The following is a 57671-nucleotide window of genomic DNA, read 5'->3' as shown; positions in this document are numbered from 1 at the left end:
ACAGAACGAGTATTTATATATAGGTTAGGCTTACCTGTTGGTTTAGATAATTGAATTAAACTTTAGTTCAAGTAAACGTGACTTGTAAAAAAAGGTAAGAAAGGGGTAGCTCAGGATATAGCACCAAAAATTATTGAATGAAACTTATCCCTAAAACATGTAGTAATAATGGCTTAGAATATTGTGGTAAGGTTAACTGAATTAACGCCTTTAAAAAGTAATTGCCTATCTTTGCCCCAGTTATATGTAAGTCTGCTATATTTATATAGTTAAGTTTTTTGCTGACTTGTTTTTATAACTGGTTTTAAATAATTCTAATAAATAATTATTACACGAAAATGAGTGAAGTAACAACAAAGTTTCGGCCCGGTGTCTTATTCGGGGATGAAGTAACAGAGCTGTTTAACTATGCCAACCAAAATAATTTTGCCTTACCGGCCGTAAACGTAATTGGTACGAACTCGGTAAACGCAGTATTGGAAACGGCAAAAGCTGTTAATTCTCCTGTAATTATTCAGTTTTCACATGGTGGAGCACAGTTCTTTGCTGGTAAAGGTCTTTCTAACGACAGCCAGAAAGCTGCTATTGCTGGTGCTATTTCCGGCGCCCACCACGTACATTTAATGGCAGAGGCATATGGTGTGCCTGTAATCTTACATACCGATCATGCTGCTAAAAAACTTTTGCCTTGGATTGATGGTTTACTGGATGCTGGCGAGAAATTCTTTGCCCAGCACAGAAAGCCGCTTTTCAGCTCACACATGCTTGACTTATCAGAAGAAGAACTGAAAGAAAATGTGGAAACCTGTGTTACTTACCTGAAGCGGATGGATAAGTTAGGGATGACAGTTGAGATTGAACTTGGCGTAACGGGTGGTGAAGAAGATGGCGTTGATAATTCAGGAATAGATAGCTCCCGATTATACACTCAGCCAGAAGAGGTTGCTTATGCTTACGAAGAACTTAGTAAAGTAAGTAAACGATTTACTATTGCTGCTGCTTTTGGTAACGTGCATGGTGTTTACAAGCCAGGTAATGTAGAGTTGCGCCCTGATATCCTTAAAAATTCCCAGGAATATTTATCTGAGAAACTAGGATTAGCTAAAAACTCCATAAATTTTGTTTTCCATGGTGGTTCAGGTTCTGAGAAAGAGAAAATTACAGAAGCTATTGAGTATGGTGCTGTTAAAATGAACATTGATACTGATATGCAATGGGCTTTCTGGGAAGGGATCAAGAACTACTACGAAAAAAAGAAAGAGTTCTTACAAGCACAGATAGGTAACCCGGAAGGAGAGGACTCGCCAAATAAGAAATTTTATGACCCGCGTGTTTGGTTACGTGAAGGCGAAAATAACTTTATTGCCCGGTTGAAAGAAGCTTTCACTGACCTGAATGCTAACAACAGAAATATTTAATTATATAAACTATTTTTATATAAAAAAGGTGAAGCACATGCTTCACCTTTTTTATTTGCCTACGAGTTAAAAAACTTTAAGCAATTACACTGGTAAAAGATAAATACTGAAAGTCAGGATCAACTAAAACTGCTCTTTCATTATTTTGATCATTAATTTCCACCTCGTCTTGTGAAACTAAATGACCATTGGCCTCCCAGCTGGCAATTGTAAATGGCAAACCATGTAATATGATTTTATATTTATAATAAGATGGTGTATAAGAACCTGCCGTATTCTGAGATATAGAAATAGTATTTTTGGAGCCAGTTACTCTAAACGTTTTTAGAATGGATTTGCCTTCTTTGTAATCATAATTAAGACCATTGTCCTCATAAAGTATGCTCTGCAAGCTCCCTTCTATATAGTAAATGTGTAAAGTGACCTCTTGTATTTCTTTTTCGCCTATAAATTGCTGCACCGGATAAAAAGGTATTACAGCGCCAGCTCTTATATATATAGGTATGCGGTTTAGCTGAGCTTCGGCCCATACTTCTTTGCCACCAGTTTCTGCTTTATCGTCCCAGAAATAATACCAGTTGCCTTTTGGTAAATAAAGCCAGCGTCCATCAACTTCGGCCTGCGTAATAGGGCAAATTAATAAATTGTCGCCAAGTCCGAATTCAGCCATTCGGCTATAGGTTTCAGAATCCCATTGGTCCAGGAAAACCAGGGGGCGGAGCATGGGTGTCCCAAAAGTGGCATATTGCCAGAATGTAGTATATATATAAGGTATAAGCTGGTAGCGTAACTCTATAAATTTTTTAGCCAGAAGCGTATACTCCTCGCCAAATGACCAAGGTTCCTGGTCGCCATGATCGCCGGAGGAGTGTGTGCGAAACAAGGCATGAAAAATACCTAACTGAAGCCAGCGTATGTATAATTCACCGGTGGGGCTTTCAATAAAGCCGCCAATATCGGAGCCGGTAAAGGAGATACCGGAAATACTTAGCCGCTGGCATTGGATATTGGCCAGCCATACATGATCCCAGGAAGCTACGTTATCGCCAGTCCAGGTAGAGGAAAAACGTTGTAAACCCGAATAACCTGACCTGGAAATTACAAAGGGTCTCTCGGGGTAAATATATTTTTTAACTCCCTGGTAGGTGGCCCGGGCCATTTGCATACCGTAAATATTATGGCTTTTACGGTGGCTGGTCGGATTACCATCATAATCAAAACGAACATCATCCGGAAAGGTACCTTCTTCAAAAACAGCTGGTTCGTTCATGTCGTTCCAGATACCTTTTACGCCGTTGTCAGCAATTAAACCTTTAAATAAATCAGCCCACCATTCCCTAACTTCTGGTCGGGTATAATCTGGGAAGTGGCAAAGCCCTGGCCAAACCGATCCTTTCAAATAGGGGCCATCGGCCCGGCGGCAGAAATAATCTTTCTCTAACCCTTCTTTATAAACCCAGTAGTTCTTATCTATCTTTATACCAGGATCAATAATAACTATTGTTTTAAAGCCATCTGCAGCTAACTCTTGCACCATGCGGGTAGGGTCCGGAAAATAATCTTTGTTCCACGTAAAGCAGCGAAAACCTTCCATGTAGTCTATGTCCAGGTACAATGCATCACAGGGAATTTGCCGGTCCCGGAATTCTTTCCCTATAGCTTTAAATTTATCTTCGGGATAATAGCTCCATTTGCATTGGTGATACCCTAAAGCCCATAAGGGCGGAAGTTCTGGTAGTCCGGTAAGGCAAGTGTATTGTTCTACTACCTCTGTCAGTTCCGGGCCATAAATAAAATAATAATTCATTTCGCCACCCTGAGCCCAAAAGCTGGTAATATTGGATCGTTCGCTGGCAAAATCAAAAAAGGAGCGAAAGGAATTGTCGAAAAATATGCCGTAGGCGGTTTTCTGGTGCAGACCAATATAAAAAGGAATGTTTTTATAAAGCGGATCAGAGTTTTTGCCATAGCCGTAGGTATCGCTTCCCCAATTCTGAAGTTGTTTTCCGCGCAGGTTTAAATTACAGGTTTTATCGCCTAAGCCATAGTAAAATTCTCCACTCTGTACTTTTTTGCTAATTTTTACAATATCATTGCCGGTATGCAGGTCATACTCCCAATGGTACCCTTTCTCGTCCTCATTTAAAATATTTCCCGATTTATCGGCTATGCGCACACGTAACCCTTCTTTTGAAATGGTGCATATAAGTCGGTCAGTAGTAATCCGGTAATGGTCCAGTTTCTCTTTGAAAGCAATTTGAGGAGCGGCAGGCTGGTAGTTAGCATCTATGGCATAAGAAAAATCAGGTGAAAAATTTCCATCGTTAGCAAAACGAAACCGTATAATTTTATCAGAGACCAATTGAAGCATTAAAACCACATCATTGTCACTGTAAAAGGAAAATTGGTTTCCGGATTGGTTGTAATCTATGGCATTACCCGGAAATAAGTCTGCTTTCTTATTTGCCAGGTCATTAATCATGTAATTATTTTCCTTGATTTTTTCTTGCATAGAGGTTCAAAACCTGTTGTAAAATGATGGAAATTTTAAAGGTTTAAATATTGAGCAGGATTTGTGTAAAAATTTCAAAAAAATAAAATAAAAATTAGAAAAAATTTATGTTTTAAATAAAATTATTTTTATTTTTGAAATAAGAAAACGTGTTATACGTGCCGGTAGAAAAAAAAGGTGTCTGAAAATAAGTTTTTTCTATATATTTAGTTCCAAGAGGTTTAGAGATAAAATAGAAAGCATAGGAGAGTAAGTATAAATCCTGATCCAATATACGTATTTAGTCATAAATAAATTTAAGTAATTAGACATAGCAAATCTGGGATACTTTAGAGTAGATTTACCGTATAAGTGCTAGTTTAAATTTTAACGCCTGAGATCAATAATATCGATAATCAATATATGACAAAAATGAACGTTTTGCTGCTAGGGTGGGATTTCCCACCCGTTGTTAAGGATGGATTGGGGGCAGCGTGTTATGGTATTTCGAAAGCATTAGCTAACCGAGTTAATCTTTCTTTAATTTTACCAAAATCCGATCCCGAATTTATATTAAAAAATGTAGATCTAACAGGGCTTAATAATTTAGACTTAAAAAATATTAAACCAGTAATTGAAAAACCTGGGTTTAGTACTTTCTCAGAGGCTGAATATGTGCAGCAAGAAATTCAGCCCTACGGCGCATCTGTAAAAACCGGACCAGAGCTTGTAGAAGAACCTAAAATAGAACTGCCGGGTGAGGCAGCATCGGTAGGAGTGTTGGGCAGCGAAGAAAATCTGGATGAAATAGCCCAGAATGTAGAGGAGTTACAAATTTTTGGTCATACTGATTTAAGTTTAATCGATAGTAACTCGCAGGTAATTCATTTTGCCCGTTATGCTAGCCGTTTTGCTTCTTACAAACCTTATGATGCCATTTATGCTTATGACTGGCGTACCTACCTGGCTGGAATAGAATTGAAATTAGTAAGTGGTAAGCCTTTGGTTATACATGTAAGTTCTTTAAGCGAAGACCGGGGCGGTCCGGATTCCAGAGGATGGGTGTATGAATTAGAAAAACAAGCTTTAGAAAAGTGCGATTATGTAATTGCTGTCGGAGCAGAAATAGCTGCCGGAATAGAGGAAGTATATAAAATTGCGCCATCAAAAATTAAAGTTTTAGAGCTAGACATACCTGAGGAAGCTGAAACTTCTGCTGATGATGATATTGCCAATGAAATTTTTAATATGGAAGTTTCTGAAAGCAATAACGAAGAAGTAAAAACTGCCTTAGCCATGAGTGAGGCGCAACAGCAGGATTGGGAAGAAGCCGGAGATGAAATTTTAGAGATACTGCGGAAGGTTACTTACGAGTCTCAGGAAGTTTAAGGTTATAAATATTATCTAAATAAGCAAGAAGAGCCGGTTTTTAGCCGGCTCTCTTTATTTCATAATTAACACAAATCTCTCTTTATTTGAATTATCTATTTTCTTTAAGAAGCTATAAAATGTATTGTCTAGATCAGGAGAATATTCTCCCTGCTTAAATAAAACTTTTCTAGTAAATGTTATACTATTACCCTCTGCTTTTACTGTTGATGAAAAGGTGCCAAAAGGGGTGGTTATGTTGATGGATTGTGGAAGATACTCAACTTTAAAACTCTCAGGAATATTAAAAGTAATAATATCTTCATCATAAAAACCTCTTTCAATTCGTATCTTTTGCCTACATTTTAAAATATCTTTTGGATTAGATGAATTTTCGACCAATTGATAAATAGGTATAAAAAGTAAAGATGAATTAATGGTTCCATAACTTTCTGCTTTAACTTCTATCTTTTCTTCAGTAAAAGGAGTATCAGTTTTTTGTTGATAAACTTTATAGGTTACAACATTTAGGTTATTTATATTATAAAATTTCTCTATAAGCTCTTTATGTTCTTTTTCATGCCTGTTAACAATGAATTTCCTACGTTCATATTGGATTCCTTCGAAACGAGTATGAATGTTTCCATTTAAGTTACCTTTCTCATCAATAACCAGATTAATCGATTTTAATTGTTTGTTCTCCTCCGGTTGGTAAGTTTTTGTACGTACAATTATACCTCCATTTTCTGTATAAAGTAGAGCTTTGCGATCGTCAGTAAATGTCCCTAAATAACCCATTGGAGCATCACGGCTAGTGCATTCTAACCAGATGGTATCCTTAGCAATAGGAACACAAAGAATTGCATGGTTTCCTTGGAAAGCACTGGCAAAATCTGATTGGTAATTAGTTTTGTAAAAACCTGCATGTACTTCTGTGTAATAGGAAGGAATGTTAGCAGCCTTAAGTAAAGCTTTTGTATAATTAGTTAGAGCTTTACAATCACCGTACCCAAGTTTATTAACCTCTTCCGCTTTCATGGGCTGTAATCCTCCTATTCCAATTTGAACACTGATGTAACGGTTTTTTTGCTGGGCATACTCATAAATTTTCCTTACTCTTTCAACAGGAGATAATATACCTTTGACTAAATTTTTAATCTCTTCATTTGTGGTTGGAGGTAATTGATCTCGGTCTTTTAATAAATTTTCGAAAGCCCACTTTCCGTACTCCTGCCAATTAGAAAAAGAGCCGGATAAACCTTCATAAGTGAATTTTACAGGCGCTACTTCTACCCAAGGTACAACTTGTGATAAGGGGGGAGTAAAAGGTTCTGCTTTGAAGGCTGGTAACTTGTGAAGTTCCCATTCTGTAATTTTATTACCATCCTGTTGGTATTCCTTACGAAGAGTATTTACAGAGTGCTCCTTTAGTCGGATAGAATAATCAGGTTTAGAAATAAAAGTAAATTTACTTTTCTCAACAGCTATATCTAATCCTTTTTGGGGAATCCAACGTGGAAAGTAGAAAGTATGGTTTCTTCTTTCTTCATATTCATACTCTATGATATAAGGAAACTCTGTTATAGAGGGTTTATAGTATTTAACCCTACTGTCTTCGAAGAGTGAAATATCACTTATAGCACTTACATCCTTAAATTCATTGGCGTTTACCTTTTTTATAATCTTACCATGCGCATCATAAACAGAAACTTTAATATTTTTAATAGGCGAGGCATGTGTGTAATAAAGGTATATATTAGCGTATTCTATTCCGCTACTATTTAAAATTGTGATAGCTTCTTTTCGTTTAAATATAACATTATTTAAGGTCTTAACTTCCACTATATTTTCCTGAAATCTTACAATTGCATTTGCATTCTTGTATAATTCATCTGTAATCAAAGCTACATTATAAGGATGATTTTGTGCATTAAGATTAAGTATGAAACAATAAAATAATAGCGTATATAGAAACCTGGGCGCTTTCACTAAATATTTTTATTAAAAATCAAAGTAGTATTATATGACTGAATAATTTTAGCAAAAAGTTCTTTTAAATAGTGATATTCATCAGGAGAATAGATAGGTTTATTTAAAAAGACATTATTAGTTACTATTACTTTATTGCCCATAATTTGAAAATTAAGCATAAACTTTCCCCCTTCATTTGGTAAAGCCACCGCAATTGACGTAGGAGTATCTTTTAATTCAAATTGGGAAGGGTAGGTTAAGGTTAAAATATATTGAGTCTCAATAGGCATTCCTAAATTAACAGGATAAAAACGATCCTTTGAGGAAAATGGGTTTTTACTCCAATCTTTAATAAAGAAGGGGTCAAGGAGAAGTTTTGTGTTGTTTAGATTGTCATAGCCTTCTATTTCTACCTCATAGGATTTTATAATATTTTTTTCAAGGTCATCCAAATTAGTTATTACATACTTGTTAATTTTTATTCTATCCAATTTGTTGTTTTCCTCTTCAATGTAAGCATCCTGTGTATTGAAAGATTTTATTTTCTTTCGTTCACTCAATGCATCATATCCATAAGATGTTAGAGTCATTTTCCCTTTTAATGTGCCATCATTTTGAAGAGCAATATCTAAGTAAGTAACTCTTTTATCTTTTTGAGTAGGTTTAACATCTGTCCAATATGAAGGTCCTTTAAACGGAATTACACGACCTTTTCCGTTTAAACAACGAATCGGGAGTGTGCCAAATGGTAGGAAATTATCAGAAGCATCAAGAAAATACATTTTATTGTTTATCTTAACTTGTGCAATAACATAATTGAAATCTGAAATAACGGGATAGAGGTCTATAGGAGTGCCATTTTCGCGCGTTGATAGCAGGATAGGATCTGTTTTGAAACCTGCATAATTTAAGGCAGCTATCAAGGAGAGGTTTATGTCGCCTATGTTTCCGGACCTTTCTTCAAATGCTTTTTTAATACCTAAATCACTAAAAATCCCAAACCTTTCATTCCATTTATAATGACTCTTTATAATATTAAAAATTTTTTGAGCTGCTTGCAGAGAATCTAACTTCCCAGATACAAGGGTTATAATATCATCTTTAAATAATTCCTTTCCTCTCCGTAACTGCCCTCCAAATTTTGGTTCAATTCTTAATTCCTGATCGGCATCATTCCAGGATTTTGTTAATTTATCTACCTTCCCATTAAAATCTCTTACTTCTGCTAATTCATAATTGATGGAAGCTAAAAAGTCAGTTTTAGCTGTCATGTATGCTTCTTCTTTGAAAGCAGGTATATCCATCATAACATACTTACTGAAAGTACAATCAGCTTTTCCTCCTGCGCTACTGGTAAAACAGTCTCTTAAAACAGAAACTTCGTTTTTAGCAAGTTTAAAAGGTCCTTTTAATGCTATATTGTATACATAATTTCCTGGAATAGATGTCCAGTATTCACTTTGGAGCTTTGGAATTTCTGATTGAAAATCCCACTTTCTGAAATTATATAAAAAAGGAGATTCCAGAGTATAGGCAACTTCTATTATTGAACCTTCCTTTATACTAGGTAAAGTAAATTTTAGGATGTCCCAATTTTTATTGACATTTTCAGTATAAAATTTCCCGTTAAATTTAGTCTCTACAATTTTTCCATTTTCTAAGTTGAATGTGGAAGCTTTTAAACCTTTCAAAAGTTCAGCCCTTCCTGATGTTTTATGAATGGGTATTGAAAAGTTTGCTTGTTCAAATCCCTTACTATTAAAAATTTTAATTAGAGAATGAAATTGATGAATAAGGTGGAAATTTTCATTTGTGATACTTGAATTTCCAAATTCATTTAGTATTAGAGCGTTGGCAGTGGAGTCTTTTGGGTAAAACTTCATCTGTAATTCATTAACATTTACTTTCCCATAATTAAAACCGAAATCTTGGGAATGAACAGATTCAATAAACAATAAGAAAAAAAGAGTTAGTAGAAATTTATTCATCAGAACCTATGGAGTATTAAATGGAAAAGAATAAATATATAGGATTTGAATTATTATAGGGCTTTTTAATAGAAATATGAAATTACTATTTTTTATAGCGAGATCGTAACTATAAACAAATATTTTATAAGTTCACTTTTCAATTTTATTCTAAACAAAGAGAGCCAGTTTCTAGCCAGCTCTCTTTATTTTATACCCTATTGTCCTCCTGTAGCGGCATCGCCACCGCTCTTGGCATCATCGTTATTTATTCTCTTCTTACGGCGGGGCTGGTTTTTAAAATCCATTTTTCCGAATTGGTAATTAAAAGATACCCGCAGTTGTCGGTTATAAACATATAAGGTATTTTGGAAATCTACCGCCTGGGTACTGGAGTAAGTGCGTTGCCGTATAGTTTTATTAAAAGGGTTATCTACGCCGGCGCTTATGCTGCCTTTTTTATTAAACAATTCTTTTTTAAGCGCTAAACTGTTATAATTAAAGGCCGCCGATTTGCCTTGCAAGGTTAAGCGTGGCGAGTTATAATAGCCAAATACTTGCATACTCAGTCCTTTGGGGAATTGCCAACTAGCATTAATGTTGCCATTGTACATAAAGCTTCCTCTGTTAATGTTCAAAGCTTGACTGCTCATGTTCATGTAAAATAAATTAAGATTACTGCTAATATTCCCTTTTTTTAGAAACCGGGAGTTGCCAAACAAAGTAAGGCCATAACTGCCGTTCCTGCCCAAATTACCGAAGGTGGTATAAACAATTTTATTAACTGGTTCCGGTACATAAGCTTCTATAGCATTATTCGTTTGTCGCCAGAATAAGGCAGCATTAAGGGTGGTGCCTTTAAAAAAGGTGCTATAATTCAATTCATACGAGTGGCTTAATTCTGCTCTTAAGAAAGGGTTTCCTACCTGCCTATATAAAGAGTCGGTTCGGTTTTCGTAAGGGTTCAGGAAATACAACTGGGGCCGCTGAATACGTTGCGTATAGTTAAGTCGTAGTTTCTGATTCTTAGGCAAATCCCGGGCAATGGAAATACTCGGGATTAAATTGCCATAGTCGGGTATAGAGGCTTTGCCCAGTAAGAAGTTAGCTTTTATATTCGTGTATTCGTAACGGCTTCCTATTTTAAAACTGTATTTTTTATTCAGGTTAAAACTGTAAGTAGCATAAGACGCTACTACACGCTGGTTGTAATCAAATTTATCATTCGGTGCATCCTTATTAGGTAAAAAAGGTCCTTCGTTAGCAGATCGGTTATATTGAATGTCGCTATGCGCATTTCGGATAATAGTTTTAGCTCCGATTTCTAACGCTGCATTCTTGGGGAAAGGCTGTGTGTAATCTGTCTGAAACGTTATTTCTTCATTATTGGCAAAGTTTACATTTCTTTCTCTAAAGAGTAAGGAGCTATGCATATCCCATTGGTCGATATGCATAAGGTTGTCCCGGTTGTTTTTGCTATATAATCCTAAAAAGGAAAGTTCCTGTTGCGGCTTAGCAAAGGTTTTGGTATATTCAAAATTAAGGTCATAAATACTGCCTTTCATCTGGCTGTTATTCCTTCTTTGGAAAGCACTTATTTGGTCATTATTAATGGTGGAAGCTATTTGGGTACTTTTGATAGTAAAGTTAGGATCGTTGAGCCGGATACCCGCTGATAAGGTATTACGTTTATTTATTTCGTAGTCTGTTCCAAATTGCATGTACTTAAAGGTACCTTCCTGGCGACCGGTGGTTAATTGGGTTACCTTATCAATCTGGTCATTATTTTTATAAATTGTTTGAAGTTCCATTCGGCCAGGATTATTGCCCCTGCTTAACCCCATTGAGCTGTTAAAACCCCATTTGCTTTTTCGGTAATTAATATTTCCGTTAGCATTGCTGTTGCGGGTACCGTAAGATAAATTCACATTACCCGTAAGACCCTGAAGGTTATTTTTTTTAGTAATTATATTTATGATGCCGGCGGTTCCTTCGGCATCGTACTTAGCCGATGGACTGGTGATGATTTCTACGCTTTTTATTTGCTCCGAAGGTATTTGGCGTAAAGCTTCCGCAATACTGCCTGCCATTATGCTGGAAGGCTTGTTATTGATAAGTACCCGGATGTTGGAAGAGCCCCGCAATTGCACATTGCCCTCTAGGTCTACGGTTAAGCCAGGTACCTTTTTAAGAACATCGGCGGCATTTCCGCTTATATTAGATATATCTTTTTCGGCATTATACACCATCCGATCAACTTTTTCTTCTACCAGCGGACGTTCTCCGGTAACTGAAACTTCTTTTAATAACTTAGCATCTGATTTTACTGTTATTGCCCCCAGATTTACCTCATTTTTGTCTTTGCTTACCTGTATATTTTCTAAGAATTTTGTTTCGTAACCAATAAAACTTATCGAAACCCGGTACTCTCCGGGAGGCACCCTAATAATAGAGAATTTTCCTTTTTCATCGGAGATAGCTCCATCTACGGCTTTGCCCGTAGCTTTTAGAAGTAAGGTAATAGTCGCAAATTCTATGGGGCTTTTAGTTGTTTCATCTTGTATAATGCCTGCTATTTTGCCATTACCTTTTATGGTTTGTAAAGCCGGAATGGCGTTCAAATCAGGAGGAGCTGCTGGTTGTGGGGTATTAGATGATTTCTGGGTTGGTGTTTGCGCCTGGAGAGTCTCAATTGAAAGGAAGCCAGCCAGTAGCAGGAATAAAATTTTTTTCATGGTTTAAGGGTGTTAAAACAGTTGCATAAATCATCTTCTCAGGGTGTTTTCTATTAATAACCAAAACTAAATAACTGAAGCTCCTAAATATTAGCTTCCGGTTCGTTTATTAGGTTAATCAGATAACTGAAAAAAAATATATTGCAGCCCCCCACCATAAGTGGCAGTATGCGCAATACTGAATTAAGATGTTAAATAAACCAATTTTGCCGTTTCACGGGAAAATTGATTTAAGAAGAATATGCGTCTAAAGCCCTTAAAATATCCTGCTTCTAAACCTCTGTCACTCTTTAAGAGAAAGAGACAAAAAAAATACTATCGTACTAGTAATTAAGATGAATAGGAAAAGAGTTTTCCATAATGTATGGTCATAAAAATTATTTAATCCTATAATTAAGGATTACCCATTAAACTATATAGTCAGTAATAGATACAACTAGTTGACAATGAAATATAATTGTTAGATGAATAACGCCAATCGCTTTAATTATTATATTTAAATTAATAATTATTTAAGAAAAAATAGGATTTAGTTTGGGATGAAATAACTAAGGTTTGTTCGGCAATAAGCTAATCCAAATACATTAGCAGGTAAGTATTTTCCAGGTATCATCCTGAAGTTTAATAATAAGTGGAAAGGAGTTTGATTGATAGGGGAATTAGCCACTGTTAAAAGCCAGGCTGAAAAACTATATAAGGAAAAAGGCATACAAATAAGCCGCCTTGGGTAATATAAATTACCCAAGGCGGCTTTTAAGTTTAATCTACTTTTTTCAAAACAAGTGCTGTTCGATTGGTAACGTAAATTTTTAAACGGGTGTGGCCATCTCTTTCAAATGTAGGGTAATCTAAATCGTCAGCAATCCGGTTGAACCCTCCAAACTGCGGAGCATCGGAATTTAAAATAATCCGATAACGGCCAGTTGCAGGTACCCAGAATTCATAATCGGAAATAGAGCGGGTAGCACTAAAGTTAAATATAAATATCAAGTTGGCTCGCTCAAAAATAACCACCTTGTTTGAGGTATCCATATTAATCTGCCGGCCAGGTAAAGCGCTAAGAACCTTGTTCTGACGAATTGTTTCTGTCATAGCCTTGTCGAATTCACTCATGTATTTGTATTTTAAATCCGGGTTATCAATTAAAGACCACTGGCGCCGGGCATGTTTGTAGCTCCAATTATTTCCTATTCTTGGAAAATCAATCCATTCAGGGTGGCCAAATTCATTGCCCATAAAGTTTAAATAAGCTTCGCCACCTAAAGAAATGGTAAATAACCGGATAAGTTTATGTAGCGCAATACCTCTGTCAATAACTAAGTTGGGGTCATTAACATGCATGTGGAAGTACATTTCCTTGTCCATTAGCCAAAAGGCAAGGGTTTTATCCCCAACCATGGCCTGGTCATGCGATTCGGCATAGGCAACCGTTTTTTCTTTGTAGCGCCGGTTACTCATTACTCCCCATAACTCATAAATATTCCATTCCTCGTCGCGTTTATGTTTTAAGAGCTTAATCCAATAATCCGGAATGCCCATCCCTAACCGATAGTCAAAACCGATTCCGCCTTCCTCAACAGTACGGCACAATCCAGGCATGCCGCTCATATCTTCTGCTATGCTTAAAGCATTAGGTTTTATTTGTTTTATTAAGTTATTAGCTAGCTGCAGGTAAGTAATGGCCTCGTTATCTACGCCTGCTTTAAAGTACCGGTCATAATGGTCGAAAGCTACACCTTCGCCATGGTGCTTGTAAAGCATAGAAGTTACGCCATCAAAACGGAATCCATCAAAGTGGAATTCTTCTAACCAATAACGTAAGTTAGAAAGCAGGAACTGGCGGACGCCTTGTTTTCCATAATCAAAGACCCTTGAATCCCAGGCGGGATGGAAACCCTGAGGTCCCGGATGAAAATACTGATCTCCTGATCCATCAAAATTAACCAAACCTTCTGCCACGTTTTTTACAGCATGGGAGTGCACCACATCCATAACCACGGCAATCCCTAACTTATGCGCCTCATTTACCAGGTGCTTCAAATCTTCTGGCGTACCGAATTTAGAAGAAACGGCAAAAAAATTGGAAACATGGTAGCCAAAAGAACCATAATACGGATGTTCCATAACGGCCATTAGTTGTATGCAATTATAGCCGCCCTTGTGTATTCGGGGTAAAACATTTTCCGTAAATTCCTGAAAAGTGCCCAAGCCTTCTTTTTCCTGAGCCATACCAATGTGCGTCTCATAAATAATGGGCTCAGTAATTAATTCAGTAGAAAAATTACCATCTTCCCAGCCAAAAGGGATGTCTTCCCAAACCTGCCCAGCAAAATCATAAGTTTCCGGGTTTTGTACGGCCCGGCGGATATAAGGGGGAATTCGATCTAAGTGGCCATTTTCGGCATGTATGTGCACTTTTACTTTTGAGCCATGCGTGAATGTATGGGCGTATTCCGCATCTGGTAGAAATATTTCCCAAATGCCTTGCTCATTCCGGGTAAGCGGGTGCGATTCCCGGTTCCATTCATTAAAATCACCTATTAAATATAATCTGTAAGCAGCCGGTGCCCATTCCCGGTACCACCAGCCTTTATTTTCACTATCATAATTAATACCTAAATATTTATGAGCATTGGCAAAATTAAGTAAAGAGCCATGTTCAGTTTCTATTTTGTACTTGGCCTCATAAAATGTTTTCTGGCGTTTTTCTAAAATAATTTCATAAGGTTTCAGCCAGGGGTCATCTTGTATTAATTGCAACTGCGAAACGGTTTCTTTTTTCATAGTATCGGTTTCTTCTTATAGAAGCTGGTATGCCAAAGGTTTATACGGAAAGATAATTCTTTTATTTAAGTATGGGAAAATTAAAATTTATAGATATATAATTAAGTTATACAGGTTTAATACTGAATAAAAGCCTGATTAGGTTTTTATTTTTTATAAAATCAATTCTTACCTGAATCTACTATTCAACCCTTACATAGCTAAATTCCCAGTGCTTTTGCTCCTGCTAATATTAAAGGTGCTTTTTAGAGGTACAGTATTAATAAATAATAATATTTAATTTTTTATTTGGAATAATTCTAAATAGACACTTCCTTTGTCTTATTAAGAATTAATCTAAATAATATTTATAGATATCACGCATGAAACAAATTTTCCCTTCTCACTATTTTTTACTGCCTTGCCTCATCTTGCTGCTGTTATTGGCAACGTTTGGTTTCGTTGCTGCTCAACAACATACACAGGCACCCAGTCACGAATATGTTTCAACCGGAGCAATTAAAGGAATTATTTTAACCTCTGATGGGAAACCAGTTGAATTTGCCAGCATCATGCTTAAAGGAACAAGTAAAGGGGATATGTCTTCAGAAGATGGTAAATTTCACCTCCGTAATGTGAAAGAAGGAACGCATACCATCATAACAAAATACATTGGTATACCAGATCAGGAAAAAGAAGTAACAGTAATTGCCGGTCAAACCAGTTTCTTAAAAGTTTTATTACCCACCAGCGCCCAGCAACTCAACGAGGTGGTTATAATTGATAAAAAGTCAGCTAATCAAAAGCCGGTAAGTGTAGGGAAAATTGCTATAGACCCTATGGATTTGCCTCAGAGTACTATTATAATAGAGAGAGAAGTACTGGAACAACAACAAGCATTACATTTAAGCGAAGTATTACAAAATGTTAGTGGTGTTTACCAGATGGGGAATACCGGAGGAACACAAGAGGAAATTGCCAGTCGGGGATTTGCAATGGGAAGTAGTAATACATTTAAAAATGGATCCCGATTTAATAATGGGGTAATGCCGGAGTTGACTTCAGTAGAAAAAGTAGAAATTTTAAAAGGGAGCAACGCTCTTTTATATGGAAATGTAGCAGCCGGTGGTGTTCTAAACTTAATAACCAAAAAACCTAAATTTGAAAGTGGGGGAGAAGTAAGTTTACGGGCTGGAAGCTACGATTTGTATAAACCTTCCTTAGATGTTTATGGGGCGGTTAACAATAGTGACAAAGTAGCCTACCGGTTAAATACAACTTACGAAAAGGCAAATAGTTTCCGGAATATAGTAAACTCAGAGCGTTTCTATATTAATCCTTCTTTACTAATTCAGGCTACCTCTAAAACGCAGTTATTGCTAGAAGCTGATTACTTAAAAGATAACCGCGTACCTGATTACGGGCTAGGAGCCATTAATTATTCGATTCCGGATGTGCCAAGAAACCGGTTCCTGGGAGCTACCTGGGCCAATTATGAAGCTATTCAAAAAACCGCTACAGCTACTGTTACCCACAAATTAAACAATGCCTGGACAATAAAAGGAGTCACTTCTTTTCAGGAATTTTCTAAAGAAGAATATGGTACCGGACGCCCTTCCAGTACTAATATTAAGGGAGATGGTACTTTTACACGATCTTTACAGCAAACCGGTATTTTCGAAAAATATTATTTAGGTCAGCTGGATGTAACCGGAAATTTCTCAACCGGTTTCTTAAAGCATAATTTATTAATAGGAGCTGATGTAGACCGGTATCGGACAGAAGTGCCCACTTATGCAATTTTTGCCGATAGAAGTAACCCGCAAAAAGCTTCTACTGCTTATGATGTTATTAATATATTTAATCCGGAAACGTTTGCCAGCCAACGGACTGATATACCCGGCACAAAAATATTGACTACGGCTTATACCCCCATCAACCGGATGGGAACATATGTGCAGGATTTGCTACATGTAACCGATAAAATTAAAGTACTGGCTGGTATCCGGTATAGTTACCAGCGCACGAACTCCGGTACTGCTAAAAAATACGATGCGGCTTTCTCGCCAAGAGCAGGAGTAGTGTACCAACCTCGTAAAGCCACTTCGGTTTTTGCCAGTTATGCTAATTCCTTTGCCGTTAATACTGCAATCAGTGTTACCGGAAGAGCTGATCTGCCCCCTTCTATCATTGATCAGTATGAAGTTGGTGTAAAAAACGAGTTGTTTAAGGGATTGCTTTCTGCTAATGTAACTGCTTATAGAATTATTAATAGTAACGTTGCCCAATTAATATTACCGGCTACTGCTAATAACGCTTTCGAGTTGGCTGGTACTACGGCTAGTAAAGGTTTGGAAGTAGACCTGATGAGTAAATCAATACGTGGGTTTTCATTTATAGGGGGATACAGCTACAATGATACCCGTTTTATTAAGAGTTCGGTAAACGTAGAAGGCAGCCGTCTGCGTTACAACCCGGCGCATACAGCCAATGCCAGCTTATATTATACTGTAACCGGCAACAATAAATTAAACGGGTTAAATTTAGGCTTTACTTCCTTCTATATAGGTGATCGGTTAGCTGGCCGCTCCACCAGAACTAATGTAGCCAACGATACTTGGCAACTAATGCCTTTACCAGATTATTTCCTGTTTGATACCCATATAGGTTATACTTTAAATAAAGTATCTTTGCGAGTTAAAGTAACAAATTTATTTAATCAGCTTAGCTATAATGCCCATGATGATAATAGCATAAACCCGATTGCTCCAAGACAGTTTACTACAACCGTTTCATATAAATTTTAAACAAAAATTTAGTGCTGGTACTGCTTTAAAGGCTAGCTCTAAATTTCAGACAACAGGAAACAAAATAACAAAACAAATAAAGACAAATTAACATGAAGAATTTTTTCCGATCCATTCACTTATATCTGAGCCTGGCGGCAGGTCTTGTGATTGCGCTTGTGTGTTTAACAGGGGCGGCATTAGTTTTTGAAAAAGAATGGATGCAAACCATCTACCCGGAAAGGTATAAGGTGGAAGCAGGATCGGGGAGAGTACCGCTAGACCAATTATTATCGACCTTGCAACAATCCAAGCCTGATGCAAAAGTTGCTGGCTTGCGCGTATATGGAGATCTAACCCGTACGGTTGAAATTAATTTTACAGAGGAAAAAGCGGAGAATAGCCCAAAGGAAGAAGTTGGCCAGGCTAAAGGACAAGGTGGAGAAAATAAAAAAGGGGACAAAGGCGGAAATGGTGGCAAGGGACCGGAAAAGAAACCACAAATGAACCAGGCTTATTTTAACCCTTATACTGGCGCTTTAATAACAACTTCTAAACAACGAAATGCATTTTTCACCAATGTTTTTGGTTTGCACCGGTGGTTATTAAATCAGGATGGGCCGGGTAAACTAATTGTAGGGGTAAGTACTGTTTTTTTCTTATTTATTATACTAACCGGTATTGTTCTTTGGTGGCCAAAAACTAAAAAGGTACTTCAGCAGCGGCTTACCTTAAGATGGGATGCTGGTTGGAAACGCATTAATCACGATCTGCACATTGTTATAGGCTTTTACACTGCCATTTTTTTATTTGTTTTTGCTTTTACTGGTTTAGCCTGGTCGTTTGAATGGTTTAATGACAGTATCTACAAATTAACCAATTCAGATAAGCAACAGCCAGAGCCCCCATTGTCGCTGGTACAGGAAGGCGCTTCTACCATTGGTTTTGAGAAAGCTTTTCAGGTAGTACAAAACAGAATGCCAAATGCTGAGTTTTATACCTTAAATAAACCCAAAGAAGCAGCAGATGCATTTAGTATTACCGTTATGCCCGGAAATGCCCGGCACGAGCGGGATACCAATCAACTATTTGTAGATCAGTACTCCGGGGAGGTTTTAAAAGAAATATTATTTAAAGATAAAAATTTAGGCCAGCGGGTCAGAGCTACTTTTTACCCGGTACACGTAGGGTCAATAGGGGGGCTGCCGGGCCGTGTCATTGCTTTTATTTGTTGTATTGCAGGCTTTACTTTCCCTATTACCGGGGTTATTCTTTGGCTTAATCGGCTAAATAAGAACCGTAAGAAAAAAGAGAAGAAAGTTCTGAAACAAAGAGTATAATAATTTATATTAGTTGCATAAAAAAAGCCTTCTGTAAATAACGGAAGGCTTTTTTATTTATGTTTTACTTAATTAGATGGTCATAATTTCTGCTTCTTTTTTGCTAAGCAGTTCGTCTACTTTTACAATATAACTATCAGTTAGTTTCTGAACTTTGCCTTCAGCATCTTTAACGGAATCCTCAGCAGCACCCTCTTTTAATAGCTTACGCAGCGAGTCATTCACATCTTTCCGGATATTCCGTACCCGAACCTTTCCGCTTTCGCCTTCGGCTTTTGCCTGCTTCACTAAGTCTTTCCGGCGTTGTTCAGTTAAAGCCGGTATATTCAGCCGTACGCCGTCGGCTTCCTGTAAGGGTTGAATGCCTAAATCACTATTTTTAAGTGCCTTATTTATCTCGCCAATCAGGTTTTTCTCCCAGGGTTTAATAAATATAGTGCGGTGATCAGGAGTACTAACATTGGCAACCTGTGAAATAGGAGTTGGCGTGCCATAATAATCTACCCGAATATCTTGTACCATAGCCGGAGAGGCTTTGCCCGCTCTGATCTTAGTTAGTTCGCTGCTGGTGTGCTGCAATGCCTTTTGCATTGACTCTTCGGCTTCGCTCAGATAAAACTGAATTTCTTCTTCCATGATTATTGGTTATCGGTTTTTAGGATCAGTTGTCGGTTTTGGGATTAACGCAAACCGATTAATTATCACGTCAAAAAAACGATATTTTATTGATAATTAAAAGTTATAGTTTTAAGTGCTTGTTCTATAGGTAAAAGCAAAGTGATTAAACAAAGAAAACTTATTTTAATCACTTACTCCTGCATTACATTGTTACCAAAGTACCTACGCTTTCACCTTCTACTACCTTACGTAAATTGCCTGGCTTATTCATGTCAAAGACAATAATTGGTAGTTCATTTTCTTTGCAAAGCGTGAAGGCGGTCATATCCATAACGTTTAAGTTCTTCTCAAAAACATCCTGAAAACTAATAGTGGTATAGCGAGTAGCCGAAGGGTCTTTTTCCGGATCGGCGGTATAAATACCATCAACACGTGTACCTTTAAGAACTACATCGGCTTCTATTTCAATGGCACGTAAACTAGCTGCTGAGTCCGTGGTAAAATAAGGGCTACCAATTCCAGCACCAAAAATAACTACTCTGCCTTTTTCCAGGTGGCGCATGGCTCGCCGGCGAATGTAAGGCTCACAAACCTGCTGAATATTAATACCAGAAAGTAAACGGGTATGTACACCCGCTTTTTCCAGGGCGCTTTGTAATGCCATACTATTTATAACCGTGGCCAGCATCCCCATGTAGTCGCCCTGTACCCGGTCCAGGCCTACGTTCTCTGCCTGTACTCCTCTGAAGATATTTCCTCCTCCAATTACCACAGCTACCTGTACACCCTGGTCTACTATCCCTTTTACATCTTCTGCATATTGAACTAACCGATTAGTATCAATCCCATACTGCTGTTCGCCCATCAAGGCCTCGCCACTTAGCTTTAAAAGTATCTTTTTATATTTCACGCTATTATTAATTATTAATTTGCTATACCTTTTAATTTTTTTTTAACGCTTGGGCTCCTAACCTATCTGGTTTTACCCGAACTGAATCAGCACCTGGTTTTTTTCTACGTTATCACGCAGCTTTACTTTAATAGCCTTTACAATTCCATCGCCCGGAGATTTTATAATATTCTCCATTTTCATTGCTTCCAGAATTAATATAGGATCTCCTTTTTTTACGGTTTGTCCTGGTTCTACTTTAATAGAAATAATTAAACCAGGCATAGGTGCTTTTACTTCGTTTATCTTTATCCCCTCATCTACCGACATCCCCATTTTTTCAAGAAGTAGGTCAAACCGGTCCTTAATATTTAACTCATACTGATTTCCGTTAATCTTGATCAGGAAGGATTTCTGCTTAAAATCAGCTTTAATCACTTCGGCAACGTAAGATTTATTATTTCTGATAATATGGAATTTATTGGGCTGGAGGGGGTGTAGATCCCAATCAAAAGCAATATCATCTACCAGGATTTCATCTTTTTTAATATCAACCTGCCATTTTTTTTCGTTAGCGGTTATTACCTGTAGCATGAGCTTGCTTATTTTTTCGGAGCCTAAAGTTAATTGAATTCTAAAAGTAATCGTAGAAATTGCCTGTAATTTTTAAACAATCCTCTAATGAGTTATAAGCATTTTAGCATTTTAAGTTGCCTGATAATAAGTATTGCGTATTCGGGTTGCCGCATAAATAAAATTTCCCCTACCCAAACTTCAGATAAATCTACTATCGGCATAGAAACTGCTGATTTTTCTGCTGCTGATAGTGTAGCGGAAGAAGACAGTATTCCGGATTGGATTTCTAAAAAAGGCCCCTATAGGCCCGCAGCTACTCGCCTGCACGATTTAATACATACAAAATTACGGGTAAGCTTTGACCTGCAGAAACAATATTTATTAGGCGAAGCTACTCTTACTTTAAAGCCATATTTTTACCCGCAGGATAAACTTATTCTGGATGCCAAAGGCATGGATATTCATCGGGTCCGGTTAGTTTCTAATAATACCGAGAAGGAACTGAAATATATTTATGATAAGCGAGTACTAACGATAACCTTAGATAAAATCTATACCCGGAATGATACCTATCAGGTATTTATCGAGTACACTGCCAAACCCAATGAATTAGAGGCAGGAGGGAGTGCTGCTATTACCTCCGATAAAGGTTTGTATTTTATAGATCCTCTTAATACCGATCCAAACCGACCGCAACAAATCTGGACCCAGGGCGAAACAGAATCAAATTCTGCCTGGTTTCCAACTATTGACAAACCCAACGAGCGGATGACACAGGAAATTTATATTACCGTGGATCCCAAATTTACGACGCTTTCAAATGGTACGCTGCAGTATTCGCGCACCAATAAAAATGGCACCCGTACCGATTACTGGAAATTAGACAAACCACACGCCCCGTATTTAGCCATGTTAGCCGTTGGTGAGTTTGCGGTGGTAAAAGATAAATGGCGTAATCTTGATGTAAATTATTATGTAGAACCGCAATACAAAAATACAGCTAAAGCCGTTTTTGGGAACACGCCTGCCATGATGGAGTTTTTTTCTCAAAAGCTGGGTGTGGTGTTTCCCTGGAATAAGTATGCGCAAATTGTAGTTCGGAATTTTGTTTCGGGCGCAATGGAAAACACCACCGCCTCTGTATTCATGGAAGATGTTCAGGTAGATAGGAGAGGGCTTCTGGATGCAAACTGGGATTATATCATTGCCCACGAATTATTCCATCAATGGTTTGGTGATTTAGTAACACTGGAGTCCTGGGCTAACTTACCCTTAAATGAAAGCTTTGCCAATTATGCTGAGTATTTGTGGGAAGAGCATAAAAACGGGAAAATGGCGGCCGATGCCGCTGGCGAAAAAGAATTGCAACAATACCTGGCTGAATCGGAAAGCAAACAAGAGCCCCTAATCAGGTACCATTACCAGAATAAGGAAGATATGTTTGATAGCCATTCTTACGCCAAGGGAGGACGGGTATTACATATGCTGCGGAACTATATTAGTGATGACGCCTTTTTTACCGCTCTTAAAAATTATTTAACGCAGCATAAATTTACCAGCGTAGAAGTAGCCGAACTACGGATGGCTTTTGAGGAGGTAACCGGCGAAGATTTAAACTGGTTTTTTGATCAATGGTTTATGTCGCCCGGGCATCCCCATTTGCAAGTGGAGCATCGATATCAGAATGGAATGCTAACGGTGACGGTAACCCAGTTGCAAGATTCAGCCTATACCCCCGTTTACCGGTTGCCCCTTTCAGTATCGGTATGGATAAATAATAAAAGGACTAATTTCCCAATTACCTTAACCAAAGCTCGGGAAACCTTTGCTTTCGAAGTGCCTGCTTCCCCTCAGTTGGTTTTATTTGATGGTGCACAACAATTATTGGGAGTGGTGTCGCATCCAAAATCTGATGCCGAACTATTATTTCAATTCCATAATAGTGGCCAATATGTGCCTAAATACGAAGCGTTGCAGAAGTTAAAAGAAAAGGTATCTGATCCTCAGGTAGCCAATATGTATAAATCTGCTTTAAAAGATAACTATTGGCAAATTCGCAGTGATGCATTAACCGCCCTTGAAAAGGTAGCTGATCCGGAACTAAGGACACTGGTACAAAATTTAGCGGTCAAAGATGAAAATAGTTCAGTACGATCGGAAGCTATAAATACATTAGCAACGTTTGGGCAGGCAGAATATACTACTGTTTTTTCTAAAGGATTAACAGATAGTTCTTATGCCGTGGTAGGTGCAGCCATAGAAGCTTTAACCACTACTAAGAATGGAAATTTTATAAACCAGATGCAAGCCTTTGAAAATTATACAAACGGAAAAGTATTAGCATCAGTAGCGAACTATTACGCTTTCTTTGGCGACCAAAGTAAATATAATTGGTACTTGAACACCTTGGATAAAATTCACGGAGAAAACTTGTTCTTTTTTTTACAAGCTTTTGGGGGTTATTTAATGAAGGTGCCGCCAGCAGAACAAAAACCGGCTATAGCAAAATTAGAACAACTGGCCCGCCACCACAAAACCTATTATGTGCGATTAGGGGCTTATCAAGCTTTAACTTTGGCCGGAGACAGGCAGGAATTAGAGCAAATTAAAGAAGATATAAAAAAAAATGAGAAAGACCCTAAATTAATAAATATCTATAAGAATATCAGTTACTAAGGCTGAGAAACAAGAGCAAAAAACGGTACCGAAATAAGGGTTTTTTACGTACAAAGGCGTTTTTTTTAATATTTTTTTTGCAAAATGTTTGACAAAGAAAAAAAAGCGTCTAATTTTGCAGCTCCTAAAACAAACAACACGAATACAAGCGGTTGTTTTTAAAAGGAAGTTCTTAATTATAGTGTCAACTATAGTTGATTTGGGGAGGTACCAGAGTGGCCAAATGGGACGGACTGTAACTCCGTTGTTGTAATGACTTCGAAGGTTCGAATCCTTCTCTCCCCACACCAGGAGCTAATCAAAATAAAAAAGAGGTTTTATCTCTTTAATAAAAGATTAGTTTGTTATCAATTACAAGCGGGAGTAGCTCAGTTGGTAGAGCGACAGCCTTCCAAGCTGTAGGTCGCGGGTTCGAACCTCGTCTCCCGCTCATTTTAGCGATTAGCATTTAGCAGTAAAGTCATCTTATATTTTGTTTGATGATGAGCTAAAAGCTAATCGCTAATAGTTGTAAAAAGCCGACGTAGCTCAGGGGTAGAGTACTTCCTTGGTAAGGAAGGGGTCGTGGGTTCAATTCCCATCGTTGGCTCAAACTTATATAAAATATTGAGCTGTATTATAGAGCTTGGTTATATTTTTAAAGTTCAAATAAAAAACTAAACACTTCATTAATTCTAATAAAATGGCTAAAGAAAGTTTTGATCGCTCCAAACCGCACGTAAACATCGGTACTATCGGTCACGTTGACCACGGTAAGACAACTTTGACTGCTGCTATTACTCAGGTTTTAGCGAACAAAGGTCTTGCCGCAAAAAGAGATTTCTCTTCAATCGACAATGCTCCTGAAGAAAAAGAGCGTGGTATCACTATCAATACTTCTCACGTGGAGTATGCTACTGAAAACCGTCACTATGCACACGTTGACTGCCCAGGTCACGCTGACTACGTGAAAAACATGGTTACTGGTGCTGCTCAGATGGACGGTGCTATCCTAGTAGTTGCTGCTACTGATGGTCCTATGCCACAAACTCGTGAGCATATTCTTTTAGCTCGTCAGGTAGGTGTGCCTCAATTAGTTGTGTTCATGAACAAAGTGGACATGGTTGATGACCCTGAATTATTAGAATTAGTTGAAATGGAAATCCGTGAATTATTATCATTCTACGATTTCGATGGTGACAATATTCCAGTTATCCAAGGTTCTGCTTTGGGTGGCTTAAATGGCGATCCAAAATGGGTAGGTACAATTGATGCATTAATGGATGCAGTTGATAGCTGGATTCCAATTCCTGCTCGTTTAACTGATCTTCCATTCTTGATGCCAGTAGAGGATGTATTCTCTATCACTGGTCGTGGTACTGTTGCTACAGGCCGTATCGAGCGTGGTATCATTAACTCAGGTGAGCAAGTTGATATCTTAGGTATGGGTGCAGAAGGCTTAAAATCAGTTGTAACTGGTGTTGAGATGTTCCGCAAAATATTAGATAGAGGTGAAGCTGGTGATAACGTAGGTTTATTATTACGTGGTATTGACAAAGACCAAATCCGTCGTGGTATGGTTATCTGTAAGCCAGGTTCTGTAACTCCTCACGCTAAATTCAAAGCTGAAGTTTACGTTCTGTCTAAAGAAGAAGGTGGTCGTCACACGCCATTCTTTAACAACTACCGTCCACAGTTCTATTTAAGAACAACTGACGTAACAGGTGTTATTACATTACCAGAAGGTGTTGAAATGGTTATGCCAGGTGATAACATTACTATCACTGTTGAATTGATCAACAAAGTAGCGATGGAGAAAGGTCTTCGTTTCGCTATCCGTGAAGGTGGCCGTACAGTAGGTGCTGGTCAGGTAACTGAAATTTTAGACTAGTTTTAATAAATAATGAATCCGTCTTGGAATATTTTTCCGGGACGGATTTTGTTTATCTAAACAAAATAACTAAATTTGCACTCCCGAATTCAATAAAGCATTCGCGGTGTGCATTTTTTTACGGGTGTAGCTCAATTGGTAGAGTAGTGGTCTCCAAAACCATTGGCTGGGAGTTCGAGTCTCTCCACCCGTGCAAGACAAAGTCTTTCTGTTTAAACTTAATGGAAAAGGTAAAAAATTATATAAGCGAAACAATGGAGGAAATGAGATTTAAAGTCTCATGGCCAAGTTATTCTGAATTGCAAAAAAGTTCAGTATTAGTATTAGTAGGTTCTCTTGTGTTCGCAGTAGTGGTTGGAGCAGTAGACTTAGTGTATAAAGAAACATTAGAGTTTTTCTACAACCAATTTTAGTTAGTAACAAATGGCAGAATTAAAATGGTATGTAGTTAGGGCAGTTAGTGGTCAGGAGAAAAAAGCTAAGTCATATTTAGAAAATGAAATAGCGCGCCAAGGCTTAACTGAATATGTGCCTCAAGTGCTTATTCCAGCAGAAAAAGTATATGAAATGCGTAACGGTAAAAAACGGGTACGCGAAAGAAGCTTTTTTCCAGGATATATTTTAATTCATGCTGATTTAACGCATGGCGAAGCAGAACATATAATTGTTAGTACTCCAGGCGTAATAGGTTTCTTAGGTGCCAATGAAGGGCAGGCAACCAAAAAGCCAGTTCCTTTAAGAATGTCAGAAGTTAACCGGATTTTAGGTAAGGTTGACGAAACAGATGAACAAGTTGAAACTTTAGACACACCATTTATTGTTGGTGAAACAGTTAAAGTAATGGATGGTCCATTTAACGGATTCTCCGGAACGGTAGAAGAAGTGTTTGAAGAGCGCCGCAAATTAAATGTAATGGTTAAGATTTTTGGTCGGAATACACCAGTTGAGCTTAACTACATGCAGGTAGAAAAAGAATCATAATATACTGATGTAAGGTCTCCATCAGTTGAAAAAAAGAGACTGAATAACTAACTTAAAATTTTACAGCAGCAGGTAAAAGGCCTGTAGCTTAGAGAAAAATGGCAAAAGAAATAAAAGGTTATCTGAAACTTCAGGTAAAGGGAGGCGCCGCGAATCCATCGCCGCCGATTGGACCTGCACTTGGCTCGAAAGGCTTAAATATCATGGAGTTTTGTAAGCAGTTTAATGCTCGGACTCAAGATAAAGCCGGCCAAATCTGTCCCGTGTTAATCACTATGTATACTGACAAGTCTTTCGACTTTGTTATCAAAACTCCTCCGGCTCCAGTTTTATTAATGGATGCTGCAAAAATCAAAGCTGGTTCAAAAGAGCCTAACCGGAATAAGGTTGGATCTGTAACCTGGGATCAAATCCGCACTATTGCTGAAACAAAGATGCCTGATTTAAATGCATTCAAAATTGAGTCAGCAATGAGACTGGTAGCAGGTACTGCCAGAAGTATGGGTATCACAGTAACAGGCACTGCGCCTTGGTCTGAATAAGGAGGAAGCAAAATGGCAAAATTAACTAAAAAGAGAAAAGCTGCTTTAGAAAAAGTAGACCAGAATAAAGAGTATACTTTATTAGATGCAGCTGGTTTAGTAAAAGAAATTACTTATACTAAATTTGATGCTTCCGTGGATATTGATGTTCGCTTAGGAGTAGATCCTAGAAAAGCAGATCAAATGGTGCGTGGTATCGCTACTTTACCTCACGGAACAGGTAAGCAAGTACGTGTTTTAGTACTGTGTACACCAGATAAAGAACAAGAAGCAAAAGATGCTGGAGCTGATTACGTAGGCTTAGACGAATATATCCAGAAGATTGAAAAAGGCTGGACAGATGTAGATGTAATTATTACAATGCCTTCTGTTATGGCTAAAGTAGGTCGTTTAGGTCGTATTTTAGGTCCTCGTAACTTAATGCCAAACCCTAAATCTGGAACAGTTACTCCAGACGTAGCTAAAGCAGTTAAAGAAGTTAAAGCTGGTAAAATCGACTTTAAAGTTGATAAAACAGGTATCATCCACACCAGCATTGGGAAAGTTTCTTTCTCACCAGATCAATTAGCTGATAATGCGGCTGAAGTTATTCAAACATTAAACCGTTTAAAACCTTCTTCTGCTAAAGGTACTTATATTAAGAGCATTACGTTGTCTAGCACAATGAGCCCTGCGGTTACAGTTGATAAAAATTTAATTTAAGGAATTAGAAATGACCAGGGAAGAAAAGCAAGCAATCGTAGATGAGTTGACCGAGAAATTCGCTACGTACAATTTTTTCTATATAACTGATGCTGCCGGTTTATCCGTTGCTGCTATCAATCGTTTCCGTAAACTTTGCTTTGACCAAGGAATGGAATATAAAGTATACAAAAATACTTTAATCCGCAAAGCCCTTGATACATTAGAAGCAGATACAACTGCCATGGATGCTGCCTTGAAAGGTCAATCCGGCATTTTATTTACTGCAGATTCAGGAAGTGCTCCAGCTAGATTATTAAAGCGCTTTTACAAATCTGAAAACTACGGTAAAAACGTGGCAACGAAACCTTTATTAAAAGGTGCTTATGTAGATTCAGATGTTTTCGTTGGCGAAGACCAATTAGATTTATTATCAAATATTAAATCTAAACAAGAACTTATCGGTGAAATCATTGGTTTATTACAGTCTCCTGCGAAGAATGTTATTTCTGCGCTACAAGGTGGTGGTAATAAGCTAGCCGGTATCTTAAAAACTTTATCAGAAAAAGAATAATTTAAACAATAAATAACAATTAATAATTAATAAAATGGCAGATTTAAAAGCATTCGCTGAGCAGTTAGTAAATTTAACTGTAAAAGAGGTAAATGAACTAGCTACTATCCTGAAGGATGAATACGGCATAGAGCCTGCAGCTGCTGCTCCTGTAATGGTAGCTGGTGGTGCTGCTGGTGGATCTGATGCTCCTGCAGCAGAAGAAAAAACATCATTTGATGTAATATTGAAATCAGCTGGTGCTTCTAAACTGGCTGTAGTTAAATTAGTAAAAGATCTTACTGGTTTAGGCTTGAAAGAAGCTAAAGAATTAGTTGACGGTGCTCCAAAACCTTTGAAAGAAGGTGTTGCTAAAGACGAAGCTGATTCTTTGAAAAAACAATTAGAAGAAGCTGGTGCTGAAGTAGAGGTAAAATAATCTCTATTTCTTAACATACCACATGGATTAGACCTGGCAATTTAGTCAGGTCTTTTCCTGTTTGTACTGAAAAATAAAATCAGTGCTTTTTCTAAAATCCAATTATTTTGGATAGATTTTTGATTGAGGTTTTAAACTTTAAACTGAAGAAGTTTTGGCTATAAATAAAATTACGGAGCGCATTAATTTTGCCTCCATTACGCCGGTAATTGATTATCCGGATTTCCTAGACGTTCAATTACAATCTTTCCGTGATTTCTTCCAGTTGGAGACAGCTGCTGAAAACAGAACAGATGAAGGGCTTTTCAAAGTATTTGCTGAAAACTTTCCTATCTCTGATTCCAGGGAGAATTTTGTTTTAGAATTTATAGATTACCATGTTGATCCACCAAAATATTCAGTGGATGAATGTATTGATAGAGGTTTAACTTATTCAGTTCCTTTAAAAGCAAAGTTACGTTTAGTTTGTAACGATGATGATAATGAGGATTTTGAAACCATCGAACAGGAAGTTTTCTTAGGAAATATTCCTTACATGACGGAAAAAGGTTCTTTTGTTATCAACGGTGCTGAACGTGTAATTGTTTCTCAGTTACACCGGTCTCCAGGTGTTTTCTTTGCACAAAGTAAACACACAAACGGAACAAAACTATACTCAGCCAGAATTATTCCTTTTAAAGGTTCTTGGATTGAATTTGCTACAGACGTTAACAACGTGATGTATGCATATATAGACCGTAAAAAGAAATTCCCGGTTACTACCTTACTGCGGGCAATTGGGTATGGTACAGATAAAGATATATTAGATTTATTTGGCCTTTCCGAAGAAGTTAAAGCAGAGGAAAAAACGTTAAAAGGTGTTGTTGGCCGTAAATTGGCTGCCAGAGTTCTGAGAACCTGGACAGAAGATTTTGTGGATGAGGATACTGGCGAGGTTGTTTCAATTGATAGGAATGAAATTCTTTTAGAGCGGGATTCAATTATTGCAGAAAGTGATATTGAAACAATTATGGATTCTGGTGCTAAGTCTATTATCCTGCACCGGGAAAACATAAACATAGCTGACTTTACCATCATCTATAACACTCTTCAAAAAGATAATTCAAACTCTGAGCAGGAAGCTGTGGAGCAAATTTACCGTCAGCTGCGGAATACAGAAGCTCCTGACGTGGAAACTGCTCGTGATATTATCCAGAAATTGTTCTTCTCGGATAAGCGTTATGATTTAGGAGATGTTGGCCGTTACCGGATAAACAAAAAGTTAGGATTAGATTCCAATTGGGATGCTAAAGTATTAACCAATGAAGACATTGTGTTAATTGTGAAGTATCTGATTGGGTTAATAAACTCTAAGGCTGTAGTTGATGATATTGACCACTTATCTAATCGTCGGGTTAGAACAGTTGGTGAACAATTATACGCGCAGTTTGGTGTTGGTTTAGCACGTATGGCCCGAACCATTAAGGAACGGATGAACGTACGGGATAATGAAGAATTTAAGCCGGTTGATTTAATAAACGCCCGGACTTTATCTTCTGTAATAAATTCCTTCTTCGGTACAAACCAATTATCTCAGTTCATGGACCAAACAAATCCATTAGCTGAAATTACGCATAAACGCCGGGTATCTGCATTAGGACCTGGAGGTTTATCTCGGGAAAGAGCTGGTTTTGAAGTACGTGACGTGCATTATACCCATTATGGTCGTTTATGTACCATTGAAACACCAGAGGGACCGAACATTGGTTTGATTTCTTCGCTGTGTGTACATGCTAGGGTAAATAGCATGGGCTTCATTGAAACACCATATCGGAGAGTATCTGATGGTCGGGTTGAAATTGAATCTGATGTTAAGTATTTAACAGCGGAAGAAGAAGATACGCACCACATTGCTCAGGCAAATGCCCGAATAGATGAGAACGGTAACTTTATCAATGATAAAGTTAAAGGTCGTTTTGAGGGTGACTTCCCAGTTACAGATCCGGAAGCATATACCTATATGGATATTGCTCCAAACCAAATTGTTTCGGTTGCCGCATCTTTAATTCCTTTCCTGGAACATGATGATGCTAACCGGGCCTTAATGGGATCTAACATGCAACGTCAGGCTGTTCCGTTATTAAAGCCACAAGCTCCAATTGTAGGTACAGGTTTAGAGGCTCGTGCAGCTATAGACTCGCGTGCTTTAGTAGTTGCTGAAGGTTCTGGGGTGATTGATTATGTAGATGCAGATAAAGTTGTAGTTAAATACGACTTAACTGATGAAGATAAATTAATAAGCTTCGATGCTGAGTTTGTAACCTATGACCTGATTAAGTTCAGAAGAACTAACCAGGATACTTGTATTAACTTAACTCCAATTGTTAAAAAAGGACAGGTTGTTACAAAAGGACAAGCTTTGTGCGAAGGTTATGCAACCAATGACGGTGAATTAGCTTTAGGACGTAACTTACAAGTTGCCTTTATGCCTTGGCAGGGGTACAACTTCGAGGATGCTATTGTTATCTCCGAAAAAGTAGTAAGAGATGACGTATTTACATCCATTCATATTGAAGAATTTGAACTGGAAGTTCGTGAGACGAAACGGGGAGAAGAAGAATTAACTTCAGAAATTCCAAACGTAAGTGAAGAAGCTGTTCGTAATTTAGATGAAAATGGTATCATCCGTGAAGGTGCTGAAGTTAAAGAAGGAGATATCCTGATTGGTAAGATTACACCTAAAGGTGAAACCGATCCAACGCCGGAAGAAAAGCTTTTACGGGCTATCTTTGGGGACAAAGCAGGTGATGTGAAAGATGCATCCCTTAAGGCACCTCCATCATTAAACGGGGTGGTAATAGATACTAAATTATTCTCCCGTCCTAAAAAAGATAAAAACCTCCGGGCTAAGTCTAAGAAAGAAGTTGAAGACTTAAAGTCTAAATACAACGATGAACTGAAAGCAGTAAAAGTTGTAATGATGGACAAACTGGTTCAACTACTTGATGGTAAGACCTCCCAAGGTGTAAAACATAAATTCGGGGATGAGATCATGTCGAAAGGCGTGAAGTTCTCCCGCAGAAATATTGTTGAGAATTTATTCCCGGACAAAAACCCTTACAAAGACGAGAGCAATTACTCCGTTCCGGAAGAGGTGAATATGTTTAAGGATTTGATTCTGGAAAACTGGACTACCGAAGAAAGAACCAATACCATGTTGGCGGAATTAGTGAAGAACTATAACAAACGCCGCAACATGATCTCTGCCCGCTTCAAACGTGAGAGATTTACGCTGGAAGTAGGTGATGAATTACCAGCAGGTATTGTGCAGTTAGCTAAAGTTTATATTGCCAAGAAACGTAAGCTTAAAGTTGGTGATAAAATGGCAGGTCGTCATGGTAACAAAGGGGTTGTAGCCCGGATTGTACGTGAAGAAGATATGCCGTTCCTGGAAGACGGAACACCAATGGATATCGTATTGAACCCACTTGGGGTACCTTCTCGGATGAACATTGGTCAGATCTACGAAACAGTATTAGGATGGGCTGGTCTTAAAATGGGTAAGAAATATTCTACGCCTATTTTTGACGGTGCTACAGATGCGCAAGTTTCGGAAGAGCTTAAAGCTGCTGGATTACCTGTATATGGTCGTACTTACCTGCACGACGGATTAACCGGAGATCGTTTTGATCAACCAGTTACAGTTGGGGTAATTTACATGCTGAAATTAGGTCACTTAGTGGATGATAAGATGCACGCCCGTTCAATCGGACCATACTCCCTGATTACGCAGCAACCATTGGGTGGTAAAGCTCAATTTGGTGGTCAGCGTTTCGGTGAAATGGAAGTGTGGGCGCTGGAGGCCTTTGGGGCTTCTCACGTACTGCAGGAAATCCTGACGGTGAAGTCGGATGATGTAATTGGTAGAGCTAAGGCTTACGAAGCTATTGTAAAAGGCGACGTGTTGCCAAAACCAAATATCCCGGAATCTTTCAACGTATTGATTCACGAATTAAGAGGTTTAGCGCTAGAGATTACCTTAGACTAGATAATGAAAATTGAGTAGCATCGGCAAGTTGCTACTCTTCTTTTCGTTATTAGAAATAGTATTTTCAAATTATTATATCTGAAAAATGGCATTTGCAAAAAATAAAAAATTAAACCAGGACTTCTCTAAAGTTACCATTAGCCTGGCGTCTCCGGAATCTATTCTGGAGCGTTCCAACGGTGAGGTAACGAAACCGGAAACCATCAACTACCGGACTTACAAGCCTGAAATGGGCGGTTTGTTCTGTGAGCGTATTTTTGGTCCGGTTAAAGATTGGGAATGCCACTGTGGTAAATATAAGCGAATCCGATATAAAGGCATTATTTGTGACCGTTGTGGGGTAGAGGTAACCGAGAAAAAGGTACGTCGTGAGCGCATGGGCCACATAGAGTTAGTTGTACCGGTAGCACATATCTGGTACTTCAAATCTTTGCCAAATAAAATTGGTTACCTGTTAGGTTTGCCAACCAAAAAATTAGACCAGATTATCTATTACGAAAGATATGTAGTAGTGCAGCCTGGTATTCTGGCTGAAGATGGCGTTAACCAACTGGACTTCTTAACGGAAGATGAGTATCTGGATATGATCGATAAGTTACCTCGTGAAAACCAGATGCTGGATAACAGCGATCCTAATAAATTTATCGCCAAAATGGGTGCGGATGCATTAGAGATGTTATTACAGCGGATTAACCTGGATGACTTATCTTACGACTTACGTTACTCAGCGGCTCACGAAACATCACAGCAACGTAAGGGCGAAGCCTTAAAACGTCTGCGGGTAGTTGAAGCTTTCCGGGATGCTGCAACTCGTATAGAGAACAGACCAGAGTGGATGGTAATCCGTATGGTGCCAGTTATTCCACCAGAATTGCGTCCGTTAGTTCCGTTGGATGGTGGCCGTTTTGCTACCTCTGACTTAAATGACTTATATCGTCGCGTTATCATCCGGAACAACCGTTTGAAACGGTTAATAGAAATTAAAGCGCCGGAAGTAATTCTGCGTAATGAGAAGCGTATGTTACAGGAAGCGGTTGACTCCTTGTTCGACAACTCTCGTAAAGTAAACGCAGTTCGTGCCGAAGGTAACCGTGCCTTGAAATCACTTTCAGATATGCTGAAAGGTAAGCAAGGTCGTTTCCGTCAAAATTTATTAGGTAAGCGGGTTGATTATTCTGGTCGTTCGGTTATTGTAGTAGGTCCTGAGTTAAAACTGCACGAATGCGGTCTGCCTAAAAATATGGCAGCTGAGTTATTCAAGCCGTTCATTATCCGCAAACTTATTGAACGGGGTATAGTTAAAACGGTAAAATCAGCAAAGAAAATTGTAGACCGGAAAGATCCGGTAGTGTGGGATATTTTAGAAAATGTTCTAAAAGGTCACCCAGTTCTTTTAAACCGGGCTCCTACGCTACACCGTCTAGGTATTCAAGCTTTCCAGCCAAAGTTAATTGAAGGTAAAGCTATTCAGTTACATCCATTAGTATGTACGGCATTCAACGCTGACTTTGATGGTGACCAGATGGCGGTGCACGTTCCATTAGGACCGGCAGCAATTCTGGAAGCCTCTATGTTAATGTTGGCCTCACATAATATTCTGAACCCTGCTAACGGTGCACCAATTGCAGTACCTTCTCAGGACATGGTTCTAGGTTTATATTATGTAACTAAAGGAAAACGTACTACTGAAAATGAAAATATTGCTGGTGAAGGCATGTCTTTCTACAGCGCAGAAGAAGTAGTTATTGCTATAAATGAAGGTCGTTTATCTAAACATGCTTTCATCAAAGTAAGAACTAAAGTACGTGATGAAAATGAACAACTGGTAACTAAAATTATTGAAACTGTTGCCGGCCGGGTATTATTCAATCAATTTGTTCCGGAAGAAGTTGGATTTGTGGATGAACTTTTAACAAAGAAAAAGTTACAGCAAATTATTTCCCGCGTATTCAAAGTAACCGGAATGGCGCGGACTGCTCAATTCCTAGACGATATCAAAACATTAGGATTCCAGACTGCCTTCAAAGGTGGCTTGTCAATGGGTCTTGGTGATATTGTTATTCCAAAAGAAAAAGATATTCTGGTAGCGCAGGCTAAAAAAGATGTAGATGCGGTTTGGGCTAACTACTCTATGGGTCTGATTACCGATAATGAGCGTTACAACCAGGTTATTGATATCTGGACACGTATTAACAACCAGATCACAGAAACTTTGATGGGCCGTCTGGAAAAAGACGACCAAGGCTTCAACTCAATCTATATGATGATGCACTCCGGAGCCCGTGGTTCCCGTGAGCAGATTCGTCAGTTAGGTGGTATGCGGGGTCTGATGGCGAAACCTCAAAAATCATTACAGGGTTCTGTAGGTGAAATTATTGAAAACCCGATCTTGTCTAACTTCAAAGAAGGCTTGGACGTAATCGAGTACTTTATTTCTACCCACGGTGCGCGTAAAGGTCTTGCCGATACTGCGCTTAAAACTGCGGATGCTGGTTACCTAACCCGTCGTCTGGTAGACGTATCTCAGGACGTGATTGTAAATGAGGTTGATTGTGGTACCTTACGTGGTCTTGAAGTAAGTGCTTTAAAAGATAATGAAGATATCGTAGAGTCACTTTCTGAGAGAATTTTAGGACGTGTTAATGTTCATGATATTATTGACCCGCTTAATAACGAGTTGATCCTAGAAGCAGGAAAAGAAATTACTGAAGAAATAACCAAACGTATTGATGCAACTAGCATTGAAACAGTGGAAATACGTTCAGTATTAACCTGTGAAAGCAAGCGTGGTATATGTGCAAAATGCTACGGCCGTAACTTAGCTTCTGGCCGCATGGTACAAAAAGGTGAAGCCGTAGGTGTTATTGCAGCACAATCTATTGGTGAGCCAGGTACTCAGTTAACACTTCGTACTTTCCACGTAGGTGGTACTGCTTCTAACATTGCAGTAGATGCCGCTATCCGGGCCAAATTTAATGGGGTTATTGAGTTCGAAGATGTTCGGACCATTGACACTGTTAACAATGAAGGAACTCCGGTTAAAGTAGTAATGGGACGTTCTGGTGAGGTAAGAGTAGTGGAGCCGGGTACAGGCAAAGTGTTAATCAGTAATCACGTACCATATGGTTCCTTCTTAATGGTTAAAGAAGGACAGGAAATTGCTAAAGGCGATGAAATATGTGTTTGGGATCCATATAACGCAGTAATCTTATCAGAATACGATGGTGTAATTGAGTATGAAGCCTTAATTGAAGGTGTTACTTACCGGGAGGAATCTGATGAACAAACTGGTCACCGGGAAAAAGTTATTATCGAAACCAAAGATAAAACTCAAAACCCATCTATTGCAGTTGCAGCTAGAAGTGGTGAGCGTAAAAGCTACAACATTCCGGTAGGGGCACACTTAACAGTAGAAGACGCAGAAAAGATAAGTGCAGGTCAGATTATTGCTAAGATTCCACGTGCTATTGGTAAAACCCGTGACATTACAGGTGGTCTGCCAAGAGTAACAGAATTATTTGAAGCCCGGAACCCATCTAATCCTGCTGTGGTTAGTGAAATAGACGGGGTAGTAACCTACGGTGGTATCAAACGTGGTAACCGTGAAATCTTCATCGAGTCTAAAGATGGCGTGAAGAAAAAATACATGGTGCCATTGTCTAAACATATCTTAGTTCAGGATAACGACTTTATCCGGGCTGGTATGCCATTATCTGATGGAGCCATTACACCAAACGACATATTGAATATTCAAGGCCCTGGTGCTGTACAAGAGTACCTGGTAAATGAAATTCAGGAGGTTTATCGTTTGCAGGGTGTAAAGATTAATGACAAACACATTGAAGTGGTAGTTCGTCAGATGATGCAGAAGGTAGTAGTAATGGATCCGGGAGATACTTCTTTCTTAGAGAATCAGGTAGTTGATAAGATAACATTTATCGAAGAAAACGACATGATTATCGATATGAAAGTAGTAGAAGATGCCGGTGATTCACCAAACCTGAAACCAGGTCAGATTGTTACAGCCAGAAGATTACGGGATGAAAACTCTAGCTTAAAACGCCGCGATTTACGTGTAGTAACTGTACGCGATGCACAGCCAGCTGTTTCTCGTCCAACTTTACAAGGTATTACACAGGCTTCCTTGGGTACGCAAAGCTTTATCTCTGCTGCTTCCTTCCAGGAAACAACTAAGGTATTAAGTGAGGCTGCTATCAGAGGTAAGGCAGATGAATTACTTGGCCTGAAAGAAAACGTAATTGTAGGTCACCTGATACCAGCTGGTACTGGTTTAAGAGAATATACAAAGTTAATTGTAGGGTCGAAAGAGGAATACGATAACTTAGTTTCTTCTAAACAAGCAACTAAAGCCCGTCAGGCGGAATTACAAAACAAATAATAATGGCAAAAGAGGCACCACAGGAAAATCAGATCAACATTGAGTTGAGCGAGGAGATTGCAGAAGGTCAATATGCTAATTTAGCTATGATTGCCCACTCCAGTAGTGAGTTTGTAATTGACTTTATCCGCTTGATGCCTGGTATCCCAAAAGCCAAAGTAAAAGCTAGAATTGTTATCACGCCAGAGCATGCTAAAAGACTATTAGCAGCTCTGGCTGATAATATCAAAAGGTTTGAAGAAAGCTTTGGTGATATAAAGCAAACTGTAGAAGAACCAAGCTTTCCAATGAATTTTGGAGGCAATATCGGTGAAGCTTAATTAATTATAAAAAATAAATGTTTGAATTTGCAAAAGGTTTTTTGTACCTTTGCAGACCAAAAAAATCAAGAAGAAGAGTTCTTATAAAAATTTAGTAAATGCCTACTATACAACAATTAGTACGAAAAGGTAGAGAAAAATTGACCACAAAGTCAAAATCTCCAGCCTTAGATTCTTGTCCACAGAGACGAGGGGTGTGCACCAGGGTTTATACAACAACCCCTAAGAAACCTAATTCCGCTATGCGTAAAGTTGCTCGTGTGCGCTTAACAAATGGGAAAGAGGTAAACGCTTACATACCGGGTGAAGGTCATAATTTACAGGAACACTCCATTGTGTTAATCAGAGGTGGCCGTGTAAAAGACTTACCAGGCGTTCGCTACCATATTATCCGCGGTGCATTAGATACTGCCGGTGTAAACGGAAGATTGCAAAGAAGATCTAAATACGGAGCAAAACGTCCGAAGCCAGGGCAACCAGCAGCTGCTGCAGGTAAAGGCGGTAAGAAAAAATAATAATACATTATTACTAAGATGAGAAAAGCAAAACCTAAGAAAAGACTTCTTCTTCCTGATCCAAAATATAAAGAAACATTAGTAACCCGTTTTGTAAACTACTTAATGTTTGATGGTAAGAAGAGTGTAGCTTATAATATATTCTACGATGCTTGCGACGTAGTAGAAAAACGTACTAAAGAAAACGGATTAGAGCAGTGGAGAAAGGCGTTAAATAATATTACGCCAAGTGTGGAAGTAAAAAGCCGTCGGGTAGGTGGTGCTACTTTCCAGGTTCCAACTGAAGTAAGACCAGACAGAAAGGTTTCTTTAGGAATGAAGTGGATGATTTTGTACGCTAGAAGACGTGGTGAGAAAACCATGACTGATAAATTAGCTGGTGAAATTATTGCTGCTGCCAAAGGCGAAGGTGCTGCGGTGAAGAAAAAAGATGATACACATAGAATGGCAGAAGCAAACAAAGCATTCTCCCACTTTAGATTCTAGAAATGGCGCGCGATTTAAAATTCACAAGAAATATAGGTATTGCTGCGCACATTGATGCTGGCAAGACCACTACCACTGAGCGTATTTTATATTATGCTGGTGTTAGTCATAAAATTGGGGAGGTGCACGATGGTGCAGCTACCATGGACTGGATGGAGCAAGAGCAGGAAAGAGGTATAACTATCACTTCTGCCGCTACAACAGTAAATTGGGAATACAGAGGCGATAAATACCACATCAACATTATTGATACTCCAGGTCACGTAGACTTTACAGTAGAGGTAAACCGTTCTTTACGGGTGTTGGATGGTTTAGTGTTTTTATTCTCAGCTGTTGATGGTGTAGAACCACAGTCTGAAACAAACTGGCGTTTAGCAAACAACTATAATGTTGCTCGTATTGGTTTCGTTAATAAAATGGACCGTTCAGGAGCTGATTTCTTAAATGTGGTTCGCCAGGTAAAAGAAATGTTAGGTAGCAACGCCGTAGCATTACAGTTACCAATTGGTGCTGAAGATGATTTCAAAGGTGTTGTTGACTTAGTAAACTTCAGAGGTATTGTTTGGAATGAGCACGATAAAGGTATGACCTTTACGGAGGTTCCAATTCCGGACGATATGTTAGAAGAGGCTACAGAATACCGCGAAAAATTATTAGAAGCAGTAGCTGATTACGATGAGTCATTAATGGAAAAATACTTCGATGATCCGGAAACGATCACAGAAGCAGAAATCATGAATGCATTGCGTAAAGCTACTATCGATATGGCAATCGTTCCTATGTTGTGTGGATCTTCTTTCAAAAACAAAGGAGTGCAAACAATGTTGGATTATGTAATGGCTCTTTGCCCATCGCCATTAGATAAAGAAAGCATCACTGGTACTAACCCTGATACAGGTGCAGAGGTAATAAGAAAGCCATCTGAATCAGAACCATTTGCAGCTTTAGCATTTAAAATTGCAACTGACCCTTATGTAGGCCGTCTTTGCTTTATTAGAGCTTATTCAGGCGTATTGGAATCAGGTTCGTATGTATTCAATACTCGTTCTAATAATAAAGAACGTATTTCCCGTATTTTCCAAATGCACGCCAACAAGCAAAATGCCATTGAGCGTTTAGGTGCTGGTGATATTGGAGCGGTAGTAGGTTTTAAAGATATCAAAACCGGAGATACCCTTTGTGCCCAGGATGCGAAAATTGTATTAGAAGCAATGGACTTCCCAGAACCAGTTATTGGATATGCCATTGAGCCAAAAACTCAAGCAGATGCTGATAAAATGGGTATGGCTATTGCTAAACTGGTAGAAGAAGATCCAACCTTACAAGTAAATACTGACCACGAAACAGGACAAACAATTCTACGTGGTATGGGAGAACTTCACCTGGAGATTATCATGGACCGTATGAAACGCGAGTTCAAGGTAGAAATCAACCAAGGTGCTCCTCAGGTAGCTTACAAAGAAACCATAACTTCTTCTGTTGAACACCGTGAAACTTACAAAAAGCAATCTGGTGGTCGTGGTAAATACGGTGATATCGTATTTGAAATAGGACCAAGAGAAGATGGAAAACCAGGATTGGAGTTTGTTAATGGAATTGTGGGTGGCGTAATTCCAAAAGAATTTATTCCAGCTATTCAAAAAGGTTTCGAGGAATCAATGAAAGAAGGCGTATTGGCAGGTTACCCAATCGAGTCAATGAAAGTGCGCTTATTCCACGGTTCTTATCATGATGTTGACTCTGATGCATTATCATTTGAATTAGCAGCTCGTCAAGGTTTTAAAGAAGCAGCCAGAAAATGTAGCCCAAGATTATTAGAACCAATAATGGCTATTGAGGTGGTAACACCTGACGAATATACAGGTCCGGTAACTGGTGACTTAAACCGTAGAAGAGGTTTAATGAAAGGTATGGATACTAAAGCTGGATCACAGGTAATAAAAGCAGATGTGCCTTTATCCGAACTGTTTGGTTATGTAACTGATTTAAGAACATTAACTTCAGGTCGTGCAACTGCAAACATTACTATTTCGCATTACGAGCAAGTGCCAACAAACTTGGCCGAGGCGATTGTAGCTAAAATAAAAGGTACTGGTAAATAGTTGAAACAAAAATGAACCAAAAAATAAGAATAAAATTAAAATCTTACGACCATAATTTAGTAGATAAATCTGCTGAAAAAATCGTAAAAGCGGTAAAAACTACCGGTGCCATAGTAAGTGGTCCAATTCCGTTACCAACAGAAAAGGATATATATACTGTATTACGTTCACCGCACGTTAACAAAAAAGCACGTGAGCAGTTTCAACTTTGTACTTATAAAAGATTAGTAGATATTTATTCTACTAGTTCAAAAACGGTTGATGCCTTAATGAAACTAGAATTACCAAGTGGTGTTGATGTTGAAATAAAGGTTTGATAAAGAACCAGACAAATAAAAAAAGAACCGGCATTTATGTCGGTTCTTTTTTTATCTTATTAATACAAAATAATTTACAAACAGTTTGTAAAAAGAAAAATAAAAGTAGTATCTTTGCACTCCCTTAGAGAAGGGAAGTAATCGTTTATTAGATAGAAATAATCAGAAAGTAGAATGCCTGGAATAATCGGTAGAAAAATCGGAATGACAAGCCTCTTCACACCTGACGGAAAAAGCGTAGCCGCTACGCTTATTGAGGCAGGTCCGTGTGTGGTAACACAAGTGAAAACAATTGAAGTAGATGGCTATAAGGCTGTTCAATTGGGCTATGGTGACAAAAAAGAGAAATTAGCAAACAAAGCTGAACTTGGTCACTTTAAAAAAGCAAACGCAACACCTAAGGTAAAAGTTGTTGAATTCAGAACAGATGCGGAAGATTTCAACTTAGGTGATACAATCAAGGCAGATCTTTTTGAAGAAGGTGAATTTTTGGATGTAGTAGGTACATCTAAAGGTAAAGGTTTTCAGGGAGTTGTAAAAAGATATAACTTTAGTGGTGTTGGTGGCCAAACCCACGGTCAGCACAACAGAGCAAGACACCCAGGTTCAATTGGAGCTTGTTCTTGGCCTTCTCGCGTATTCAAAGGTATGCGTATGGCGGGTCGTATGGGTAATGACAGAGTTAAAGTACAAAATTTAAGAGTACTACGTGTTATTGCCGATAAAAATTTAATTCTTGTTAGTGGTTCCGTTCCAGGTGCCAAAAATTCATTTGTAGTTTTAGAGAAATAAAATGGAGCTTTCTGTATTAAATAGCACAGGACAGGATACAGGTAGAAAGGTAACTCTTTCGGATGCGGTATTTGGTATTGAACCAAATACGCATGCTATGTATCTGGATGTAAAACAGTATCTGGCAAATCAACGCCAAGGTACTCATAAATCCAAGGAACGTAACGAGGTTTCTGGTACAACAAAAAAGCTGAAAAAGCAAAAAGGAACAGGTGGCGCTCGTGCAGGTAGCATGAAATCGCCAGTGTTTATTGGTGGTGGGCGTGTATTTGGTCCAAGACCAAGAAATTATAGCTTTAAACTTAATAAAAAGTTAAAGAACATAGCTCGTTTATCTGCTCTTTCAACCTTAGCAAGAAACAATAAAGTAGCTTTAGTGGATGCTTTTACTATTGAAGCACCAAAAACAAGTGCTTTTGCAGGTATCCTAACTAACTTGAAGGTTGCTGAACGCAAAACTTTAATTGTTACGGCTCAGAAAGATGAAAAAGTATATTTATCTAGCCGGAACTTGCAAAAAGTAAAAGTGGCTGAAGCAGCTAACTTAAATACTTACGATCTTTTAAATGCAGACACTTTACTGCTTACTGAAGATTCGTTAAAAACTTTAGAACAACTTTACAGCGCAGAATAATGCAAGTTTTAAAAAGACCTATCGTAACAGAAAAATTTACTTCCCAGAATGAGGTAGGTAAATATGCCTTTGAAGTAGATAAAAATGCTAATAAGGTAGAGATAAAAAAAGCTGTAGAAAAACTGTATGGCGTTACAGTTGAGAAAGTTTCTACAATGCGCACCCAAGGAAAGTTAAAGGTTAAAAATACAAAAGCCGGTGTAGTTAGTGGTCGTAAACCATTAGTTAAAAAAGCAATTGTGAGCCTGAAAGCAGGTGAAGTAATTGATTTTTATAGCGGCATTTAATTATAAATAAAAATGGCATTAAAAAAACTAAGACCAACAACACCAGGTCAAAGATTCAGAATAGCCCCGCAATTTGATGAAGTTACGGCTAAGGCTCCTGAAAAGTCTTTGTTGGCACCTATCAAAAAATCTGGTGGTAGAAACAATGATGGTAAAATGACCATGCGCTATGTAGGTGGTGGCCATAAGAAAAGATACCGGATCATTGACTTCAAAAGAACTAAGTTTGGTGTACCTGCTACTGTTAAAGCAATAGAGTACGATCCAAACAGAACAGCACGTATCGCATTATTATTTTATGCTGATGGTGAAAAGAGCTATATTTTAGCTCCAACCGGTTTAAAAGTAGACCAGGTTGTGGTTTCCGGACCAGACGTAGCGCCAGAGGTTGGAAATTGTTTACCTCTTTCTAATATACCTTTGGGAACTATTGTTCACAATATTGAATTAATGCCAGGTAATGGTGGTACCCTTGCCAGAAGCGCAGGTACTTATGCCCAGTTAGTGGCACGTGAGAGTAAATATGCGACTCTAAAATTACCTTCAGGGGAAATGAGAATGGTTTTGGTTACTTGTATGGCGACCATAGGTACAGTTTCAAACTCTGATCATATGAACGTTAACTTAGGCAAGGCTGGTAGAAGCCGCTGGTTAGGTATCCGTCCACGTGTAAGAGGTGTAGCTATGAACCCAGTAGATCACCCTATGGGTGGTGGTGAAGGTAAATCTTCAGGAGGTCAACCTAGATCTCGTAAAGGTTTATTTGCAAAAGGTAAGAAAACCAGAAATAAAAATAAATATTCAGAGAACCTGATTGTTAATAGAGGTAAAAAATAATGGGAAGATCATTAAAAAAAGGGCCATATATTGACTTCAGGCTCGAAAAGAAAGTAACTGCAATGGATGACAGCGGTAAAAAAGCTGTTATAAAGACTTGGTCACGTCGTTCCATGATTTCTCCTGACTTTGTAGGCCATACATTTGCTGTACACAATGGAAATAAATTTATTCCAGTTTATGTTACAGAAAATATGGTAGGTCACAAATTAGGAGAATTCGCTCCAACAAGAAACTTTAGAGGCCATATTGCTAAAAAAGATAAAGGTAAGAGATAATCATGGAAGCAGTAGCTAAATTAAAAAATGTACCTACCTCTCCTCGCAAAATGCGTTTAGTGGCAGGTTTGGTAAGAGGCCAGAGTGTTAACAAAGCTTTAGGTTTATTAAAGTTTGAAGCTAACGCTGGTGCAGAAAAAATAGAAAAGCTTTTATTATCAGCTTTATCTAACTGGCAACAGAAAAATGAGGATGCGAGAATAGAAGAATCTAACTTGTATATAAAAGAAATTAGAGTTGATGAAGGCAAAATGTTAAAGCGTCTTCGTCCTGCTCCACAAGGAAGAGGTCACCGTATCCGTAAAAGATCAAATCATGTAACGCTTGTAATTGACAGCCGCACAGAGGAAGAGATCAATGTTTCTAAAAAGTCAAATAAAGCGAAATAGTTTGTAATAATGGGACAAAAAGTTAATCCAGTAGGTTTAAGATTAGGAATCATCAAAGGATGGGATTCTAATTGGTATGGAGGAAAAGATTTCGCTGACAAACTCATCGAAGATGAGAAAATTAGAAAATATATACTAGCTCGTATTCCTAAAGGCGGAATTTCAAGAATTATTATTGAAAGAACACTTAAGCGGATAACCATTACAATCAACACTGCTCGTCCGGGCGTGGTAATTGGTAAAGGTGGTCAGGAAGTAGATAAAATTAAAGAAGAGTTAAAGAAAATCACCAGCAAAGATGTTCAAATAAACATCTACGAAATTAAGCGTCCAGAATTAGATGCTAAACTAGTTGGAGAATCTATCGCTCAACAATTACAGGCTCGTATTTCTTTCCGCCGTGCCATGAAGCAAGCTATTCAAGCTGCTTTACGTGTAGGTGCTGAAGGTATCAAGGTTCAAGTTTCTGGTCGGTTAGGTGGTGCTGAAATGGCCCGTACTGAACACTATAAAGAAGGTAGAACTCCATTGCATACTTTACGTGCTGATATTGATTATGCTTTATCAGAAGCACAGACTGTATATGGCAAATTAGGTATTAAAGTGTGGATCTTCAAAGGTGAAGTTTTTGGTAAAAAAGACTTATCACCTAACCAGGAACCAGCTAAGCCTGCTAATGCACAAGGTGGTAACGAGCGTGGATCACGTGGTGATAACCGGAATGATCGTGGTGGTGACCGTGGTGGCCGTAGAGCTGGTGGTGAATTCGGTTCTAAAGACCGGAAAGATAACAATGGCGGACCACGCCGGAACAATAACTCTGGCGGCGGCGGAAACCGTGGCGGCAGAAGATAATTTATAAGACAATATCAAAATAGATATAGAAGATGTTACAGCCGAAAAGGACCGTATATAGAAAAATGCAGAAGGGTAGAGTTAAAGGGTTAGCCCATCGTGGTAGCTCTATCTCCTTCGGATCATTTGCTATAAAATCATTGGAAGCTTCCTGGATTACCAGCCGTCAAATTGAAGCTGCTCGTATTGCCATGACCCGTGCTATGAAACGTGAAGGTCAGGTTTGGATCCGGATATTCCCAGATAAACCTATTACTAAAAAGCCAGCTGAAGTTCGGATGGGTAAAGGTAAAGGTTCCCCAGAGTATTGGGTAGCAGTAGTAAAACCAGGAACGATTTTATTTGAATCTGATGGTGTTCCATTAGAAACTGCCCAAGAATCTTTAAGATTGGCGGCACAAAAGCTTCCAGTAAAAACAAAATTTGTAGTACGTAGAGATTACGTAGAGAAATAGTTATGAAATATTCAGAAATCCAAGCTCTGTCACTGGAAGAGTTGAAAGAGCGCGTTAATGCAGAAGTAACAAATGGCCAAACGCTAAGATTTGCGCATTCTATTTCTCCATTAGAAAACCCTTTAAGAATTAATCAATCACGTAAATTGATTGCGCGTCTTAGAACTGAATTAAGAAAACGTGAATTAGAGGCAACTTCTAAATAACAATTACAATGGAAGATAGAAATCTAAGAAAAGAAAGAACCGGTAAGGTTGTCAGCAATAAAATGGACAAATCTATTACCGTATTAGTCGAAAGCAGAACTAAACACCCTATATATGGTAAGTTCTTAACTAAGTCTAATAAATTTATGGCTCACGACGAAAAGAACGAATGTGGCATCGGTGATGTTGTTCGTATTATGGAAACTCGTCCATTGAGCAAAACAAAGAACTGGCGTTTAGTCGAAATAATAGAAAGAGCGAAATAATATGGTACAGCAGGAATCAAGATTATCTGTAGCAGATAACAGTGGAGCCAAAGAAGTTTTGGTTATCCGGGTATTGGGTGGTACAGGCAAAAAATACGCTTCTATCGGTGATAAAATCGTAGTAACTGTAAAATCAGCTTTATCCTCTGGCAACGTAAAAAAAGGCGCTGTTTCAAAAGCAGTAGTAGTTAGAACTAAAAAAGAAATTCGTCGCAAAGATGGTTCTTATATTCGTTTTGACGATAACGCTGCTGTTTTATTAAACAACAACGATGAGCCTAGAGGTACTCGTATCTTCGGACCAGTTGCACGTGAATTACGTGAAAAACAATTTATGAAAATCGTATCATTAGCTCCTGAAGTATTATAGAATGAAAGCAAAAGTTGAACAAAAACATAAGCTTCATGTTAAAACTGGCGATACTGTTAAAGTTATTGCTGGTGATGACAAAGGGAAGACTGGCCGTATCATATCTGTGAAGACTGATACAAATAAAGTTGTAGTGGAAGGAATTAATATTGTTTCCAAAGCAAACAAACCAAGTGCTAAAAACCCAAATGGTGGAATCACTAAGTTAGAAGCTCCAATTAACGCAAGCAATGTACAATTAGTAGATGCCACAGGTGTTGCTGTTCGTACAGGTAAAAAATTAGGAGACAATGGTAAGCTGCAACGTTACTCTAAAAAATCAGGAGATTTAATATAATGGCAACTGCTAGATTAAAAGAAAAATATACAAATGAAATCGTTCCTGCTTTAAAGGAGCGTTTTCAATACAAGAGCATCATGCAGGTTCCTAAAATTACCAAAATCTGCATCAATAAAGGTATTGGTAGTGCTGTGTCTGATAAGAAATTAGTAGACGTAGGAGTAGAAGAATTATCTACTATTGCTGGTCAGAAAGCAGTAGCAACTAAGGCTAAAACTTCAGTTTCTAACTTTAAGTTAAGAGAAGGTATGCCAATTGGAGCTCGTGTTACTTTACGCGGCGACAAAATGTATGAATTCCTGGATCGGTTAACAACTATTGCTCTTCCTCGGGTTCGTGACTTCAGAGGTGTTAGCGATAAAGGATTTGATGGCCGTGGTAATTATACTTTAGGCGTGAAGGAACAAATTATCTTCCCTGAAATCAGTATTGATAAAATTAAAGCAATATCAGGAATGGATATTACTTTTGTAACTACTGCTCAAAACGATGAAGAGAGCTATGAGTTATTAAAAGCGTTTGGTATGCCGTTCATGAATATAAAGAAATAGACCAATGGCTAAAGAATCAGTTAAAGCTAGAGAATTAAAAAGACAAAAACTTGTTGCTAAATTTGCTGAAAAAAGAAAAGCATTAAAAGCAGCTGGTGATTGGGATGGTTTAGATAAGTTACCGAAGAATGCTTCTCCGGTACGTTTGCATAACCGCGATAAAATAAACGGTCGTCCAAGAGGATATATGCGTAAATTCGGCATTTCCCGGGTTACGTTCCGTGAATTGGCTTCTGCAGGTAAAATACCAGGTGTAACAAAAGCTAGTTGGTAATTTTTTCTGTAGATTATTAAAATAAAAAAATAATTAGTATCTTTGCGGCTCTTTTAACAAAAGGAGCCAATAAATTTTATTCATAATGAATACAGATCCAATAGCAGATTATTTAACTAGGCTAAGAAATGCAATTAAAGCAAATCACCGCATAGTTGAAATTCCAGCAAGTAAAATCAAAAAAGAGATTACGCGTGTGCTGCATGAAAAAGGTTATATCCAAAGCTACCGCTTTGATGACTCATCAGTACAAGGTACCATAAAGATTGCGCTTAAATATAATCCAAGCACAAAGCAATCTGCTATTGTTAACCTGGAACGTGTAAGCAAACCTGGTTTACGTAAATACTCTCATTTTGAGAATTTACCACGGGTATTAAATGGTTTAGGTATTGCTATTCTTTCAACTTCCAAAGGTGTTGTTACTGAAAAAGAAGCAAAATCCCTTAATGTTGGTGGTGAAGTTTTGTGTTACGTTTATTAAGAGAACTTAAACTATGTCACGTATAGGAAAATTACCCATTACTGTGCCGGCTAACGTAGATGTTACCCTAAGCCAGGAAAATTTAGTAACTGTAAAAGGGCCTAAAGGTTCTTTATCTACTCAGGTAGATAGAGATATCATTATCAACCAAGTTGATGGCACTTTATCAGTTGAAAGACCAACAGAACAAAAACGTCACAAAGCCATGCACGGTTTATACCGGTCTCTAATCAACAATATGATTAAAGGGGTAAGTGAAGGATTCAGAGAGCAATTAGAATTAGTTGGGGTAGGTTACAAGGCTACTGTTACAGGAGCTACTTTAGAACTTGCTTTAGGTTATTCTCATAATATTTTCCTTGCCTTACCTCAGGAAGTAAAAGCAACTGCTGTTACTGAAAAAGGTAAAGCTCCTTTAATTACTTTAGAATGTAACGATAAACAACTTTTAGGGCAAATTGCTGCTAAGATTAGGTCGTTACGGAAAGTTGAACCATACAAGGGTAAAGGTATCCGTTTTGTTGGTGAAGAAATCAGAAGAAAAGCTGGTAAAACAGCCTCTAAATAATAACTGTCATGGCAGTAAATAAATCAGAAAGAAGAAACCGTATTAAAAAGAGTATCAGAAGCAAGATTTCTGGTACAGCTGAACGTCCCCGTTTATCAGTTTTCCGCAGCAATAAAAATATTTATGCGCAATTAATTGATGATGTAGCTGGCAAAACATTAGTGGCAGTATCATCTGCACAGGTTGTTGAAGGTAGCACTGGTAAAGCGGAAGCTTCATCTACGGTTGGCAAAGAATTAGCTGCAAAAGCGCAAGAGCAAGGAATTACGTCAGTAGTTTTTGACCGTTCAGGTTACTTGTATCATGGTCGCGTTAAATCATTAGCAGAAGGAGCCAGAGAAGCTGGTCTTAAATTTTAATATATGTCACAGAATAACTTACGTGTTGTAAAAGCGAGTGAGATTGACCTCAAAGAAAAAGTTGTGGCAATCAAGCGTGTAGCTAAAGTAGTAAAAGGTGGTAGAAGATTCAGTTTTTCTGCTATCGTTGTAGTTGGTGATGGAAATGGTACAGTAGGATACGGTTTAGGAAAAGCAAATGAAGTAACAGATGCTATTGCTAAAGGTATTGATGATGCTAAAAAGAACTTAGTTAAAGTTCCTATTTACCATCATACAGTTCCTCATTCAATTGAAGGCAAATTTTCAGGTGGTTTTGTGTTAGTAAAACCAGCTGCTGCCGGTACAGGTGTAATAGCCGGAGGTGCAATGCGTGCCGTTTTTGAAAGTGCAGGTATTAAAGACGTTTTAGCTAAATCTAAAGGTTCTTCCAATCCTCATAACGTGGTAAAAGCAACTTTTGATGCTTTATCAAAAATGAGAGATCCATTAGCTGTTGCACAACAAAGAGGAATTTCTTTACAGAAAGTTTTTAACGGATAAGGGGAAATGGCACAGATAACTATTAAGCAAGTAAAAAGTATTATTGACCGCCCAGAAAGACAAAAGCTTACAATGAAAGCTTTAGGTTTGGGTAAACTTAACAAATCTGTTACAGTTGAAGAAACTCCTCAGATTAAAGGTATGGTTCAGAAAGTGCAACATCTGGTAGAAGTTAAAAAATAGTAAATATGAATCTGAGTTCATTACAGCCTGCTGAAGGAGCTGTTAAAAATAGAAAAAGAATAGGTAGAGGAACAGGTTCTGGTCGTGGTGGAACTTCCACACGTGGTCATAAAGGAGCTAAATCTCGTTCTGGTTATAGCCAGAAAACAGGTTTTGAAGGTGGTCAAATGCCACTTCAAAGACGTGTACCTAAATTTGGTTTCAAAAATTTCAACCGTGTTGAATTTACAGGAGTTAATTTAGATGTTTTACAATCTTTAGTAGAGAAAGACAATGCTCAAACTATTGATTTAAATTACTTAAAAGCTCACGGTTTAATATCTAAAAATAATAGAGTAAAGATACTTGGCAGAGGTGAATTAACCAGCCAGGTTGAAGTACATGCACATGCCTTTTCTAAATCAGCTATAGCTTCAATAGAAAAAGCTGGAGGAAAAGTAATTACTCTATAAATTATTTTTATGAAGAAGTTAATAACAACGTTTAAGAACATCTTCGCAATTGAAGACCTAAGGATTCGTATTTTGAATACCTTAGGCTTTATTGCTATATTTCGTTTAGGTTCTTATGTTGTTTTACCCGGTGTAGATCCTAACCGATTACAATCTAACTCGCAAGGGATTTTTGGTTTATTAGATACCTTATTAGGAGGAGCATTTAGTAATGCTTCTATTTTTGCATTAGGTATAATGCCATACATTTCTGCTTCTATTGTTTTACAACTTTTAACTATTGCAGTTCCTTATTTTCAGAAATTGCAAAAAGAAGGGGAATCAGGCAGAAAGAAAATTAACCAATACACCCGTGTTTTAACTATTGCCATTACGGCAGCTCAATCATTTGGTTTTATTCAAACTATAAATGCTGAAGCTATTGTAGTAGATCCTTTTTGGTTTACCATCTCTTCAATATTTATCTTAACTGCAGGTACTGTATTTTGTATGTGGTTAGGGGAGAAAATAACAGACAAAGGTATTGGCAATGGTATATCTATGTTAATTATGATAGGTATAGCATCCAGGTTACCAGGTGCTATTATTGCTGAAGCCTTATCTAAAAGGTTAAATGGTGCCTTAATATTTATTTTAGAATTAATTATTCTATACTTTGTGGTAATGGCTGTAGTCATGCTAACACAAGCCATTAGAAGAATTCCTATTCAATATGCTAAACAAGTAGGAGGTACTACTCAATATAGTGGACAGCGCCAATTCATTCCATTAAAAGTTAATGCGGCTGGTGTTATGCCTATTATATTTGCTCAATCATTAATGTTTTTGCCTTCTTTAATAGCTTCTATTTGGCGTGACACAAGTGATATGGCCAATTATATTGGTACTACCTTTTCTGATTACACTAGTTGGCAATATAACCTGTTGTTTGGTTTATTGATTTTGGTTTTCACCTATTTCTATACAGCTATAAGTGTTAATCCGGACCAAATTTCTAATGATTTAAAGAGAAGTGGTGGTTTTATTCCAGGTATTAAACCAGGATTAGCTACCTCAGAATTTATTGGTGGAATTCTAGATAGAATTACTTTACCAGGTGCCATATTCTTAGCAGTTATTGCTATACTACCATCTATTGCTATGCTTTTAGGTGTAACAAGAGAATTCTCGGCCTTCTTTGGCGGTACTTCTTTGATAATTATGGTGGGTGTTGTTTTAGATACTATTAACCAAGTTGAAAGTTATTTACTAATGAAACACTATGATGGTATGATGAAATCAGGCAAGTTAAAAGGCCGGTCTCAGAATAATATTGCCATGGCTTCATAAGAATGGTTATTTACAAAACAGAAGAAGATATAGAAGTTCTCCGTGAGGGAGCAAAAATTCTTAGCCAAACTCACGGAGAAATCGCTTCGTTAATTAATGAAGGTGTCAAAACCAAAACATTAGATAAACGGGCGGAAGAATTTATACATGATTTTGGTGGTAAGCCATCCTTTAAAGGATATAATGGCTTCCCATTTAGTTTATGTATATCAGTCAATTCGGTAGTTGTACATGGATTTCCTGGTGAATACGAACTTAAATCTGGAGATGTTATTTCTATTGACTGCGGCGTATTTTATAAAGGATACCACACTGATAGTGCTTATACACATGCTGTAGGTAATGTAGATCCGGCAGTTGCTAAACTTTTAGAGGTTACCAAAGCTTCTTTATATTTAGGTATTGAAAAAGCAACTGTAGGAAATAGAATGGGTGACCTCTCTTCAACAATTCAGACCTTCGTTGAAAAAGAAGGAATGTCAGTGGTAAGAGAATTAGTAGGACATGGCATTGGAAGGAACTTACACGAAGCTCCTGAGGTTCCTAACTACGGAAAACGTGGACAAGGATTAAAACTTCAAAATGGTTTAGTGTTGGCTATTGAACCAATGGTTAATCTTGGGTCTAAACATATAGTACAAGAAGCGGATGGTTGGACCATTCGTACTAGAGATAATAAACCGTCTGCTCATTTTGAGCATACTGTAGTAATTAGGAAAGATAAAGCAGAAGTTTTAACAACTTTTGATTACATAGAAAAGCGAGTTTAAAGTATATGGCAAAACAGTCTTCTATAGAACAAGACGGAACTATCGTGGAGGCGTTATCTAATGCGATGTTTCGTGTTGAATTAGAAAACGGACATCAAGTAATTTCTCACATTTCAGGTAAAATGAGAATGCATTATATTAAAATTTTACCTGGAGACAAAGTAAAAATTGAAATGTCGCCATATGATTTGTCTAAAGGAAGAATAGTATACCGTTATAAATAAAATGAAAGTTAAAGCATCAGTTAAAAAGAGAAGCGCTGACTGTAAAGTTATCCGTCGGAAAGGAAAACTTTATGTGATCAACAAGAAGAACCCACGTTATAAACAAAGACAAGGATAATTAATAATATGGCTAGAATAGCAGGAGTAGATATTCCGGATAAAAAAAGAGGCGAGATAGCCTTGACCTATATCTATGGTATTGGTCGCAAACTTTCTCAAACCATCTTAACTAAAGCGGGCGTTAGCTTAGATAAAAAAGTTAATGAATGGACTGAAGAAGAAGCTGGTGCTATCCGTTCAGTAATTGCAGCGGAACATAAAACTGAAGGTGTTCTTCGTTCTGAAGTTCAACTACACATTAAGCGCTTAATGGACATTGGTTCTTACCGTGGCTTACGTCATCGTAAAGGCTTGCCTGTGAGAGGTCAGCGGACTAAAAACAATACGCGTACCCGTAAAGGTAAACGTAAGACAGTTGCTAATAAGAAAAAGGCTACTAAATAATTAATATAATGGCTCAAAAGAGAAAAGATAAAGCTAAGAAACGTGTTGTAGTTGTGGAAGCTACAGGTCAGGTTCATATTAAAGCTTCTTTCAATAACATCATTATTTCCATTACCAACAACAATGGCCAGGTTATTTCTTGGGCATCTGCTGGTAAAATGGGCTTTAGAGGTTCTAAAAAGAATACTCCTTACGCAGCTCAGATGGCCGCCTCTGATTGTGCTAAAGTGGCACATGAATTAGGCTTGCGGAAAGCTGAAGTGTTTGTTAAAGGTCCTGGTGCAGGTAGAGAATCAGCTATTCGTACTGTACAAAATGCAGGTATTGAAGTTACCACTATTAAAGATGTAACGCCTTTACCACACAATGGATGCAGACCTCCAAAACGTAGAAGAGTATAAAAATTGTAAATTAAAGCTTTCCTGGAAACGGGAAAGCTTTCTATTCAAATATTAATAGGAAATGGCAAGATACACTGGCCCTAAAACAAAAATATCAAGAAGGTTTAACGAGCCTATCTTTGGTGCAAGCAAGGCTTTACAGAAAAAAGCTTACCCTCCAGGGATGCACGGAAGAGGAAGAAGAAAGAAACAATCTGAATACGCTGTTCAGTTAATGGAAAAACAAAAGGTTAAATACCTTTATGGCGTATTAGAAAAGCAATTCGCTAATTTATTTGATAAAGCACACCGTAGAGGTGGTATTACAGGTGAAAACTTGTTAGCTTTATTAGAGTCACGTTTAGATAACACAGTTTACCGTTTAGGTATTGCCCCAACTAGAAGAGCTGCTCGTCAGTTGGTTTTACATAAACATATCTTAGTGGATGGAGAAGTAGTTAACATTGCTTCTTACAGCCTTAAGCCAGGTCAAACTGTTGCAGTACGTGAGAAATCCAAATCATTAGAAGCTATTACAACCAGTTTATCTGCGCGTAATGCCCGTCAATTTTCCTGGTTAGAGTGGGATGGTAAAGAAATGGTAGGTAAATTCATTTCTGCTCCACAACGTGACCTTATCCCTGAGAAAATTCAGGAACAATTAATTGTCGAGCTTTACTCTAAGTAATAGTTCTAGTTCTTATACCTTAACTGATAAAATAGCAAATATGTCTATATTAGCCTTTCAAATGCCAGAGAAAGTTGTGATGGAGAAATCCGATGACTTTAATGGTCAATTTGAATTTAAACCCCTTGAAAAAGGATACGGTGTAACTATTGGCAATGCGCTTAGAAGAATTTTACTTTCTTCTTTGGAAGGTTACGCTATCACATCCATTAGAATACCTAGTGTTCTGCACGAATTCTCTACAATTGAAGGTGTGATAGAAGACGTATCTGAAATTATCCTGAACCTGAAAATGGTTCGGTTTAAGAAAATTAGTGATGCTGTTGAAGATAAAATTACTGTTTCTATACGGAATCAGGAAACATTTACTGCGGGCGATATTAACAACTTCACTAACGGCTTCCAAATTCTTAATCCTGATTTAATTATTTGCCATTTAGATACCAGCATTTCCTTAGAAGTTGAATTAACCATTCAAAAAGGAAGAGGTTACGTTCCTGCCGAGGAAAATAAACCAAATGATCAGGTATTTGGACAAATTGCTATTGATGCTATTTTTACGCCTATTAAAAATGTAAAATACAGCATTGAGAATACGCGGGTTGAACAGAAAACGGATTATGAAAAACTTCTAATCGATATATCAACCGATGGATCTATTCATCCGGAAGATGCATTGAAAGGAGCAGCTCATATTTTGATTCAGCATTTCATGTTATTCTCGGATAACACAATGACTTTTGAAACAGCTAAACCTGAAGAAGAAGAGGCTGTAGATGAAGAAATGCTGCATATGCGCAAAATATTGAAAACTCCCTTAAATGACATGGATCTTTCAGTACGTGCTTATAACTGTTTAAAAGCAGCTGATATTAGAACTTTAGGTGACTTAGTTCAATTAGACATGCAGGATATGATGAAATTCCGGAATTTTGGAAAGAAATCATTAACCGAATTGGAAAACTTAGTTCAGGAAAAAGGTCTTACCTTTGGAATGGATTTATCAAAATACAAATTAGACGAAGATTAGTAACTTAGCGGCATAATTCCCGATCCCGAAAGGTTGATCGACGGTATGCACGTGCACAATTAAAATAATGAGACACGGTAAAAAAATTAACCATTTAGGTAGAACGTCAGCTCACCGGAAAGCTATGTTATCAAACATGGCTTCATCGCTTATCTTACATAAGCGTGTAACCACCACGGTAGCAAAAGCTAAAGCTTTACGCAAATATGTAGAGCCGCTTTTAACCAAATCAAAAAACGATACTACCCATTCCAGAAGAACTATCTTCTCTTATCTTCAGAATAAAGATTCTGTTAAAGTTCTTTTTGATGAAGTAGCAGCTAAAATTGCAAATCGTCCGGGCGGTTATACCCGAATCTTAAAAACTGGTAATCGTTTAGGTGATAATGCTGATATGTGTATTATCGAACTAGTAGATTACAACGAGGATATGTTAAGCACAACAACCGCAACGGCTGCTGCTAAACCTAAAACTCGTCGTCGGAGTGGTGCTAAGAAGGCTGATGCTGCTGCTCCAGCTGCAGAAACTAATGTAGCTCCAGCTGCTGAAGAACCTTCTACAGATGCTGCTGCTGATACAACTGAGTCAAAAGATGCAGAATAATAAAAAATTATCTTAATTATTTAAAGGGGTATGATATTTATCATATCCCTTTTTTTATTTTTGCACAATCTTAGAAATGAAAGGTACTGAATTGAAAGAAGCAATTTTATTATTAGCTGACGGTAAAGTTTACCGTGGTAAAAGCCTGGGTCGTATAGGTACAAGTTCAGGTGAACTATGTTTTAATACTGGTATGACAGGTTACCAAGAGATTTTTACAGATCCTTCGTACTTCGGCCAAATTGTAGTTACAACTGTTCCGCACATTGGTAACTATGGTGTATTGGATAAAGAAGTTGAATCAAATCAGGTCCAGATTCAAGGTTTAGTGTGTAAAGAGTTTTCTGAATTCTTTTCGCGTAAATCAGCTGAAGGATCTCTGCAGGAGTATTTCGAAAAGGCAGGTATTATTGGTATTTGTGAAATAGATACCCGCGAGTTGGTTAGACATATTCGGGATAAAGGAGCTATGAATGCTGTTATATCTTCAGAAATTTCTGATTTAGCCTTATTGCAGGAAAAATTAGATGCTACTCCTCTTATGCACGGGTTAGAATTAGCTTCTCAAGTAAGTACTAAAGAAGAATATTCCATAGAATCGCCAGATAAGAAATACAAAGTGGCTATTCTGGATTTAGGCGTTAAGAAAAACATCTTAAATAATTTCGTGCAGCGGGGTTGTGAGGTTAAAGTGTTTCCTTTCAACACCAGTTATGAAGAGATGGAGCAATGGGGACCAGATGGCTATTTTATTTCTAATGGACCTGGAGACCCGGCTGCTACTACTCAGGCAGTAGAAAACGTTACCAAAATGCTGGAACAAGATAAACCACTTTTTGGAATTTGTATGGGTCATCAGATTTTAGCCCAAGCCAATGGTATTCCAACTTATAAAATGCATAATGGGCACCGTGGCTTAAATCATCCGGTTAAAAACTTAATTACTGGTAAATGTGAAATTACTTCACAGAACCATGGCTTTGCGGTTGATGCCGAACATGTAAAGAATAATGAGAATATAGAGATAACGCATATAAACCTAAATGACGGTACCATTGAAGGTATCCGGGTTAAAGGGAAGAAAGCATTCTCTGTACAATACCATCCAGAATCTTCACCAGGACCACATGATTCAGAATACTTATTTGATGAATTTGTGTCGATGTTGCCGAAGAAGGAAGATCAATAAATTTTAAATCCATATACTTAACTAAATAAAACTAAAGATGAGTTTAATAGGAAGCATAAAAGCCCGCCAAATATTTGATTCTAGAGGAAATCCTACTGTAGAAGTTGATGTAATAACTGAAAATGGCACTATTGGCCGTGCTGCAGTACCATCAGGTGCATCTACAGGTAAGCATGAGGCCGTAGAATTACGCGATGGTGATAAGTCTCAGTACATGGGTAAAGGTGTGTTGAATGCCGTTAAAAATGTAAATGATAAAATTGCTGACGAACTGGTAGGTTTCAGTGTATTTGAGCAAGGCTTGCTGGATAAAATAATGGTCGAGCTGGATGGTACGCACAATAAAGGTAACTTAGGTGCTAATGCTATTCTGGGTGTTTCTTTAGCGGCAGCGCGTGCGGCTGCACAAGAATTAAACATGCCGCTTTACCGTTATGTAGGGGGTGTAAATGCAACTACGCTGCCAGTTCCAATGATGAATATCCTGAATGGTGGAAGCCATGCAGATAATTCAATTGATTTTCAGGAGTTCATGATTATGCCAGTTGGCGCTCCTTCTTTTAAAGAAGCTTTACGTTGGGGAACTGAAATTTTCCATCACCTGAAAAACGTTTTACATAAGCAGGGTTTATCTACTAACGTAGGTGATGAAGGTGGTTTTGCTCCTAACATCAAGTCTAATGAAGAAGCTATTAAAGTAGTATTGCAGGCTATTGAGACGGCTGGTTATAAGCCAGGTGACGAGGTAATGATTGCCATGGATGCTGCTGCTTCTGAGTTTTATGATTCGGCTAGCGGACAGTATGTATTCAAGAAATCTACCGGTGACAGATTAACCTCTAATGAGATGGTTTCTTACTGGACGGAGTGGACTAAAAAATATCCAATTGTTTCTATTGAGGATGGTATGGATGAAGATGATTGGGCTGGCTGGAAAGCCTTAACAGAATCTATTGGTAATACTACCCAATTAGTAGGTGACGATTTATTTGTTACTAATGTAACCCGTCTACAACAAGGT

At 38.0% G+C, this 57671-nt stretch carries 58 protein-coding genes and 4 tRNA genes (1 of these 62 only partly in view); 54 read left to right on the top strand and 8 right to left on the bottom strand.

What is annotated here, in order from left to right:
• The first annotated feature begins 338 nt into the window (after positions 1-338).
• Positions 339-1418: a class II fructose-bisphosphate aldolase gene (gene fbaA, locus ADHAQ_RS0103425; RefSeq protein WP_026461738.1), complete on the top strand. Its 1080-nt coding sequence runs from the start codon at positions 339-341 to the stop codon at positions 1416-1418.
• A 76-nt stretch (positions 1419-1494) separates the two neighbouring features.
• On the opposite strand, the gene ADHAQ_RS0103420 is transcribed toward fbaA, so the two are convergent.
• Positions 1495-3930, bottom strand: a complete 2436-nt coding sequence (locus tag ADHAQ_RS0103420) for a glycoside hydrolase family 31 protein (RefSeq protein ID WP_245590568.1) — start codon at positions 3928-3930, stop codon at positions 1495-1497.
• A 402-nt stretch (positions 3931-4332) separates the two neighbouring features.
• Here ADHAQ_RS0103420 and ADHAQ_RS0103415 point away from each other — a divergent pair, with 402 nt between their 5' ends.
• Positions 4333-5298, top strand: a complete 966-nt coding sequence (locus tag ADHAQ_RS0103415; RefSeq protein ID WP_026461736.1) for a glycosyltransferase family 4 protein — start codon at positions 4333-4335, stop codon at positions 5296-5298.
• A 54-nt stretch (positions 5299-5352) separates the two neighbouring features.
• Here the strand turns inward: ADHAQ_RS0103415 and ADHAQ_RS24405 are convergent, their stop codons facing one another.
• The 4 genes from ADHAQ_RS24405 to ADHAQ_RS0103395 form a co-directional block, all read right to left on the bottom strand.
• Positions 5353-7179, bottom strand: coding sequence for a DUF3857 domain-containing protein (locus ADHAQ_RS24405; protein WP_051359686.1), 1827 nt, complete (start codon positions 7177-7179; stop codon positions 5353-5355).
• An 86-nt stretch (positions 7180-7265) separates the two neighbouring features.
• Positions 7266-9236 (bottom strand): DUF3858 domain-containing protein, encoded by a 1971-nt coding sequence (locus tag ADHAQ_RS0103405; protein ID WP_026461735.1) that lies wholly within the window; start codon positions 9234-9236, stop codon positions 7266-7268.
• 197 nt (positions 9237-9433) lie between these two features.
• Complete coding sequence (locus ADHAQ_RS0103400; protein ID WP_026461734.1) at positions 9434-11950, bottom strand: TonB-dependent receptor; 2517 nt, start codon at positions 11948-11950, stop codon at positions 9434-9436.
• Between the two features lie 759 nt (positions 11951-12709).
• Complete coding sequence (locus ADHAQ_RS0103395) at positions 12710-14734, bottom strand: alpha-amylase family glycosyl hydrolase (RefSeq protein WP_026461733.1); 2025 nt, start codon at positions 14732-14734, stop codon at positions 12710-12712.
• A 362-nt stretch (positions 14735-15096) separates the two neighbouring features.
• Here ADHAQ_RS0103395 and ADHAQ_RS0103390 point away from each other — a divergent pair, with 362 nt between their 5' ends.
• Both ADHAQ_RS0103390 and ADHAQ_RS0103385 read left to right on the top strand, forming a co-directional pair.
• On the top strand, positions 15097-17520 hold the full coding sequence (locus ADHAQ_RS0103390; protein WP_026461732.1) for a TonB-dependent receptor: 2424 nt from the start codon (positions 15097-15099) through the stop codon (positions 17518-17520).
• 92 nt (positions 17521-17612) lie between these two features.
• Entirely contained in the window at positions 17613-18839 is a 1227-nt protein-coding gene (locus ADHAQ_RS0103385; protein WP_026461731.1) for a PepSY-associated TM helix domain-containing protein, read from the top strand.
• A 72-nt stretch (positions 18840-18911) separates the two neighbouring features.
• Here ADHAQ_RS0103385 and frr read toward each other — a convergent pair whose 3' ends face one another.
• From frr to ADHAQ_RS0103370, 3 genes are all read right to left on the bottom strand, one after another.
• A complete protein-coding gene (frr, locus tag ADHAQ_RS0103380) occupies positions 18912-19475 on the bottom strand; it encodes a ribosome recycling factor (RefSeq protein WP_026461730.1) in 564 nt (187 codons plus the stop codon).
• Between the two features lie 184 nt (positions 19476-19659).
• The gene (pyrH, locus tag ADHAQ_RS0103375) at positions 19660-20367 is read right to left on the bottom strand and encodes a UMP kinase (RefSeq protein ID WP_026461729.1); all 708 of its coding nucleotides are present in this window, start codon (positions 20365-20367) and stop codon (positions 19660-19662) included.
• A 72-nt stretch (positions 20368-20439) separates the two neighbouring features.
• The gene (locus ADHAQ_RS0103370) at positions 20440-20940 is read right to left on the bottom strand and encodes an acyl-CoA carboxylase biotin carboxyl carrier protein subunit (RefSeq protein WP_026461728.1); all 501 of its coding nucleotides are present in this window, start codon (positions 20938-20940) and stop codon (positions 20440-20442) included.
• Positions 20941-21027: 87 nt separating this feature from the next.
• On the opposite strand from ADHAQ_RS0103370, the gene ADHAQ_RS0103365 reads away from it, so the two are divergent.
• From ADHAQ_RS0103365 to eno, 50 genes are all read left to right on the top strand, one after another.
• Positions 21028-23598, top strand: coding sequence for a M1 family aminopeptidase (locus tag ADHAQ_RS0103365; RefSeq protein ID WP_034256546.1), 2571 nt, complete (start codon positions 21028-21030; stop codon positions 23596-23598).
• A gap of 201 nt (positions 23599-23799) precedes the next feature.
• Positions 23800-23883: transfer RNA gene (locus ADHAQ_RS0103360), tRNA-Tyr, on the top strand.
• Between the two features lie 72 nt (positions 23884-23955).
• Positions 23956-24028: transfer RNA gene (locus tag ADHAQ_RS0103355), tRNA-Gly, on the top strand.
• An 87-nt stretch (positions 24029-24115) separates the two neighbouring features.
• A tRNA-Thr gene (locus ADHAQ_RS0103350) sits at positions 24116-24187 on the top strand.
• 93 nt (positions 24188-24280) lie between these two features.
• Positions 24281-25468 (top strand): elongation factor Tu, encoded by a 1188-nt coding sequence (gene tuf, locus ADHAQ_RS0103345; protein ID WP_026461726.1) that lies wholly within the window; start codon positions 24281-24283, stop codon positions 25466-25468.
• Between the two features lie 120 nt (positions 25469-25588).
• A tRNA-Trp gene (locus ADHAQ_RS0103340) sits at positions 25589-25661 on the top strand.
• 28 nt (positions 25662-25689) lie between these two features.
• Positions 25690-25881 carry a preprotein translocase subunit SecE gene (gene secE, locus ADHAQ_RS0103335; protein ID WP_026461725.1) on the top strand — a complete coding sequence of 64 codons (192 nt, stop codon included), beginning with the start codon at positions 25690-25692 and terminating at the stop codon, positions 25879-25881.
• Positions 25882-25891: 10 nt separating this feature from the next.
• On the top strand, positions 25892-26449 hold the full coding sequence (nusG, locus tag ADHAQ_RS0103330; protein ID WP_026461724.1) for a transcription termination/antitermination protein NusG: 558 nt from the start codon (positions 25892-25894) through the stop codon (positions 26447-26449).
• Positions 26450-26547: 98 nt separating this feature from the next.
• Entirely contained in the window at positions 26548-26991 is a 444-nt protein-coding gene (gene rplK, locus ADHAQ_RS0103325; protein ID WP_026461723.1) for a 50S ribosomal protein L11, read from the top strand.
• A gap of 12 nt (positions 26992-27003) precedes the next feature.
• Positions 27004-27693 carry a 50S ribosomal protein L1 gene (rplA, locus tag ADHAQ_RS0103320; protein WP_026461722.1) on the top strand — a complete coding sequence of 230 codons (690 nt, stop codon included), beginning with the start codon at positions 27004-27006 and terminating at the stop codon, positions 27691-27693.
• A gap of 10 nt (positions 27694-27703) precedes the next feature.
• On the top strand, positions 27704-28246 hold the full coding sequence (gene rplJ / locus ADHAQ_RS0103315) for a 50S ribosomal protein L10 (RefSeq protein WP_026461721.1): 543 nt from the start codon (positions 27704-27706) through the stop codon (positions 28244-28246).
• A 34-nt stretch (positions 28247-28280) separates the two neighbouring features.
• The gene (rplL, locus tag ADHAQ_RS0103310) at positions 28281-28664 is read left to right on the top strand and encodes a 50S ribosomal protein L7/L12 (protein ID WP_026461720.1); all 384 of its coding nucleotides are present in this window, start codon (positions 28281-28283) and stop codon (positions 28662-28664) included.
• Positions 28665-28818: 154 nt separating this feature from the next.
• Positions 28819-32691, top strand: a complete 3873-nt coding sequence (gene rpoB / locus ADHAQ_RS0103305) for a DNA-directed RNA polymerase subunit beta (RefSeq protein ID WP_026461719.1) — start codon at positions 28819-28821, stop codon at positions 32689-32691.
• A gap of 85 nt (positions 32692-32776) precedes the next feature.
• Positions 32777-37090 carry a DNA-directed RNA polymerase subunit beta' gene (rpoC, locus tag ADHAQ_RS0103300; protein WP_026461718.1) on the top strand — a complete coding sequence of 1438 codons (4314 nt, stop codon included), beginning with the start codon at positions 32777-32779 and terminating at the stop codon, positions 37088-37090.
• A 2-nt stretch (positions 37091-37092) separates the two neighbouring features.
• Positions 37093-37410: a DUF3467 domain-containing protein gene (locus ADHAQ_RS0103295; RefSeq protein ID WP_026461717.1), complete on the top strand. Its 318-nt coding sequence runs from the start codon at positions 37093-37095 to the stop codon at positions 37408-37410.
• Positions 37411-37508: 98 nt separating this feature from the next.
• Positions 37509-37925: a 30S ribosomal protein S12 gene (gene rpsL, locus ADHAQ_RS0103290; protein WP_026461716.1), complete on the top strand. Its 417-nt coding sequence runs from the start codon at positions 37509-37511 to the stop codon at positions 37923-37925.
• A gap of 18 nt (positions 37926-37943) precedes the next feature.
• A complete protein-coding gene (gene rpsG / locus ADHAQ_RS0103285; protein WP_026461715.1) occupies positions 37944-38411 on the top strand; it encodes a 30S ribosomal protein S7 in 468 nt (155 codons plus the stop codon).
• 2 nt (positions 38412-38413) lie between these two features.
• A complete protein-coding gene (gene fusA / locus ADHAQ_RS0103280; RefSeq protein WP_026461714.1) occupies positions 38414-40513 on the top strand; it encodes an elongation factor G in 2100 nt (699 codons plus the stop codon).
• A gap of 11 nt (positions 40514-40524) precedes the next feature.
• Positions 40525-40830 carry a 30S ribosomal protein S10 gene (gene rpsJ / locus ADHAQ_RS0103275; RefSeq protein WP_026461713.1) on the top strand — a complete coding sequence of 102 codons (306 nt, stop codon included), beginning with the start codon at positions 40525-40527 and terminating at the stop codon, positions 40828-40830.
• Between the two features lie 174 nt (positions 40831-41004).
• A complete protein-coding gene (gene rplC, locus ADHAQ_RS0103270; protein WP_026461712.1) occupies positions 41005-41622 on the top strand; it encodes a 50S ribosomal protein L3 in 618 nt (205 codons plus the stop codon).
• A gap of 1 nt (position 41623) precedes the next feature.
• Complete coding sequence (gene rplD / locus ADHAQ_RS0103265) at positions 41624-42256, top strand: 50S ribosomal protein L4 (protein ID WP_026461711.1); 633 nt, start codon at positions 41624-41626, stop codon at positions 42254-42256.
• The gene (gene rplW, locus ADHAQ_RS0103260) at positions 42256-42543 is read left to right on the top strand and encodes a 50S ribosomal protein L23 (RefSeq protein WP_026461710.1); all 288 of its coding nucleotides are present in this window, start codon (positions 42256-42258) and stop codon (positions 42541-42543) included. Before rplD ends, rplW begins: the two co-directional genes overlap by 1 nt.
• 12 nt (positions 42544-42555) lie before the next feature.
• Positions 42556-43380 (top strand): 50S ribosomal protein L2, encoded by an 825-nt coding sequence (rplB, locus tag ADHAQ_RS0103255; protein ID WP_026461709.1) that lies wholly within the window; start codon positions 42556-42558, stop codon positions 43378-43380.
• Positions 43380-43658, top strand: coding sequence for a 30S ribosomal protein S19 (gene rpsS / locus ADHAQ_RS0103250; RefSeq protein ID WP_026461708.1), 279 nt, complete (start codon positions 43380-43382; stop codon positions 43656-43658). Before rplB ends, rpsS begins: the two co-directional genes overlap by 1 nt.
• 2 nt (positions 43659-43660) lie before the next feature.
• A complete protein-coding gene (gene rplV / locus ADHAQ_RS0103245) occupies positions 43661-44047 on the top strand; it encodes a 50S ribosomal protein L22 (protein ID WP_026461707.1) in 387 nt (128 codons plus the stop codon).
• Between the two features lie 9 nt (positions 44048-44056).
• On the top strand, positions 44057-44902 hold the full coding sequence (gene rpsC, locus ADHAQ_RS0103240) for a 30S ribosomal protein S3 (RefSeq protein ID WP_026461706.1): 846 nt from the start codon (positions 44057-44059) through the stop codon (positions 44900-44902).
• 32 nt (positions 44903-44934) lie between these two features.
• Positions 44935-45357 (top strand): 50S ribosomal protein L16, encoded by a 423-nt coding sequence (gene rplP, locus ADHAQ_RS0103235; RefSeq protein WP_026461705.1) that lies wholly within the window; start codon positions 44935-44937, stop codon positions 45355-45357.
• 2 nt (positions 45358-45359) lie between these two features.
• Positions 45360-45563: a 50S ribosomal protein L29 gene (rpmC, locus tag ADHAQ_RS0103230; RefSeq protein WP_026461704.1), complete on the top strand. Its 204-nt coding sequence runs from the start codon at positions 45360-45362 to the stop codon at positions 45561-45563.
• A gap of 8 nt (positions 45564-45571) precedes the next feature.
• Positions 45572-45829 (top strand): 30S ribosomal protein S17, encoded by a 258-nt coding sequence (rpsQ, locus tag ADHAQ_RS0103225; protein ID WP_026461703.1) that lies wholly within the window; start codon positions 45572-45574, stop codon positions 45827-45829.
• 1 nt (position 45830) lies between these two features.
• Complete coding sequence (gene rplN / locus ADHAQ_RS0103220; RefSeq protein ID WP_026461702.1) at positions 45831-46199, top strand: 50S ribosomal protein L14; 369 nt, start codon at positions 45831-45833, stop codon at positions 46197-46199.
• A gap of 1 nt (position 46200) precedes the next feature.
• Entirely contained in the window at positions 46201-46536 is a 336-nt protein-coding gene (gene rplX, locus ADHAQ_RS0103215) for a 50S ribosomal protein L24 (RefSeq protein ID WP_026461701.1), read from the top strand.
• Positions 46536-47090, top strand: a complete 555-nt coding sequence (gene rplE / locus ADHAQ_RS0103210; RefSeq protein ID WP_026461700.1) for a 50S ribosomal protein L5 — start codon at positions 46536-46538, stop codon at positions 47088-47090. The genes rplX and rplE overlap by 1 nt, the downstream gene beginning before the upstream one ends.
• Positions 47091-47094: 4 nt before the next feature.
• Positions 47095-47364: a 30S ribosomal protein S14 gene (rpsN, locus tag ADHAQ_RS0103205; protein ID WP_026461699.1), complete on the top strand. Its 270-nt coding sequence runs from the start codon at positions 47095-47097 to the stop codon at positions 47362-47364.
• A gap of 85 nt (positions 47365-47449) precedes the next feature.
• A complete protein-coding gene (gene rpsH / locus ADHAQ_RS0103200; protein WP_026461698.1) occupies positions 47450-47848 on the top strand; it encodes a 30S ribosomal protein S8 in 399 nt (132 codons plus the stop codon).
• A gap of 13 nt (positions 47849-47861) precedes the next feature.
• Positions 47862-48416, top strand: coding sequence for a 50S ribosomal protein L6 (rplF, locus tag ADHAQ_RS0103195; protein WP_026461697.1), 555 nt, complete (start codon positions 47862-47864; stop codon positions 48414-48416).
• Positions 48417-48424: 8 nt separating this feature from the next.
• The gene (rplR, locus tag ADHAQ_RS27795; protein WP_026461696.1) at positions 48425-48775 is read left to right on the top strand and encodes a 50S ribosomal protein L18; all 351 of its coding nucleotides are present in this window, start codon (positions 48425-48427) and stop codon (positions 48773-48775) included.
• 3 nt (positions 48776-48778) lie between these two features.
• Positions 48779-49297, top strand: a complete 519-nt coding sequence (rpsE, locus tag ADHAQ_RS27790; RefSeq protein ID WP_026461695.1) for a 30S ribosomal protein S5 — start codon at positions 48779-48781, stop codon at positions 49295-49297.
• Positions 49298-49303: 6 nt separating this feature from the next.
• Positions 49304-49480 (top strand): 50S ribosomal protein L30, encoded by a 177-nt coding sequence (gene rpmD / locus ADHAQ_RS0103180; RefSeq protein WP_026461694.1) that lies wholly within the window; start codon positions 49304-49306, stop codon positions 49478-49480.
• A gap of 5 nt (positions 49481-49485) precedes the next feature.
• Positions 49486-49932: a 50S ribosomal protein L15 gene (gene rplO / locus ADHAQ_RS0103175; RefSeq protein WP_026461693.1), complete on the top strand. Its 447-nt coding sequence runs from the start codon at positions 49486-49488 to the stop codon at positions 49930-49932.
• Between the two features lie 9 nt (positions 49933-49941).
• Positions 49942-51261: a preprotein translocase subunit SecY gene (gene secY / locus ADHAQ_RS0103170; protein ID WP_026461692.1), complete on the top strand. Its 1320-nt coding sequence runs from the start codon at positions 49942-49944 to the stop codon at positions 51259-51261.
• A gap of 2 nt (positions 51262-51263) precedes the next feature.
• Positions 51264-52031: a type I methionyl aminopeptidase gene (gene map / locus ADHAQ_RS0103165; RefSeq protein WP_026461691.1), complete on the top strand. Its 768-nt coding sequence runs from the start codon at positions 51264-51266 to the stop codon at positions 52029-52031.
• Positions 52032-52036: 5 nt separating this feature from the next.
• Entirely contained in the window at positions 52037-52255 is a 219-nt protein-coding gene (gene infA, locus ADHAQ_RS0103160) for a translation initiation factor IF-1 (protein WP_026461690.1), read from the top strand.
• Between the two features lies 1 nt (position 52256).
• Positions 52257-52373: a type B 50S ribosomal protein L36 gene (ykgO, locus tag ADHAQ_RS24400; RefSeq protein ID WP_034256541.1), complete on the top strand. Its 117-nt coding sequence runs from the start codon at positions 52257-52259 to the stop codon at positions 52371-52373.
• A gap of 8 nt (positions 52374-52381) precedes the next feature.
• On the top strand, positions 52382-52759 hold the full coding sequence (gene rpsM / locus ADHAQ_RS0103155) for a 30S ribosomal protein S13 (protein ID WP_026461689.1): 378 nt from the start codon (positions 52382-52384) through the stop codon (positions 52757-52759).
• Between the two features lie 8 nt (positions 52760-52767).
• Positions 52768-53160, top strand: a complete 393-nt coding sequence (gene rpsK / locus ADHAQ_RS0103150; protein WP_026461688.1) for a 30S ribosomal protein S11 — start codon at positions 52768-52770, stop codon at positions 53158-53160.
• A 61-nt stretch (positions 53161-53221) separates the two neighbouring features.
• Positions 53222-53827 carry a 30S ribosomal protein S4 gene (gene rpsD, locus ADHAQ_RS0103145; protein ID WP_026461687.1) on the top strand — a complete coding sequence of 202 codons (606 nt, stop codon included), beginning with the start codon at positions 53222-53224 and terminating at the stop codon, positions 53825-53827.
• Positions 53828-53867: 40 nt separating this feature from the next.
• Positions 53868-54857 carry a DNA-directed RNA polymerase subunit alpha gene (locus ADHAQ_RS0103140; RefSeq protein WP_026461686.1) on the top strand — a complete coding sequence of 330 codons (990 nt, stop codon included), beginning with the start codon at positions 53868-53870 and terminating at the stop codon, positions 54855-54857.
• Between the two features lie 67 nt (positions 54858-54924).
• The gene (gene rplQ / locus ADHAQ_RS0103135) at positions 54925-55461 is read left to right on the top strand and encodes a 50S ribosomal protein L17 (RefSeq protein WP_026461685.1); all 537 of its coding nucleotides are present in this window, start codon (positions 54925-54927) and stop codon (positions 55459-55461) included.
• A gap of 76 nt (positions 55462-55537) precedes the next feature.
• Positions 55538-56650: a glutamine-hydrolyzing carbamoyl-phosphate synthase small subunit gene (gene carA / locus ADHAQ_RS0103130; protein WP_026461684.1), complete on the top strand. Its 1113-nt coding sequence runs from the start codon at positions 55538-55540 to the stop codon at positions 56648-56650.
• Between the two features lie 37 nt (positions 56651-56687).
• Positions 56688-57671, top strand: the 5' portion of a protein-coding gene (gene eno / locus ADHAQ_RS0103125; RefSeq protein ID WP_026461683.1) for a phosphopyruvate hydratase. Its footprint extends 294 nt past the window's final position; only the first 984 of its 1278 coding nucleotides appear in the window; its start codon is at positions 56688-56690; its stop codon lies beyond the right edge, outside the window.

Origin of the sequence: Adhaeribacter aquaticus DSM 16391 (assembly GCF_000473365.1) — a bacterium.
In the GTDB taxonomy this organism is placed as follows: Bacteria; Bacteroidota; Bacteroidia; order Cytophagales; family Hymenobacteraceae; genus Adhaeribacter; species Adhaeribacter aquaticus.
The sequence above is the reverse complement of the archived record's forward strand: the minus strand, read 5'-3'. Positions and strand labels throughout refer to the sequence as shown.

What these genes read in the sequence shown, in the direction of transcription:
- rpsS (WP_026461708.1), top strand. Translation starts at nt 43,380, where the DNA reads ATGGGAAGATCATTAAAAAAAGGGCCATATATTGACTTCAGGCTCGAA.
- infA (WP_026461690.1), top strand. Translation starts at nt 52,037, where the DNA reads ATGGCAAAACAGTCTTCTATAGAACAAGACGGAACTATCGTGGAGGCG.
- rplC (WP_026461712.1), top strand. Translation starts at nt 41,005, where the DNA reads ATGCCTGGAATAATCGGTAGAAAAATCGGAATGACAAGCCTCTTCACA.
- ADHAQ_RS0103405 (WP_026461735.1), bottom strand. Translation starts at nt 9,236, where the DNA reads ATGAATAAATTTCTACTAACTCTTTTTTTCTTATTGTTTATTGAATCT.
- nusG (WP_026461724.1), top strand. Translation starts at nt 25,892, where the DNA reads ATGGCAGAATTAAAATGGTATGTAGTTAGGGCAGTTAGTGGTCAGGAG.
- rplR (WP_026461696.1), top strand. Translation starts at nt 48,425, where the DNA reads ATGGCAGTAAATAAATCAGAAAGAAGAAACCGTATTAAAAAGAGTATC.
- rpoC (WP_026461718.1), top strand. Translation starts at nt 32,777, where the DNA reads ATGGCATTTGCAAAAAATAAAAAATTAAACCAGGACTTCTCTAAAGTT.
- rplQ (WP_026461685.1), top strand. Translation starts at nt 54,925, where the DNA reads ATGAGACACGGTAAAAAAATTAACCATTTAGGTAGAACGTCAGCTCAC.
- rplV (WP_026461707.1), top strand. Translation starts at nt 43,661, where the DNA reads ATGGAAGCAGTAGCTAAATTAAAAAATGTACCTACCTCTCCTCGCAAA.
- ykgO (WP_034256541.1), top strand. Translation starts at nt 52,257, where the DNA reads ATGAAAGTTAAAGCATCAGTTAAAAAGAGAAGCGCTGACTGTAAAGTT.
- rpsE (WP_026461695.1), top strand. Translation starts at nt 48,779, where the DNA reads ATGTCACAGAATAACTTACGTGTTGTAAAAGCGAGTGAGATTGACCTC.
- ADHAQ_RS0103140 (WP_026461686.1), top strand. Translation starts at nt 53,868, where the DNA reads ATGTCTATATTAGCCTTTCAAATGCCAGAGAAAGTTGTGATGGAGAAA.
- fusA (WP_026461714.1), top strand. Translation starts at nt 38,414, where the DNA reads ATGGCGCGCGATTTAAAATTCACAAGAAATATAGGTATTGCTGCGCAC.
- map (WP_026461691.1), top strand. Translation starts at nt 51,264, where the DNA reads ATGGTTATTTACAAAACAGAAGAAGATATAGAAGTTCTCCGTGAGGGA.
- rpsL (WP_026461716.1), top strand. Translation starts at nt 37,509, where the DNA reads ATGCCTACTATACAACAATTAGTACGAAAAGGTAGAGAAAAATTGACC.
- rplK (WP_026461723.1), top strand. Translation starts at nt 26,548, where the DNA reads ATGGCAAAAGAAATAAAAGGTTATCTGAAACTTCAGGTAAAGGGAGGC.
- rpsM (WP_026461689.1), top strand. Translation starts at nt 52,382, where the DNA reads ATGGCTAGAATAGCAGGAGTAGATATTCCGGATAAAAAAAGAGGCGAG.
- frr (WP_026461730.1), bottom strand. Translation starts at nt 19,475, where the DNA reads ATGGAAGAAGAAATTCAGTTTTATCTGAGCGAAGCCGAAGAGTCAATG.
- ADHAQ_RS0103390 (WP_026461732.1), top strand. Translation starts at nt 15,097, where the DNA reads ATGAAACAAATTTTCCCTTCTCACTATTTTTTACTGCCTTGCCTCATC.
- rplF (WP_026461697.1), top strand. Translation starts at nt 47,862, where the DNA reads ATGTCACGTATAGGAAAATTACCCATTACTGTGCCGGCTAACGTAGAT.
- rplO (WP_026461693.1), top strand. Translation starts at nt 49,486, where the DNA reads ATGAATCTGAGTTCATTACAGCCTGCTGAAGGAGCTGTTAAAAATAGA.
- rplL (WP_026461720.1), top strand. Translation starts at nt 28,281, where the DNA reads ATGGCAGATTTAAAAGCATTCGCTGAGCAGTTAGTAAATTTAACTGTA.
- rpsK (WP_026461688.1), top strand. Translation starts at nt 52,768, where the DNA reads ATGGCTCAAAAGAGAAAAGATAAAGCTAAGAAACGTGTTGTAGTTGTG.
- rpsH (WP_026461698.1), top strand. Translation starts at nt 47,450, where the DNA reads ATGAATACAGATCCAATAGCAGATTATTTAACTAGGCTAAGAAATGCA.
- rplX (WP_026461701.1), top strand. Translation starts at nt 46,201, where the DNA reads ATGAAAGCAAAAGTTGAACAAAAACATAAGCTTCATGTTAAAACTGGC.
- rpmC (WP_026461704.1), top strand. Translation starts at nt 45,360, where the DNA reads ATGAAATATTCAGAAATCCAAGCTCTGTCACTGGAAGAGTTGAAAGAG.
- ADHAQ_RS0103415 (WP_026461736.1), top strand. Translation starts at nt 4,333, where the DNA reads ATGACAAAAATGAACGTTTTGCTGCTAGGGTGGGATTTCCCACCCGTT.
- rplA (WP_026461722.1), top strand. Translation starts at nt 27,004, where the DNA reads ATGGCAAAATTAACTAAAAAGAGAAAAGCTGCTTTAGAAAAAGTAGAC.
- rplJ (WP_026461721.1), top strand. Translation starts at nt 27,704, where the DNA reads ATGACCAGGGAAGAAAAGCAAGCAATCGTAGATGAGTTGACCGAGAAA.
- secE (WP_026461725.1), top strand. Translation starts at nt 25,690, where the DNA reads ATGGAAAAGGTAAAAAATTATATAAGCGAAACAATGGAGGAAATGAGA.
- rpsD (WP_026461687.1), top strand. Translation starts at nt 53,222, where the DNA reads ATGGCAAGATACACTGGCCCTAAAACAAAAATATCAAGAAGGTTTAAC.
- tuf (WP_026461726.1), top strand. Translation starts at nt 24,281, where the DNA reads ATGGCTAAAGAAAGTTTTGATCGCTCCAAACCGCACGTAAACATCGGT.
- rpsQ (WP_026461703.1), top strand. Translation starts at nt 45,572, where the DNA reads ATGGAAGATAGAAATCTAAGAAAAGAAAGAACCGGTAAGGTTGTCAGC.
- rpsJ (WP_026461713.1), top strand. Translation starts at nt 40,525, where the DNA reads ATGAACCAAAAAATAAGAATAAAATTAAAATCTTACGACCATAATTTA.
- ADHAQ_RS0103370 (WP_026461728.1), bottom strand. Translation starts at nt 20,940, where the DNA reads ATGCTACAGGTAATAACCGCTAACGAAAAAAAATGGCAGGTTGATATT.
- fbaA (WP_026461738.1), top strand. Translation starts at nt 339, where the DNA reads ATGAGTGAAGTAACAACAAAGTTTCGGCCCGGTGTCTTATTCGGGGAT.
- rplP (WP_026461705.1), top strand. Translation starts at nt 44,935, where the DNA reads ATGTTACAGCCGAAAAGGACCGTATATAGAAAAATGCAGAAGGGTAGA.
- ADHAQ_RS0103385 (WP_026461731.1), top strand. Translation starts at nt 17,613, where the DNA reads ATGAAGAATTTTTTCCGATCCATTCACTTATATCTGAGCCTGGCGGCA.
- rpsC (WP_026461706.1), top strand. Translation starts at nt 44,057, where the DNA reads ATGGGACAAAAAGTTAATCCAGTAGGTTTAAGATTAGGAATCATCAAA.
- rplD (WP_026461711.1), top strand. Translation starts at nt 41,624, where the DNA reads ATGGAGCTTTCTGTATTAAATAGCACAGGACAGGATACAGGTAGAAAG.
- ADHAQ_RS0103400 (WP_026461734.1), bottom strand. Translation starts at nt 11,950, where the DNA reads ATGAAAAAAATTTTATTCCTGCTACTGGCTGGCTTCCTTTCAATTGAG.
- rpmD (WP_026461694.1), top strand. Translation starts at nt 49,304, where the DNA reads ATGGCACAGATAACTATTAAGCAAGTAAAAAGTATTATTGACCGCCCA.
- rplW (WP_026461710.1), top strand. Translation starts at nt 42,256, where the DNA reads ATGCAAGTTTTAAAAAGACCTATCGTAACAGAAAAATTTACTTCCCAG.
- ADHAQ_RS0103420 (WP_245590568.1), bottom strand. Translation starts at nt 3,930, where the DNA reads ATGCAAGAAAAAATCAAGGAAAATAATTACATGATTAATGACCTGGCA.
- ADHAQ_RS0103365 (WP_034256546.1), top strand. Translation starts at nt 21,028, where the DNA reads ATGAGTTATAAGCATTTTAGCATTTTAAGTTGCCTGATAATAAGTATT.
- secY (WP_026461692.1), top strand. Translation starts at nt 49,942, where the DNA reads ATGAAGAAGTTAATAACAACGTTTAAGAACATCTTCGCAATTGAAGAC.
- rpsG (WP_026461715.1), top strand. Translation starts at nt 37,944, where the DNA reads ATGAGAAAAGCAAAACCTAAGAAAAGACTTCTTCTTCCTGATCCAAAA.
- rplE (WP_026461700.1), top strand. Translation starts at nt 46,536, where the DNA reads ATGGCAACTGCTAGATTAAAAGAAAAATATACAAATGAAATCGTTCCT.
- carA (WP_026461684.1), top strand. Translation starts at nt 55,538, where the DNA reads ATGAAAGGTACTGAATTGAAAGAAGCAATTTTATTATTAGCTGACGGT.
- rplB (WP_026461709.1), top strand. Translation starts at nt 42,556, where the DNA reads ATGGCATTAAAAAAACTAAGACCAACAACACCAGGTCAAAGATTCAGA.
- ADHAQ_RS0103295 (WP_026461717.1), top strand. Translation starts at nt 37,093, where the DNA reads ATGGCAAAAGAGGCACCACAGGAAAATCAGATCAACATTGAGTTGAGC.
- ADHAQ_RS0103395 (WP_026461733.1), bottom strand. Translation starts at nt 14,734, where the DNA reads ATGAAAAAAGAAACCGTTTCGCAGTTGCAATTAATACAAGATGACCCC.
- rpsN (WP_026461699.1), top strand. Translation starts at nt 47,095, where the DNA reads ATGGCTAAAGAATCAGTTAAAGCTAGAGAATTAAAAAGACAAAAACTT.
- rplN (WP_026461702.1), top strand. Translation starts at nt 45,831, where the DNA reads ATGGTACAGCAGGAATCAAGATTATCTGTAGCAGATAACAGTGGAGCC.